Raw genomic sequence first — 57,671 nt, forward strand, 5'->3', positions numbered from 1 at the left:
GACAAGCATCGGTTATGGCGCGAATCTTGCAGGTATCGCCCCCTTGTTGTCGATGCTAAATAGCTGCTCTCCAGGAATCTCAGTAGTGAACATCGACAACGGCTTCGGAGCTGGTTACTATGCAGGGCTCATTAACAAAAATATGTCGAAACGAGCGTGAGATCCTACAATGCGCATTTTATATTTAGACTGCTTCTCCGGAATCAGCGGCGATATGACCCTTGGTGCTTTAGTAGATGCGGGAGCAGATCGAGCTTACATTGAAGAAGAGCTTACCAAAATCAAGCTAGAGCCGTACATGTTGGAATGGAAGCGCGTTGTTAAGCGTGGTATTTCCGCCTTAAAGCTAGATGTCATTCTAGACCCACAGCATCCGCCGAAACATCATCGTCATTACTCAGAAATCGTACAAGTCATTCAACAGGCAGGATTCAATGAGCGTGTAACAGCTCTCAGCTTAGCTATCTTTGAAAAAATCGGTATTGCTGAAGCTAAAATCCATGGTATCCCCGTTGAAAAAGTGCACTTCCACGAAGTCGGAGCCATAGATTCCATTGTAGATATCGTAGGTGTGGCTTTAGCCATTGACTCCCTACAAGTCGAGCGCATCTTTGCCTCTCCAGTACCGCTAGGTTCAGGAACGATACATATCGATCATGGTATATATCCCGTACCCGCTCCAGCAACACTGGAAATGATGCGAGGGTTACCTATTGCTTCAACCAACTATAGCCTAGAGATGACTACCCCAACTGGTGCCGGTATTATTTCCGGAATCGTGGACGAGTTCTCTAAAAGCTTTCCGCCTATGATCGTTGATACCATCGGTTACGGTGCAGGCACAAGAGATTTACCGAATCAACCTAATGTGCTTCGTGTCGTAGTCGGTAAAGTTGATCCTTATATTGGAAAATGGCAAGTAAGCCACGAGCACCTTGCACATGAGCATGGTCATGGACATACCCATGATGATCATCATCACCACCAACATGAACATTCACATACACACCCACACCATACATGAGCCTCTAAGGCGACTATTTGTAAAATCAAAAACGCCTCTTCCTTCAAATCAGGAGGAGACGTTTTTTTGTTTTTGCTGTATAAACTGCATCCTAACTTCCTCGTATACCTGCTTCAAAGGTACTTGATGCTCCTTAGCGATTTGTTCGCATTCTTTGAACTCTGGTGCATATTGTACCAATTTCCCCTGATGATAACCGACTTTTACCGTTAAAATTCCCCATCGTGTTAGCACTTGCTCGAATTCTCTAGCCAATCTATGACAGGAAGCGTGCATATACCGGATGCCAAGTGTCGTTGTCTCGCTAAAAATAACTTCCTCTACAAGAGAAAGCCGTTCATTTTCAACCAGCACATTCAGCATTATCCCTGGTCTGCCTCTCTTCATAATTATCGGAACTACAAATACATCATTCGCACCTACTTCAAAAAGCTTATCCATTATATAAGAAACCCACTCCGGATTCATATCATCCAGATTTGCCTGAATTAACAACATACTATCGTCAACATGCTCATCCCTATGATTAAAACTCACGTTCCTCACCTCTTACAGGCATCATAGCAAAAATCGGATAACAACGAAAGATGCAGGGATAAACATTCATAGAAGAGTACATCCTAAGAACTAACATTTCAGGAAGGATGATAGAGATGAAAAGCAGACCGTATTGGTCGCGGGTTCTTGTTCTTAGCCTCCTCCTATCAGCAACCGAATCCGTGACTCTTTCAGGCAGTGCTGAATCCCATGCCGCTGCATCTGACCAATTCTTTACCGCAGCTCCATCTAAGGTTAACCCGAGCTTGAACGCTGAGCGGAAAGAGCTTTTTGAAAAAACAAGCATCTTGTCAGGCATTCCATGGGCATACCTTGCCGCAGTTGATCAGTACGAAAGAACGATGAATTTCGCTAAAAAAAGACCCGTGCATCAAGGGATTACCAGCATTTACTTCCCTGAATCAGATTGGGTGGGCTTATTGAATCCAGACCAGCAAGATACGAATCCTAGAAGCATCTCCTTCTTTCATGGTTACGGTCGAGATGGTTCAGGTGACGGCATCGCAGATCGAAACAACGATTTAGACGTACTGGCGGCTATGGCCACACTAATGAGTAATAATGGAAACCAAGAAGAAAATATACAAATCAACTTATGGAATTATTATCAAAACTCGCGCAGTGTTGAACGTATCAAACAATTCGCTACAATCTATGCCACACTAGGTACCCTTGATGTTGGTGAGCATGCTTTTCCACTGCCGGTGAACGCAGACTACTCCTATCGCAGCACATGGGGAGACAGTCGCGGATGGGGTGGGCATCGTTCTCATGAAGGAACAGATTTATTCGCGGGTTATGGTGTTCCTGTACGAAGCACTTGCTATGGCATTGTGGAAATTAAAGGCTGGAATCCCTACGGAGGCTGGCGGATTGGTATTCGAGATGTGAACAATATTTATCACTACTACGCCCATCTCTCTGGTTTTCAAAAAGGAATCAAAGAAAACGATATTGTAAAACCTGGACAAACCATCGGCTGGGTAGGTAGTTCTGGTTATGGTAAGCCGGGAACATCAGGTAAATTTCCACCTCATCTTCATTTTGGACTTTATCGTGATAATGGGCTAACCGAATGGAGCTTCGATCCTTACCCCTCCCTTCGCAAATGGGAACGTGAAGATCGGATGAAAAAGAAAAAATAAAACCGCTCCATTATTGGGGCGGCTCTTTTTGTATCTTGCTTTCTTGCGTTGTAACTCCCTCTACCTTTGGTGTTGTTGTTCCGGTATTCGGAATACTAGGCAACGATAAACTCGGTGGACCCGCATCCTTATTACTACCCACAGGATTTCCCTTATTATCATAATAATAGGTAGGGACATCCCCAACCACGAGAGAATATGAAATAGGAATTTCAGTTTCCACAATTTCAGTATCGGAATCAAAGGGTATAATCACAGATACTTCAGCAATAATGCGAACATACACTTCAAACATAACCATATTAATTCCCGCATTTTGAGAACGTGTATTCAGATCAACCTTAACATTACCAACTGGCAGCAGCCGAATCGGAATATCAGGGCCAAATGAGGAGAGAATCGCACTATTCATCGCTTGCCCAACCGGAATATGCTCTGAAATACTTTGTAAATCTTTTAGTTCACCTTGCACAGTTTTAATCGTATCCGCAGTTATACGCATATGCTCATTATAATTAAGCATGAATCCTGTTATTTTACCGTTTTTATCCATCTTCCAATCAATTAATTGCTCCGCACTCGTACTTCCAGCCACATGATCCGCAATAGCACTATTAATCGCCTGTGTTGCTATCTGCTTTATGCGTACTTTTGCCAAATTCATCAGTGGAGGTCTAAGATTACGTTCTACGAAAATAAAAAACTGCACGCCAAATAAGACAAAGATGAGAAGACCGATCAACAGCACCTTTTTGCGGTTTGTTTTCCCTGTAGGTCTGCTTCTCCAGCGTCGCCTTAGCAGCATCCCATTCCCTCCCCTAGCCACTCAAATCAATTAGTACTACCTTATGCGGACATGGAGTGAAAAAGAAGACACGTTCCCAACAGCAAGTCCCCTCAACGGTCATACGTTCATCTCCTTTGTTAATCTAACTCAACTCCCTCCCGATTCCACTTATATCCCAACCCATGCGCATCCATATCATTATCGTGTCTTGGGTCTAGCCTACTTACGACTGCTCAGTTATCCCCATCATTAGTATTCGCTCACATCTGCGACCCATCATCTCAGTTTCTTTCCACATACGTCTCATTAATTCCCTATCTTCTCACGCCTAGGCCCCATCAGCTTAACATCTTCCCACGGGTGTCTCATCCATCTCGTATCTATTCACACCGCGACCCATCATCATTGCTACTTCCCACATCCGTCTCATCCATTTCGTATCTACTCACACTGCGGCCCATCCTCTTAGCATCTTTCCACGTCCATCTCATCCACTACCTATCTACTCACACTGCGACTCATCATCATTGCTACTTCCCACGTCCGTCTCATCCACTTCGTATCTACTCACACTGCGACCCATCATCATGTTTACTCCCACGTCCGTCTCTTCAATTCCTTATCTACTAACGTCTGCACCTCAGCGATTTGATCTCACTAACTTACCCACCACATCCTTCAGCTGACAGAACTTGTCCTGTCCAAGTCCTTTCCGTCCTGGTTTGTCTCAAAACATGTATCTCAACTCATTAGTATCTTCTCTCCCATGCCACCTCACTTTGCATCCAATCCAACTTTTCACCACCTCTATGGACACTATCCCCATCACTCAGAAATTAGAAAACAATCCGAGTTCCAATCAAATATTTTCCATCTTCCCTTGAAATAAGACCATATGTTTGGTATATTATTAATAGGAACACACATTCCCATTTCAACACAAACGGAGAGATGCATATGAATTTTGCAAGTATGTCACTTAATCAATTTCAAAATCATTTTTCCAACGATAATGCTTGCATCCAGTATATTTTTCATACTAAGTGGCCTAAAGGTTTTAGCTGTCCGCGTTGTAATCACTACCATGCTTATGTGACAACTACCCGTCGTCTTCCACTTTACGAATGCAGTCAATGTCGCCATCAAACGTCTTTAATATCCGGGACAATTATGGAGGGAAGCCGAACTGATCTAAGTAAATGGATGCTCGCTCTTTTTCTTTTCTCCCGTTCAAATAAAGGTACGACCGCAATCGAACTTTCTAAATTTATTAAGGTTACTTATAAAACTGCCTGGCTAATCTTATATAAAATCCGTTCTATGATTCATAATACCGATAATGAAACTCCGCTTTCGGGCTCAGTTTGTATTCATTCAGCTATCTATGGACGACCTTATAATCCTTCTGTTCACAAACACAAGCAAGAGCACCTTCTTCTCATAGGCTCATCAGTTAATGAATGGAATGAATCTACCTACCTCAAAATAAAGCACGTTCTTCTTACGAATCCAAAAGAAAGACATATTCCTCGTTTTGAAACAAAAGCCTTCCAACAACAGCACATAGAATCCGATACACACAATATTGAGATTGTTACAGGTTTTTATACCCCCACACGACTTCGCCCTTTACTCGTATTCGCTAAACAGGCTAGTAAATGGATAAATAACACCTTCCATGGCCTCGGCCCCAAACATTTACAAAAGTACTTAGACGAATTTAGTTATCGACTAAATCTTTCTTCAAAAAACATACCTATTTTTGCCCATTTAATTCAACTCTGCTTCACCCATTAGCTACAATAAGACTAACAGTAGTATGCTATTTGGCTATTCAATTTCTTGTAATTATAGAAATAAATAAAATTTAGTTTCCTCCGACAAGCAGCTTGATCTTGCGTACATACATACATACATACATACATACATACATACATACATGCAATCATTTAATCATTCAATCATTCAATCATTCGATCAATCATTCATATCTGCGCTCATTCTGAGTTAAAGGGATAGTGAACATAGTAGGACTGGAAGAGAAAGACCACCTTTGTTGAAAGGTGGTAGAGTGTTGAATTCATGGGTTGGGGTTGGGGTTGGGGTTGGGGTTGGTTCCGGAGTTCCGGGGTTCTGGGTTCTCGGTTCTGGGATCTCGTTTTGGGTTCTTGGGTCGCGGCCCCCGATTCTCGGATCTTGGGTTCGCGTTCTTTGTGCTTCGCGCTTGTTTTTCGCTCTTGGCTATTGGTTCTTTGTTCTTTGTTCTTTGTTCTTTGTTCTTAGCTCTTGGCTCTCGGCTGGCTCTTGTTCTTAGCTCTTGGTGCTATATCTTGATACGTCTTGGTTCGTTTTATGGTCGGTGTCCTATAGATAATCTTTTTAATACCGATCCATGATTAGTTGTGTTTTCAGTGAATCTTGTGCGAGGAACCAGCCTTTACTTTGCAGATAGGTAATTAATTCATCGTGTTTAGTGGATGCTGTCGATTCACTATTTGTTTTAAATGAAGCTTCAACAATGTATTCAGTGTCCGTACCAGCTGCATTAACAATTGGCCACACTTCGATATAAAGCTGTTGGCCGCTCCACGTTCCGACTGAACGTTTGGCTAGAACCGGGCCGTAGACACGGGAAGAAGAAAGCTTGCTAGTCCCCCATCCACTGTATAGCCAATTATTAAACTTATCAGGAGCATTATTAATCAGAAGACTGCGGGAATCGGTTTGGTTTGGGAGGTCCATACCGCTATAGCCTGATTTAGTACCTGTCTTTGGACGTGTAATACTAAGTGTTTTCTTCTGATATCCCCACTCGACTTGCGCCTCATAGCCGATATCGCTTGAATCAAAGCCCTGTTGGTTTGCAAGTGTTAAGGCACCATTAATATCGTTGCCAATAATTGCATAGCGCTTTTTGTAGGTAAGCTCGAAATCGATCTCTCCCTCTGTCTTACGAATCCGCGGACTCCACCCATTGTTATAAATGTCCTTGGCGTTCGTATCCAGGAATTGGACGTTCATCTTGGTCACGCTATCAGGCATGCCAAATGCAGTCTTTACGCTGCTTGTAAGTTTAAAGTCTGATCCAAGAACTGCAATTGGATCAAGGAGAAGCTTCACTTCATAATTCGGTACCATGTTGCTCGCAGCTGCGGCAGGCTTAGGTGCTCCGCCTAGACCAGCAAGTAAACTTGTTCCTACTACGACCATTAGGACGGCCATTAGAGCATTTTTCTTTAACATCCATTCATCTCCTCTACCCATATGGAAGGTTCACCCTCTTAGACTGACATTAAAGGAAGAATGTCATTGGATGATTATCTACACTTGTATTTATTGTAAATCTAGTAAAATGTGTAAAAAAGCTGAACCCCTTAACATTTAGGAGTTCAGCTGTGTTTCATTTTATGATTTCTCTGAGTTCATCCCAAGATTCAATCCTAGGCAGGTTCAAGTGCTGATTATACGATCTATCTTTCACATATAAGTTCAATGGGAGGTGAGACAAGGTTTCCAGAACGGCCGGTTTATCGTCAAAATAATAATCCAAGTTCAGTTTTTCAATAATATGTACTTTCTCGGAATCACTCATCCCACAATAAAAATGTCCTTCAACCACCGGGAAACCATTGGCTATTAACCAGTTTTTCGTTCGGTCTGTATGTTCTTTAGCCCTTGCCGTGATATAGTACACCTCATGACCTTGATGCACTAGTTCCTGCAAGATGTCTACGGCGTGAGGAAAAGAAGGACACTGAGAATAATATATGTCGTCGCGGAGACTAGACCATAGTTTGCCTCCTTCTTCTTTCGTCAAACCGAAGGCACTGTGGATTTCCATCGTCGTTAAGGCGTGGAACGCATCCAAGCCAATATTTTGATTTAGCTTATGGTTATAAATATGAAAGGCATGTTCTCTTAAATTAATAAGTGTATCATCAATATCAAAGCCGAGTTTCAAGGTTAACTCCTCATTTCACGGATATACTAGACTGCCGGAGCAATTTCCTTTATTATTTTCTCCTTATTCCTTCAATATAAGTCCGAAAAGACTTGCAAAAACAGAGGCTTGTCCCCTCGAAATGATGCAGCCGCGCAAATCCTCTATACTCACACCTAAACTTGTAAATTCACAGCTGCTGATATCAATACCCGCAAGCTTCACACCCGTGAATTGTGCCCGGTCCAGCTGACAGTTATCGAAATACACTTTTTGCAGCGTAGATTCGTAGAAATCCGCATTTAAAAGCGAACATTCCTGAAAAACAATCTGCTTGAAATTAGCCATTCGAAAGGTCGCATAGTCGGCCAAGCATGTATGAAATATAACGTTTCGGACGGTTGCTTCTGTCAGGTCAATACCAATGATTTTGCAATTTCTAAATTCAGTCCGATGGATCGTAGCTTCACCAAAATCAACGTTGGATAGATCGCATTTCTCGAAAATAACATCTGTCAGCTCTATGTTTTTCATCGATATCCGAGTAAAAGTGACATTACGAAATATCACTTTATCAAACGCGACTTTATATCCGGACTGATTGTCAATGATACAATCACTTATAATACCCGTATGAAAGCTATCTTCCGGCTGTATTTCCTCGTTCGGCAGTGTTATGGCTGGTATTTCTTTGGGGATTTTCGGTGTTTCAATTTTGGTAATGCTCATCAGGTACTCCTTTGTAATCAAGTGATAGGGCAAAAAAATAAGCCTTACGGCTTTATGAACATTTACTCTTTGGTATTTAAGTCTCCCTTTATACTACCATCTCTTCTTCCCACCAGACAAATCTTGATCGCTTAACCCATTCAATTTCTCATACGATTCTTTCCACATCATATAAATGGATTGAATCTGGATAAATTCCTGGTCTGCCGGTCCTGCCCCTTGCATGAACATGGCCTCTAACATTTGTTTATAAAAAGTCATTCGCTTATAAATAATTTGTTTCTCCAAGTCTATAATTTCATCCAAGGTATGATAATCCATAAATGACTTTATATCGTCTGGGAGCTCATCATCCAGTTCTTCTCTAGGTGAAGGAGTAGGTCTAGGTGTAGACATGCTCGTTCTATTACTTAAATCAACTGTCGTCCTCAGCTCCGATAATAGGATATTCTCTTTCGCGCACATGACATGAAAATATTTATTTTTGAGCAGCTCATTAATTACAAGCTGACACATATCTTTATTCCGTATTAACATACCATCAAAGGGATGAAGTGTCCAAACATGATCTTTCTCATATATATTGAAAGTGAACCATTCGTTGGCATACAAAATTCTGGTATTAATTGTAGACTCGTCAACAATCTCAAATGTAAAATCCAGCAACGTACAGCCCCCTCCCCAGCATCACAAATCTATTCTTATATTCTACCAAATCATAACAAAAAAAAGAAACCTTTTCAGGTTTCATAGATGACTATTTTTCAAGAAATTTAGACACATATTCTGCTTTTTCAGCGCTTGCTACGACAATGAGCACAATGATTATTCCAGAAAGTATAATCCCGCTTATTATCATCCTTTGCACCTTCTTTGACAGATTTGTTCATCTTATTCAAAGATATGATGCACGGTCTCTTTTATTCGCCCAAATTCATAATAACGTATTTCTCAATATGACTGGCCAGAATGCCATAAATAGGCTTTTGGTTGTCCACATGCCCACCCAAAATTGATTTCACTGCTAAATAAGGGAAATTAATACCTGATAGACAAGTCACATGCAACCCGCCAGACATTCTCGGATTAATCTCAAGTAATTTAGGCACTCCCTGATTGTACTTCACTTGAATGTTGTAGTTAAACGGGATCTTGTAGGTGGCAGCAACCTGATGTGCAATTTCAATTAGCTCAGGCACTTCCTCAAGCAGCCTTAGCCTTCCATCCGCTTTGCGACGCGGTACAGCGGTAAGTAATTCCCCAGAAGCCGATGCTAAGCAATCGATACTGTACTCAAAGCCGTTTAATAGTTCCATCACCATCAAGTCCTCGAAACGATCTACGGATGATAAGGTCTTGTATACCTGTTCCGTAGAGAGATATGGAGTAACTGTACCGAACAGGTCACTTAATGTATCCCGCCCATTGCTGATGATTCTGAAGCCCATACCACCTTCAGCATTCGTTGGCTTCATACAAACCTGATGACCTGCACTAACGAGCGCCTCGTAGGCTGTCATAAATTCATCTGCTGTATTGACCACATGATAATCAGGGATTGAAATAATGTTCCTTTCCCTAATGGATTCATAAAACTTTTGCTTCTCCAGCAAGTTCTCTAATAGCTCAAGGTCACGACAAACCGTTACTTTCGTTCCTACTTTTTCGAACAAATCAATATGCTTCGCAATTGCATACATATGCAATCTGGGAATGAATACATCAATGCCGTGCTTTTTGCAAAAATCTAGGGCAAACTCCACATAATCATCATCACCTAAAACAGGCTCGGTATCCGCGAAATCAGCCGCCTGTAGAGCCATGTGAGTACGGTCCGGATGTGTAGCGTACATTTTGAATTGGACGCCATCCTCATTATTGCGAATGCTATTCATATAATGAAAGGCTACTGAAAACCAACGGTTAAACCATACTTTTTTCATGAGGACTCCTTAATGACAAATAGATTCGTTTGTTCTATGTTTACGGATTCAACATACTTAAGTATTTCGTCCGTAGCGAAAATCCCGGATTCCTCGGTAAATAAATAATTCCCTGTCGATTGAAGCTGCTCTTGTCGAAATAATTCTCCGTGCCTAGGAGCGATAGAGAAATCAGAGAAATCAATCAAGATCCGATCCAAAAGGGAATCACCAGATGCCACAACTTGGCTCTCCCCTGTTAATTGCTTGAGATGCTGAACGGCGTCTCTTTTATTAACGGCTTGGGGAACGACATAGACCTTTCTTCCTTGAATGGAAGTGCTCCAACCCATAAGCTGAAGTTCTGCACTCATCTGGGTAATTTCTTCCAGCGGCAGCTTTGCCCGGTCAATGATATGGGAAAAAAATAGCTCGTCGCAATAGCTGGAACTGATGACCCATTCCGAACTAAGGACACGATCTAGCAGTATCCTGACATCCTGCACATGGTCACTTGATTCACTAACGCGAGCAACTACAGAGGCTTGCCATTCCAGGTCGGGATGTCCATCTATCAGAATATTCCCGCCGTTGCTCGTAACGGCATAGGTGGGCTTTAACATTTGACTAATTAAATGTATACGATTGTACTGCTGCATGGTTCGTGTCGTAACAGGGATGAAAATGAGCTCCGTCATCAACTTTTGAAGCAGCTGGTAGGAACTTGTGGACATATACGATCTCACTTTACCGTCAATGAGCTCTGCTGTAATAATGCGATCGCCTAATTCTTCGGCACGCTCTAAAGGCTGTGAATAGATTAACGTTTGATCTAAATCGCTTGCAAATATCATTCGGCATCTCCTTTTACGGATTTAATAATACCACAACAGGAATAAGTGAGACCTGGGTACACTTCTATTGGTACTTCCCTAGCTTCAGCTAAAAGGAGAATATGGCGTATATTCGGGTTATCTAAACGGTCTACTAATATCCGCCATGGCACTCTACGGAGCAGCACACGGGTCGTTTCTCCAACACCGGGCTTGATCAAGTTGATATCCGCAATCTGATATTCGTTCTGAATCGCCTGAATATCTCGCAAACCCTTCCATGAAATTGTCGGAGGATGCTGGGGTAATTCACGAGCACTATGCTCTGCTTCTTTCACGACCTCTCCAAAAAAGGGTACAATCTCCGCAATAAAATGATTGGAGAGATCTTGGTCCAACCACTCTTTATAATATTTGGAACCATGAAAGTCATATGGCCCAATGAGATCCTCGCGCAGCACCGTTCGACTCATTAAACCGGATACCACCGCATTCAAGCATGCACTCGGAATCAAGAAGTCTTCCCTCGTTCCAAACATATCCGTGCAATGGCCAGGATCAGCAAGTACAGCAAGATCATCGTCCAGCTTGATCCCGTAATCTCGTTCCAGCTTGCTGCAAGCCTCTATAAGCACTTTACGGATTGCTCCCTTGCCGGTCCACCCGTCGACGAATTGAAGCTTCGTGTCTGGATGCTTTTGCAGGATATAAAACAGAGCGTTCTCGTCAATCCCTTTACCTCGAATAATCGAGATGCTGTAATGAGGCAAGTCCAACTGATGCACCTCTTGCAGGTAACGTCTTATTAAAATACCGACCGGTGTGCCCGCTCTCGCAAGAGAGACCAGCACCGTATTCGGTCCTTTCTTATTTCGAATAAGCTCTGCCGTAGTACCGACGGCTAATGCTACCTTCTTGGCTGACATCTGCAGCGTCTCTCGGTACAATTTTAAATAATCGGACGTTGGTAGATGCTCCTGCGGTAGCATTTCTGAATAATGAGTACCCGATTGAATGGCTAGCTCTCTCGCATCCATCGACTTTTCCAGCTTAACCTCGCTCAAATCCTTAAGAAGGAATGTCACATCAGAAGCTGGATAGCTTCCCAAGTGCCTAGGCTCCTCTATTGGTCTAGCTCGCCAATCTTCCATACTGCATTCTCCTTCCATTCAACCGTTTGAGGAGAGAAAAATACAATATGAATCCTTTTCAGCCCTCTCGTTTGAAGAATTTGGAGCAATGGATGCATTGAAGCTGGATCAGCTTCTCGTTCCATGAATACATAGAGATCGTCATACATGCCTACCGGAACGTTGTATAGGAAATGAGTAACTTCGGGATCCTCTGGAGATGAGTACGGATAGCCTACCTTGACTGCATAATCCTCTGTATCAATGGTATGAATTGGACTCCTCGTCGTCGATTGGTAAGACACACCCTCTCCCATTTCTGCGGCAATTCGCATGGGGATATACATAAACTCACCTGTGCCTACGCACAACGTCTTCTTACCTATGCGAGTAAGTTTCAACTTCTTGGCGGCTTGAGATATCGAATGACTGGATAGTTCGCTTTCCTCCGGAGTAAGACCAAATCTTCCGCTCTGCTGTAAATATGGATGTTGGCTCACGTAAGGAGCATGAGCGAATAGATGATCTATATACGTGAAGTGAATGGGTCCCATTTGATTTGGAATAGGAAGGACAGGAACTTGAGGAGTTAAACTTTCTGATGAACCCGTTACTTTTACCTCACCTTTGACTAAGGAAAGCACGTGGATGGAGATTCCTAGCTCGAGCTCTAGCTTCAGAAACTGCTGCTGATCCTCTGGGGTTCTCCAATCAAGCAGAGCAAGGATATAATAGGTTTTCTTCGGAAATTTCCCCTGCATATCTCGAATAATGTTCAAAGATGTCTTACCTGTCGTAATTTCATCATCTACAAGGACAACAATCTCAGGATGCGTAAGCATCTTAGGATCCTTCGCATAACAATAATGAGCTACAGCGTGGGAATGCTCCTCACTGAAATTAATGATGGATGCCGAACCTTCGATCACTTCACGCGTGGTATGAATATAGCTGCAACCCTGACCAAAGGTTTCATACACGGCATGTCCGATGGCTGTAGCCGTTTCAGCAAACCCTATAAAAGCAACAGATTGCGGTAAACTTAATCGATAGGACATAATTTCTTTATAGGCCGCCTCAGCCTGAGAAGGATCTATAATGCCTTGAATGGCTTGAGGGATTAATTGCTGCGGCATAGAACCTTTTAAGGCTTGTTGTAAAAGTAGTGCTAATGAAGCCCCGCTTAATAAGGAGGAATATGGGTTCACAGGGATATGTTTACCCAGCACTTTGCTAACAAACAGAAACGATCGTTTCTTATTGATTCTTGCCGCCATGGCGAACAGAGAGTCGAGAGGAATCTCAAAAGGATTAGAGGTCAATGTCACTTGAAGCTCTAAATCACCTGCGATCTTATACGTATGCTCGATTATGCTTGAGCAATAATCCGTCATATTGTTGTTCTTCATGCAGCACCCCATAAATTTGTGATCGTAAAAGAATACGTCTGGCCCAGCTTAAATGAGGTTTGATTTCATTCATTTTATTGGCATATGCGCTCTTAATAACGCCATGATCCCCATTATTGTTCGTAATAATGCTTGTAGCATCCATATACTCTTCATGGGTCACCGCGTATAGCGATTGAACGGGTTTAATATGAGTAGGATGAATAATCGTCTTGCCAATCATGCCGTTCTCTTTATCCATAATCACTTCGCGAACTAAACCCTTTTGAGGAAAATATTCCCATACAGGTCCAGAAATAACGTAAGAGGCATCAACACGTCCAAAAATATTAATAATGTCAGCTACACAGTCTCTAATCGGCGTTATGTCATAAATGGTCATGTCTGGGCTGCGTCTCAAACCAAATAAGCTGGAGAAATCCGTGGCGCCAATTCTTACATTGAGGACTAAATTCTTATATTGCTCTAGGATCTCCTTTATCGTTTGAAGCGTATGAGTACGGCTTTCCTTATAAATCACAGGTCCGGACTCTAGAATTGGCAGACCATATAGCATGGGTGCGGAAGGCGGTCTCTCATCATTATAATTTTCTAGTATTTGAAAATAAGCCTCACCATTGTCTGCGGTAAATTTCGGGAATACAAATCCCGTTAAAAGGGCTACATTTTCTTCTAATCTTTCGATCAAATAATTTAACTGATTCACACTTCTTACTCGTACGAATAAAAGCGGAAGATTATCCGTATGAAGAATTCCGACTTCAATGAAGGTGGCTAGTTTATTCATTTGATTCACCAAGGATTCTTCCGCGGCATGAACCTCATTTTCACCAACGGCATCTTCCAAATCAAGAATTACTGAAACTAGACCTTCAATTTTACCAAAAGCGATATCTTCTGCGAACGTGGTACGTGTAGCCGGCATATAAAGAGCAGCACCAATGGAATAAGCAAGGATTTCTTTGCGCGAATGATTATGGAAGGAAGTCGGAGGTAAATAAAATAGAGCTTTCTCTTCATCCGCTGTTAAATAATTAAAATATCTCATTCCCGATTCCTCCCTCTTTCGTTTAAGAAACAATCCCCCCGTAAAGGAGGGATTGTCAATGTATAAGTCGGTATTATTAGTTAGCTGATTCCTGCTTGTCCTTTTTGCGAAGCAAGCTAAGAACTATCGTGCCTCCAAATATGACAATAAGGGTTGAGAAGAAAAGAACATGTGAAATATGGACACCGAATGCGCCTGCAATCATCTTAAGACCAATGATGATAATAAGGATGAAGGCTGCTTTCTCCAACTCTGGAATCTTGTCAATGAGCTTTAAGAAGACTTGCGCCACGCCTCTCATCATAAGTACACCTATGATGCCTCCAAGGAACAATACCCAAACCTTGTCACTTACGCCAAAGGCAGCAAGTACGCTATCGACACTAAAAGCAATATCCATGACTTCTACAGCAAGAACAGTTCGCCAGAAGGAAAGTCCTTTATTCTTAACCTCCCCTTCCTCTTCCTTCTTCTTGAAGAAAAGATTACTGATGGCAATCCAAAGGAGATAGGCACCGCCGAGCACTTTAATCCAAGTAATTTGAACAAGGAACGTACCTACTCCAATAGCTATGAACCTGAAGATGTAGGCACCTAGGAGTCCGTAGAATAAAGCTTTTTTCTGCTGCTCCTTCGGTAAATGCTTTACCATTACTGCCAGTACCAATGCGTTATCAGCGGATAAAAGCCCCTCTAAGATAACTAGTGTCCCGATAATTCCCCAGCTAACCGGATCTGAAAGTGTTGTTGAAAGCACTTCCCAATTGAAAAAGTTAAGGAAGTTGTTGATAAAACTTTGAAAAAAATCTGACATGCCTTGACCCTCCTGTATTTTTCGCTAATTATTTACTTATTTCCTGCAACCCATCTCATTCCCCATCCAAAGGCTTCATCTAGCGCCTTATGACCGGAGAAATATTGAACAAGCCTTTCAATGCTAAATGTTTCATTATTTTGGTTACGAATTAATGCAATGGCACACATGCCGTGACGATTATCATGTTCGTTCAATTTCACTTCGATGTCAGGTCCGCCATCTTGTTTGATGGACACTACGCCATCTGCTTCAGACCAAGTGGTTGCACCTTCGTAAATGAAAGTGAAAATTAGAATGCGGTCAAATTCAGAGAGCTTATTCCCATTAATTCGAATGTTCTCTCCTGTTGTTACCGAGCCCGTACGATCATCACCGTCTAGGGCAATATACGGCTCTCTATGAAGTGAACCAAATCGGTTGCCAAGCGCTTGAATAACGCCCTTCTCACCGTTCTTTAATTCATATAAACAAGCCAGATCCAGATCGATACCTTTGCTTTTCCCAAAAAATCCACCAGGTTTCTTCTTCTGATTCCAGTTTAAATTAATAACAATTTCCCCTAGATTGCCTGTTGTCTTCTTCTCAAGACTAATGCGATCGCCCTTCTTCTTCAATTCAATCTTATTCAGATTAATTGGAGCCGGAGGGATAAGAGGAGGTTTACTCGCTTGCGCCGGAGTTGAAACTGGGGGAGGTGTCGGTGTCGGATTAGGTACAGGGTTAGGTGTAGGTTCATCCTTAACCTCGATTCCGAAATTACCACACAGCGCTTTCAGCCCACCGGAAAAGCCAGATCCAATCGCACTGAATTTCCATTCTGTGCCGTATCTATATAGTTCCCCTACAACAATAGCTGTCTCAACGGAGAATTGATTTCCTAATTCATATCGCAACATATCTTGCCCTGTGCTAGGATGAAAAATCCGTAAATAAGCTTGTGTCACTTGGCTGAATTGCTGCTTTAACTTCTCACCCTCATGAATGGTTAGTGTGATAGCAACTTTCTCAACATTGGCTGGAACGCCCAGAAATTGAATAGAAAATTGCTTCTTATCGGTTCCTTGAGAGGGTTGATCGATGAAATTCACACCGCTTTTGGTAGGGTTGTTGTAGAATACCAACTGTTCGTCATTATCTACCTTCCCATTAGCGCCTAGCAAGAATGCTGAAGTATCCAGATCTATGTTCGCAGGAGAGTTCCATCCGAGTCCAATACCAATCTGTGAGAGTCCCGGATTTGTTTTTGTAACATCCGTCTTTTGGCCTTTTACAAGAGATATATGCATAAGGGCTGTCCCTTCCGTACTCAATAATTGAAGGGTGATGCCTTACTTGCACCACCCCACCTGTTCTGAATTTACTGGGCATCAAGTCCGTAGTTTTTACAAAGGGCTTGAAGACCACCTTGAAAACCACTTCCAACAGCTTGGAACTTCCATTCTTGGCCTTGGCTGTCTCGGTACAATTCACAAATGACTACAGCCGTTTCTACAGAAAAATCCTCACCCAAGTCATAACGTAAAATCTCCCGATTCGTTACCTCATCAACAAGCCGAACGAACGCATTCGATACTTGTCCGAAATTTTGGTTGCGGTTCGCTCCATCATGAATCGTGACAGCTATTCCTACTCGGTGAATATGTGCAGGGATTTTGGAGAAATCAACTTTGATTTGCTCGTCATCCCCATCGCCATCACCTGTACGATTATCGCCGGTATGCTGGACACAACCATTAACACCAACCAAGTTGTTGTAAAAAATGAAGTCCTCTAGCCCTTTGGCTTTACCTTCAGCATGAAGCAAAAAGGCTGATGCATCCAAATCGAATGAATGCCCACCACTATATTTGTTCGTATCCCAACCTAATCCGATGATAGCCTTGCTGAGGCCAGGGTTCGTCTTGGTTAAGTCAATTCTTTGACCTTTTGACAAGCTGATTGTCATTGCTGCATCTCCTCAGAGTTTTCGCAAGAAAACTGGCATCGTAAGCATAACCTTAGAGTTTTCGCAAGAAAACTAGCATCGTAAGCATGATAATAAAAATCTTAGGAAGTTTGTAAACCGTAATCGCGAGCTAATCCTGCAAGACCGTCTTTGTAGCCGCTACCGATTGCGCTGAATTTCCACTCGCCGTTGTTACGGTACAATTCACCGATGACTACGCCTGTTTCAATGGAGAAGTCTTCTCCAAGATCAAAACGGATCAATTCTGCGCCTGAACCTTCGTTAAGAATACGAACGTAAGCATTGGAAACTTGTCCAAAGTTTTGCGCTCTTGCTTCAGCATCATGAATTGTGATGCAGAAAGCAATTTTCTCAGTTTCAGCTGGAACTGCACTTAGATCAACACTTACTTGCTCATCATCGCCATCGCCAGCACCTGTACGGTTGTCGCCGTTATGTACGATTGAACCATTCGCATTCTTCGGGTTGTTGTAGAAGATGAAATCCGATTCAGATCCTACTTTACCAGAAGCATTAACAGCGAAAATGGAAGCGTCTAGATCGAAGTCTTTACCGCCATCATATTTGTTCGTGTCCCAACCTAGACCAACAACAACTTTAGTTAGACCTGGGTTTGATTTTGTTAAATCGACTTTTTGACCTTTGGATAGTGAAATTGCCATTGAATATAACCTCGCTTTATAAGGGGATTTGGTGTTGCTATTATTGATAGCGTTTAACTAATTGTCCAACCGTTGTATCCGTGCTGCCTTCACCAATGGCGTTGAATTTCCATTCGCCGCTATGACGGTAAAGTTCACCAACAATAAGAGATGTTTTACCTGAATAATCTTCGGTCAGATTAAATTTAATCAATTCTTGGTTATTCGAATCATTCACTAACCGGATATAGGCGGATTGAACGAGACCGAAATCTTGTTTTCTATTGACGCAGTCGTAGATATTAACAACGAAAACGATTTTACTCACATCCGCAGGAACTTGTCCTAAATTAACAGATACTTGCTCATCATCGCCATCGCCTTCCCCCGTGCGGTTATCACCGGAGTGAACCACTGAACCGTCAGGGCTTTGCAAGTTTGCGAAGAAAACAACATTTTTCTCTTTCGTCAATTTCCCATTCTCATCTAGTAAGATGACGGAAGCGTCGCAATCAATTTCAACTGCTGTTTTTTTGGATCCGAAGAAACCTTTCTTCTCCACAACTGCAGGATCCCAACCTAGTCCAACTACAACTTTGGAAAGACCCGCATTACCTTTTGTTAAATCAATCTTTTGACCTTTGACCAAACTAATTGTCAACGAGGTCACCTCCCTTCATATCCTGTATTCGTACACTCTTTCATTTGATACGGATGAAGTTCGAACACGTTTCATTTTTCCGATTAAATGTTTTGTAAACCGACGATCACAGACTAAATTCGCTAGGATTGAGGTTCAGCGCTGTACAAATATCTTTGACAACCTTCTTCTCTTGATCATCAAAATCTCCGTCTGCAGCACCAATTGCGCAGCATACCGCAATGATAATTCGTCCAACTTCCGGCTTATTGTTAAACTTGGAAATAACTTTAAGCGCCTCTTGCTTGCCTACAATGTTTGAGAACTCAAAGTTGCCAGCAAAGTGATTGAAGCGAGCGATGACATTACTGACATCAAATACTTTAAGCTCTTCGCTACGGCTGATGTAACCAATCATCTTTTCCTTTTCTGAATTACCAATACTGCCGTCAGCTGCCGCTACAATCGCACAACCCGCTACAACGGCATCCAGAAAATCTTTGTTTTGAAATTTTTTGACTTGATCGGATAAGCCTGTTTTTGCATTTGAAAACCATGATTTAAATGTACTCATTTCAGCACCACCTATAAGATTTAGTAACACATTTTGACTATAGGCTACATTTTTCTCCACAATAGTCTATGTTCACAGTTTATACGATTACACATTTGTTTTCAAATTTTGGAATTTCGGAGCTGCTTTGGAAAATAATTCAACCTAAACGCCATAAAACCGCCCAAAACGGGCGGTTAAAGACTAAGTAAATAAAATGGAAATGAGTACAACTAACTGATTTCTAGATAGTAGCCTCTACCTTCGTGTAACGATTTGCAGGAATCGGTACGCCTAGGTTTCCCCGCAGTGTGTCAGATTCATACTCTTTCCGGTAAATACCGCGCTCTTGCAGGATTGGCACAACGAGATCGACGAAATCGTCCAATCCTTTGGGAAGAGCTGCAGCAATAATAAAGCCGTCTGCCGCTTCTTCTTTGAACCAGAGTTCGACACGATCCGCTACTTGTTCAGCTGTTCCTGTGAACTCATTGCGCGGAGTAGCAACGCTAAGCGCCACTTGTCTCAAAGTGAGGTTTTTCTCTTTCGCTATTTGCTTGATTTTATCAGTTCCGCTGCGGAAACTGTTGCTGCCGAAATCACCGAGATCAGGAAACGGTTCATCAAGTGGATATTGAGAGAAATCGTGGTGCTCAAAGAAGCGCCCCAGAAAATCCAATGCTTTATCAATCGTAACTAAATTAGCAATTTCTTGATACTTGCTTTCCGCTTCTTCTTCTGTGCGTCCGATAATCGGGCTAATCCCAGGAAGAATAACGAGATCTTCGGCTGAACGGCCATAAGCTACTGCTCTGCTTTTTATATCCTGATAATAAGCCTTAGCTTCCTCAATCGTTTCGTGTCCGGCAAATATGGCATCAGCGACTTTAGCCGCGAAAGCCCGACCATCCTCAGAAGCCCCTGCCTGGAAGATAACTGGCTGACCTTGCTTCGAACGCGCAATATTGAGTGGACCCTGTACAGAGAAAAACTCCCCTTTGTGGTTCAACGTATGCAGTTTGCTCGGATCAAAGAATACGCCGCTTTCTTTATCCCGGACAAAGGCATCGTCTTCCCAGGAATCCCAAAGTCCACGCGCTACTTCCAAGAATTCATTCGCGATTCGATATCGTTCAGGATGTGTGGGGTGTTGGTCTTTGCTATAATTTCTAGCCGATCCCTCTAGAGGTGAAGTCACGATGTTCCAGCCTGCACGCCCATCACTAATCAGATCAATCGATCCGAATTGTCTGGACACTGTAAATGGCTCGCTGTAGGAAGTTGAAAGTGTACCAACGAGTCCGATGTTGGACGTGACAGCAGCCAGCGCCGAAAGAATCGTAATCGGTTCAAACCGATTCAAAAAGTGAGGGATGGATTTCTCGGTAATATACAGACCGTCCGCAATGAAAACCAGATCAAATTTACCGGTCTCAGCTTTCTGGGCTTGCTGTTTATAAAAGCCAAAATTGACGCTGGCATCTGTAATCGCCTCAGGATGGCGCCATCCTGATATGTTTCCACCGACACCATGAATGATAGCTCCAAGCTTCAATTGCTTTTGTTTTGACATCGTCATCACGTCCTTATGATAATTATTGAAGAATCGCTGTTTCTTTGAGCTGCAGACGGTAGCTTTTTACTACGTTTTCGCCTTTTAGAATATCCTTATCAAATGCCCGTTCGAAGCCTAAACGCTCATAAAGCTTCACGGCAGATTCCATCATATCGGAAGTGTGCAGATGCAGCGTAGATGCCCCCAATTCCAGCGCTCGTCTGGCGCTTTCTTTAATGAGCTCCGTTGCGATTCCCTTGCCTCTAGCTTGCGGTGAAACAGCCAATAAGCGAATAATCGGCGTATGGATATCCAATTCAGGAAGCCCATAGGCAACCTGAGAAGATAGGAACAAGAGGGAGCTGCCCACGATTTCCCCATTGATTTCCGCAATTAGTCGTGCAGAAGGAGCGTCGCCATCTACGGAGGCAAGAATGTTGTCTTTGTACTGCTGCCATCCTTCGGGTGGAAGAACTGCTTCGTATTGACTGTAGGCATCAATAAGAAGCTGCCTAATCACCTCACGGTCTTCCGTACGAGCTTCACGAATCCGAATCCTATTTGTACTCATATCCCCCACACCTCTTTCTATCACATATAGGTTTAGTCGGCTTTATATCATGAAAGATCCGTTGCTTGATTAGCTTGTTTAATCCGCTCTATTTGGGCTAGATGCACCTGCACATGTGCGGTAAAAGATTGAACGACATCCGTCAATGCTAACGTCTGTCCTTTGAAGTTAACTCCCGTTTTCTCCCAGTCTTGTGGGGATAATCTTCGCAATAATAGACTGTTATAGGTCAACAACGCTTGGAAAGCGTCCAAAATATCTATAGCTGCGCCTTCATTCGCCTTGGCACTACTTACCCAAGCATCTTGCCCAAAGGCAGGCAGTGGGACCGTGGATCCAGAAATGATCTCGCGGATACGAAAGGAAACAACGATGTTGTGATCGGTCAAATGAGATAGAACTTCCGTCACACTCCATTTATCCGCGTTCTCCTTCCATTTCAACTGCTCTTCCGTAAGACCTTCAATCGCTGTTCTCAACTGTTTATTCGTATCTAAATAAGGCCCAATATCGATTACAAGTTGGCTCATCCTGAAACCTCCACTTCGAATTTGGAGCATATTTGCTTAAGAGCTTGCTCCGCTAATATGGCAAAGTAGTTGGCACTGATTGGCAGCGCGCGCTCATCGAGATCAAAAGCGGGATGATGCCACTCCTGCGTACCCGATGTGCCCATGAATAAGAAGATACCTGGCACCTTCTTCTGATAGAAAGCAAAGTCTTCCCCTGCTAGAGATGGTGTAGGCACGATGACTTTCAAGCCTGCAAAATCCGCAGCTCGTGTTGCTAATTCCGCTAAACCCGCATCGTTCTGCACGGCTGGTGGACCCTTGATCCATCGTACTGATGCCTTCGTCCCAAAAGCAGCCGCTACACCATGAACCACCTGATCGAACCTGCTCAAAACCGTGGCTCGAACCTTCTCATCAAATGTCCTCACCGTTCCATCTAAGACAGCTTTATCTGGAATGACATTCCAAGCGGTTCCACTGTGTATCTTGGTGACGCTTATCACAGCGCTTTGCAGCGCACTCACATTACGGCTTACAATCGTTTGGAGTGCTGTGACGATATGTGCGCCGGTTACAATGGGATCTACCCCCGCTTCAGGCACCGCAGCATGTGTACCCTTTCCCTCGATTTCAACAACGAACCCATCAGCAGATGCCATAAGGGGTCCCGGTTTAATGCCGATTGTGCCCACTGGAAGATCAGGTTTATTGTGCATCCCAAATACCGCACGAACCCCCTCTAATGCTCCGCTCCTGATGACCTGCTCCGCTCCTTGCGCTTTCTCCTCTGCCGGTTGGAAAATGAAGCGAACCGTGCCCTGCAGCTCTTTCTCTTGCTGCTTTAATAAGAAAGCGGCGCCCAGAATGGCTGCGGTATGAAAATCATGTCCGCAAGCATGCATGGTGCCCGGAACCAATGAGGCATAAGCCAGTCCAGTAGCTTCCTGGACAGGCAAAGCATCAATATCGGCTCGCAGCGCAATAATGGGGCCTTCGTGCAGACCACCAACCTCCGCGACAAGACCTGTTTTCAGCGGAAAGTTAGCCACTCGGATCCCCGCTTCCTGCAGCCAGCCTCGGATCGATGCAGTGGTTCGAACTTCTTCGTTCGATAATTCCGGATTTTGATGCAGATGGCGCCGAATCGCGATCAGCTTCTGCTCAAATGCCAACGGTAATTGTTCCGACAGCACTTCGCTCATGCTTATTCCCCCTCAAAAAAACGTATGGCTTTTTAGCTACACAAGCAGCTCCGAGAACGCCTCACTAAGCAATTCAAATGACCGCAAACGCTTGGCGAAATCTTTCACCGACGTGGTAACAATAAACTCATTTACCCCATACGTTTGCTGGATGTCCAGCAGCTTTTGGCGGACGGATTCTTTGGTCCCTTTCGTTATCTCCGCTTCCTTCTCTTCTACGGTGAATTTAGCTTGTGTTTGCCGTCCATACTCCTCGGCCTGTTCAAGCGTTCCAACCGTCAGTGTTTTACCGTTTTCCAAATGAATTTTGACATTCTTATACTCGCCAGCCAGCACTTTGGCCTCTTCTTCTGTGTCAGCTACAATTAAGGACAGTGCCAGGATCGCCTTCGGCTGTCCGCCATGTTCTCGATTAAATCCATTGTGATACGCTTCAAAAGCAGCAGCTGCCACAGCATGATCACCATTAATGAATTGGGCAAATACATAGGGAAGCCCTAATTCAGCAGCTAATTCTGCACTGGCCGCAGTGGCGCCAAGCAGATAGATATCCGCTGGTTGTGTCGGAATCGGAGATACCCGAAGTCCTGTAAGCGGATGATCAGCATCCAATCGATTATGAACAAATTGTTTGAGTTCCTTCAGCTTCTCCGATAAAGCAGCTGGCTCTGTGATGCCCTGCTGCAGAGCTTTCGTAGAACGAGGAAGCCCGCCTGGCGCCCTTCCGATACCGAGATCTACTCTTCCAGGTGCTAATGTTGCAAGGACATTAAAGTTTTCGGCTACTTTGTACGGGCTGTAGTGCTGCAGCATGATGCCGCCAGAGCCAATGCGAATGCGCTCTGTTTTCGCTAATAAATGAGAGATTAGCACCTCGGGTGAAGAACCGGCCAATTGATCGGAATCGTGATGCTCCGATACCCAAAAGCGATGATAATCCAGCTTTTCCGCTAATTGCACAAGCTCTATTGTATGCTGCAAAGCGGCTTCCGCATTCTCCCCCGGGAAAATAACGCTTTGATCCAAAATACTAAGTTTGATCCCCATGTCATCCACTCCGTATTCGCTATAAATTTAAATGTTAAACGTATACTCCGGCGTAATTCGTTTCAGAAATTGTCTCGTACGTTCTTCCTTCGCATCGCTAAAAATATCCTGAGGCCTTCCTTCTTCCACAATCACACCTTGATCCATAAAAACAACATGATTCGAAACTTCACGAGCAAAGCCCATTTCGTGCGTAACGACGATCATCGTAATGCCTTCTTTGGCGATTTTCTGAATTACCTCGAGCACCTCACCGACTAACTCAGGATCAAGAGCAGAGGTTGGTTCATCGAACAAAATTACTTCTGGATTAAGAGCCAGCGCACGAGCAATACCTACTCTCTGCTGCTGTCCGCCTGACAATTGGCTTGGATAAGCGTCCAGCTTACTGCCCAGCCCCACTTTTTCCAGCATTTGAATACTCGTTTGCCGTGCAGTATCCTTGGATTGCTTCTGTACAATGACAAGGCCTTCCATCACATTTTCCAGCACCGTTTTATGTTTAAATAAATTGTAATGTTGAAATACCATCGCCGTTTTCTTGCGCAGTGTGTGAATATCCTGTTTACTCGGGCGCTTGCAATTGATGGTGAAATCCCCAATTGTTACCTCACCTTGGTTCGGCTTCTCCAAGTAATTGATGCAGCGAAGCAGCGTCGTTTTGCCTGAACCGCTTGGACCAAGGATGCAGACGACTTCTCCTTTTTTCACCGTCAAATTGATACCTTTCAGCACCTCATGCTTGCCGAATGCTTTGGTGATATTTGCCATTTTGATCATCGTACACCACCTCGGTTATAAATATTTATCCGTTTCTCAAGCAGCTCCGTTATCTTCTCAATCAGAATCGTTACTCCCCAGAACAAGAATGCCGCGGCAATATAAGATTCAAAAAATTTCCAATTTGTCGTAGCAACGATTTGCGCTTTGGCGTTAATTTCAACAACGGATACCGTGAAAGCCAGTGTAGAACCGTGAAGCATTCCAATGAACGAATTGGATAAGTTAGGCAAGCTAACAGCTAATGCCTGAGGAAGCACGATGCGCCTTAACGCTTGCGGTGTTGTCATGCCGATGGAATAGGCAGCTTCGATTTGCCCCTTATTCACGGCTAGAATGCCTGATCTTACTACTTCAGCCAAATAGGCTCCTGCTGTAATCGAGAAGGAAAGAAAGGCGAAACCGATCATTGGAATAGAAGTCGACCGGAAGCTCCAACCGATGGCTGTTGCCAAAAAATCAATAATCACTGGTAATCCGAAATAAATGAGCAGCAAGTGCATCAGCATCGGTGTTCCTCGGATGAACGTCACATAGCCGCTTGCGATGTAATGGATAACAGGTACGCGGTATATTCGGATGATCGCCACGGCCGATCCAATCAGAAATCCGAAAAAAACCGATACAAACGTAATTAGCAGCGTAATGGGCAAAGCAGAGAGCAGCTGAATAAAGGCGGAACCGATAAAACCTAGATCGAGCTTCATGGTTGATACCCTCCTTTATCCGTTTGAGCGGATGCAGCCCAAGGTGTCTTAAATAACCGCTTAAATGTAGACTTTGATTCACGTTGAACAATGGCTTGTTCATGCCGCAGCAGTCTTTTTTCGATATCCAAGAACAACTTCTCCAGCCCGTAACAAATGACAAAGTAGATGAGCGATAAACAAATGTAAGTTTCAATAAAATGCTGTGTTGCCGCTCCAAGTGTCTGGGCTTTCCCCATCAATTCCATCGCGCCTAACGAAAACGCTAGCGAAGTATCCTTCAAATTGGCGATAAGCAGATTCGCAAAGTTCGGTATCGATATAGCAAGCGCTTGTGGCATGATGATACGTGTAAAAGCTTGGTAACCTGTCATACCAATCGCATAGGCAGCCTCCATTTGCCCTCGATCCACGGCTTTCACGGCTGCCCGAATGACTTCAGAGATATAAGCACCGCCATGCAGGCCAAAAGTCAGAATGACGAAAGTCAGGACGGGGGCTTTAGAGACGTCGACGTTAATGAGCTTCAATATCTCGGGAAGACCATAATAGATGAGGAACAACTGTATGAGGATCGGTGTCCCCCGGAAAAATGACACATAGATTTGGGATATCCTTCTTAACACGGGAACCTCATACAGCCTTGGCAGCGCTATGAGGAATCCGATTAGCACACCCAGCAGCATAGAACTAGCTACAATAAACAATGTGATATGCAGATAAGAGACTAATTTGGGTAAAAAATCGAAGACATAGGTGATTTCAAATTGTTGTTCCATTCGGACGATCTCACCTTTCTGTACCGTTCTTACTCAAAGCTTTATTAATCTTTCTTCGTATAGTCTCCGCCTAGCCATTGAATGCTAAGTTTGGAAAGCGTTCCATCTGCCTTCACAGCCTTTAACGCCACGTCGATTTTATCCGCAAGATCTTGCCCGTCTTTATCATTTTTACGGAAGAGGAAGCGAACCTCAGCTTCTTCAATAATCGGTCCCACTGCTTTTAATTTACTTTGCGGGTCGACGAGCGGAAGCAAGAAATCCGCTCCTAATGATCCGTCCGCACGTCCTGTTGTAAGCTGACTAACCAAATCGTTGGCAGCACCGCTTTGATAAACAATTTTGATCGCGTTATCGTTTGTTTTATTATAATTTTCTAATAGCGTTGCTTCGGCACTAGTCGCTGTCGTTAACGCTTTTTTACCTTTCAAGTCATCAATCGATTTAATGTTGGTATTGTCTTTAGCCACGATAACTTTTGTTTTCCAGTAGGCATAGGGCTCGTTGTTGAAAAGGTATTTTTGCTCTCTTTCTTTGTTTTTCTCGATTTCATGGGCAACAAAGTCAACTTTGTTCGTTTCCAAGCTAAGAAGCAGGTTAGCGAAGTCCATCGTTTTGAATTCAAATTCGTAATCAGGAAGCCGATTATCCAGTTCTTTGACAAGCTCAATATCATAACCGGTAAGCTTACCGTCTTTATCTAGGAAAGCTACGTTCGGAAATTTGGTGCCTGTTCCAACAATGATCTTCTTCACTTTGACAGGCTCCGCTGCAGAAGCTGTAGCTGCAGCAGCCTTCGTACCTTCAGCGGCTGCCTTTGGTGATGCGATTGTTTCTGTATTTTTCGCCCCGCAGCCTGCTGCTACCAAAGCCAAAGTTAGTGTTGTTCCAAGGATTGTTAATTTTCTCATCTGTGTATACCCTCCATTTTTCGGTTACAAAATATTAAGCTCATAATTCCTATTTGTTTTGTATGAATTAACATAGCATTAATTTATCATCAAGTTTCACAACTGGATAATAGAGTTTTTCTATAAGCATATATAAGAATCTGATATTACCCTTTCGCTCGGCCCCAAAACCCTTTGCAAATATCCAAAATACTGTTGAAGAATAACGTATTCTCCCCATTTAACGTAATCAAGTTCGTCTGTAAAGCAATGCCTGCTGTCTCTGGAAAGTCGATTGGAAATAGCTTGTTGTCCTTAACTTCCTGACTGACGCTAAGCCCAGGCAAGAAAGCGATACCTGCACGCTGTAGAACCAGCTTCTTGGCTGTTTCGGAGTTATCCGTCTGAATCTGGATGTTGGGCGACTCCTTCAAACTATCAAATACACGGTGAATTCGCATCCAATCTAGCGAGCCGCACTCAAAGAAAATAAGAGCCTGACATCCGATATCTTGGATCGTTAAGTTTTCTTTTCCAATAAAGGGATGCCCTTCATAAACATAGAGTCGAATAGGATCTTCATAAAATTTCGCTGACAAAATACTTGGATGGGTGATTCCCCGCACAAAGCTGATATCCACATCTCGGTTCAGAACCTTGTTGACGAGATCATCCGTTATTCCGGTCGTTAGTTTAAAATTGATTTCCGGGTATTTATGCTTCAGCTTGGGGATGATTGCTGGCATCATGTAATTAGATACAGATACCGTACAGCCGATTCGCAGCTCATTAGGCAGCGCCTTTTTCTGCTTAAGATGGGTTTTACTCTTCTGGAAGGTTTGCAGTAATTGTTGCGCGTAAGGGAGAAACTTCCTGCCATCATCCGTTAAATGAACTTGCTTGCCAATTCGATCGAAGAGTTGACAATCCAGTTCCCGTTCTAACGATTGAATTCTAGCTGTTACTGAAGGCTGGGAAAGGAATAATACTTCCGATGCCTTGTTAAAGCTGCCATAGTGGATGACATACACGAACGCTTCTATATTCTCAATATTCATCGTAGTGCCCCTCCAGATGAGAAAAAATAGTCATGTACATTATTCCAATCAATTAACTCGGAATTAAATATTTTCATAACTATAAGCTATCTTCCAATCACTGTCAATACAAGAAATGCTGTTTCATTAGAAAAAGACCTTAGCTCGTTCCGCAAATTCTTGCGGGTGAACTAAGGTCCCTGACTATGTATACTTAGGATCGTAAACAACGGTACAATTCCGCCCTTTTCCTTTGGCAAAATAGAGCGCTTGATCCGCATGTTCTAGCACTTCATGTGCCGTCACTCCGTCTGTTGGGAAAGAGGACACTCCCAGAGACACCGTGATGGGTTGACCTACTGGGCTTATCGTCATTTCCAACTTATTACGGATTTTCTCTGCATATAGATACGCATCCTCTTTCGTCATATGGGTCATTAGAACAATGAATTCCTCTCCGCCAAACCGGAAGTAGTACTCGTTCTCACTTGCCATTGCAAGCAAAAGCTTTCCTAAATATTTCAGAACTTTATCTCCTGCAAGATGCCCGTGTGTATCATTAATCACTTTGAAATGATCAATATCCAGTACAATGAGAGAAAAATCCGTGCCTTCTTCCAGCCAATCGAGCATTTGTGTTTCCATGCTCCTTCTGTTGGCAAGACCCGTTAAATTATCCGTTTGAGCTTCCAGTTCATATTGATTCGCTTTCTTCTGCAAAGCATCGATCGTGATTAACATGGTTTTGTACAAATGATAAGCTTCATACGTATTCGTTCTTACCTTTGGCAGATCTGCGACTTGCTTGCCATTCAAGATTTTATAGGCGGTCGCAGCCAATCGAGCAAAGGGAAGAGTCAGCTTCTTAGCCAACCATGCTGTTAGTATAAGTATTAGCAGGAGAAAGGGTAATGAATACAGAATGGCATTTTGAATCAAACGCATCGATTTTTCATTTATCTCTTCCAGCGGCGATTGCACAACGATTCCCCACCCGTTAGCAGAGACATAAGAATATCCAGCAAGCATCGGCACTCCCAAGGTATTCACGACTTTCTCCTTACCGCTATGTCCATTAATGAGCTTGGCTACCACTGGATTGGCACTTACATTCTCACCTAACCGATTGTGATCTGGATGATAAATAAGATTTCCAGCCCCATCAACAACATAGATATATGAACCTGATGGAGAGTAGCTGTTGGAACCGAATATATCATTTAACACATTGTTTTCTCGTAAATAAATAGCGCCTCCTAATGAACCCAAATACTGACCTGAGGAATTAAATATGGGATTTGTCATTAATACAATAAGCCTATTCGTTACAGATTCAAAAGGTGCTGAGATCGCAGCCTTTCGCTGCTCAATCGCATCTAATATGGCTTTCGATGTCAGCTTCTTGCTAGTGAGCCCTACCGAAACAGGGGAAATGGCTAAGACATTCCCATTGGCGTCACTGACCATTTGTGAATTAAAGTAATTGCTGCTCCCCGTTACCAAATCCAATTGGGCTTGAATAGAATCTGGTGTTTGCATACTCTTCTCCAGGTGTTCAGAGGTCACTTTCAAACTTCTCTCCATCGCTTTGAAAAGGGAGTTCATAGTCACGCTCATTTTTTTGGCGCTTTCATAATTAAGCTCTAGTGCCGTTTCATACAAGGAATCTCGTTCCGCCTTAAACGAAGCAGCTATTTGAATGATAGAAATGATCGAAATAGATACAAGCATCAATAGAATTATAAAATGAACAAGTCGTATCCGCGGAGCAGCATCGGTTGTTCTCATACTCCTCATCTCCTAAAAAAGATAGATACGAGTCGTTTCGACAACTTTCGACAGATCTCCTTCATTTTTAATGCCATGCATGCAATTAAAATCAAAACAATGTAAAAAGCCGAAATTCGCGATTGAATTTCGTGCTGCCTATTTTAAAATGGATCCTATAAGCGAAATCTAACGGTTTCGTGGTAACTAAACCTTCCAGTTCAAAACAGTTTCCAGCATCGACTTCAGAAGCTTCACCCGGTGCAGCTCTGGTTTTGCTTTCACTATTTTTAAATCATTCCTAATATGCTGGATAAAATCCATCCGTAAACGTTCTAGCTGCTCTTCCGTTAAAACGTACAAATAATCTAGGACTGATTCGTACATATGATACCATTCGGCGTTTTCCAAAAACGTATAAGATGAACGTTGGTACCACTCTTTTACATGACTCTTCAATGCAGCTGTTATAGTATCATCGTGCCCCGACATTGCATAAAGTCGATCAGAGGACAGTAGGTTTCTGTACTTGATCATACTATCATCAGGGAACGAATTGGGAAGTGCATAAAACTGGATTACATGATCCAAAATTTCAATATAAGCATGAGGTCCAGCTAGTTTTGGACTAAATTGACACTTAACCGCGGCATGGGCGATGCTCTTAAGCAAATGCAGTGCTTCTGCGGCTTCCTTTTTATCAGGCGAACCTTCAAAAAATAACCCTTGCTTTCCCGCACGAATTTCAGCCCGGTCAATCGCATCATGGAGCGCATCTTCAAACTGATCTTTGCTGTACGGTGCCCACTGATCGATATGATCTGTAAGGTCCACGCTCATGCCAAACTCTCTACGGATAATGCTTAGCAGGTTAATCCCGCCGCTGCCGTTAACTACAGCCAATATATCGTGTAAGAACCTTTCCAAGTTTTTTGCCTTCTTCGTGGCCCCCATAATTTCACTGGGAATCGTATAACGGGTCTCAGCCTTTTTTTGCTCCAGATTGGTAATAAGCTCCTTCAACTCTGAGAGTAATGAATGCTCCATTCTTATAACCTCCGCTTTATTCTTTTTTATTGAATAGTTCCCCCTACTGACTATTTTTATCAAACATTACAGAAGCATTCCCTTCGTCATCAGCGAGGAATATGAGAACACATCGTCGAGAACGTAAGTTTTACAAATACAGGGGTCACAATTGACGAACGGAAACCGATAGTAAAAGATTAACCGCCTTAGCGGTTTTTTGGGGTCAAAAAAGTTCTAATGCTACTTTAAACATATCCGCAATCAAATTGTCACTACTGTTCGGTTATGAAAAAAATACAAACTTAGTATATATAAGACATCATTATGACTTTATAATATTTAAATAATACATACTATTTAAATATAGTGTATACTATTTATGAGATCATAAAGCAGACTATGAGTACAAGAAAGGATTGAGAAGTGTGATAAACAACATCCATTCAATGGCTGAGGAAATTATTATTTCCGCCCAACCCGATCGAACGATCGATAAGGAAGCTAATAAGAACGGACATCTGCTATGTCCAAGGTGCAACAGCAAAACCGGGGAGTTCCTAATTCTAGGTGAAGTCTGCACTCTTTGCTTGGACGAATTGGAGTTTGGCTATCCTTCCTTTCCTTCTTATCCATTAAGTGAATACAATAAAGGCGGCTAATATGAGCCGCCTCTTTTTAATATTCTTATAGCAATAAAGTTTATTCCGCATTGTGTTTAGGGGTTGTATCTTATTCGCTTACTTGACTTGCTCCTCCCCGTCTTGGATCGGCAGCACCAACTATTTGTCCTGTGTCATGCCATCTCATTAATCCGTGAATCCCCCCGTAAAACATAGGATCCTCATTGTTCACTACCTCATATCCGAGCTTGGCTAAATCATCTGCCACAGCAGCCGGAAGCGGGCTCTCAACAGATATCATTCTTTCATCTATAAAAAACCGCGAGGCAGCTACTGCTTCTTCGAGGCCGATCCTTTTTTTAATAACGTTTTCCAAAATGACAGATAGTATCATAGGGATACGCTTGCCTCCTGCCGAGCCAATCACAATGGTTCTTTCACGGTTTCGTACGATCGTCGGACACACGTAACTTTGAGGCCTTTTTCCCGGCTGCACCTGATTAGGGGAGATTGCATCATTCGTAAAATTACGCATTTGATTATTGAGAAAAAATCCGCCTGTTTCAATGCCCGGACCAAAAAAACCGCCTATTGTATTTGTCGCAGACACACACATTCCATCTTTATCCACAATGGAAAAATGAGTTGTATTAGCAACATCGTCCAGAGTAGCCGGTATCTCTGATATGATGTCCGGTCTGATGTTATCAGCCAAAAAGCCGATCAGCTCACGGCTAATCAGCCTATCTACCGGCGGAGAACAAAAGTCCGGGTCGCCCATTGTGCTTTTTCTCAGCTCATAGCATTTCCTTATGACCTCGCCCCATTGATGTATATAAGGGATAGATTGCTTCTGCTGCTCGTGCAGCTCCAGCAGCTCACTGATTTTTAACGCTTGGATCAACGTTACACCTCCGAAAGGCGGAGGTGTTGTGATCACATCGTAATTGTCGTATTCACTGTAGATCGGCTTTTTCATGGACACGCGATAGTCCCGAAAGTCGTCTTGTGTCATTCCGTCTACCATAGCCGAAATTTGTTGCCCCAGCTCGCCCTGATATAACCAATCGGAGCCGTTATCACGAATTGCTCTCATCGTCTTTGCAAGTACTGGCTGCTTCAGCCATTCTCCTTGACGAATAGCTTCCCCCTTAGGAAAAAAGCTTGGATGCTGTTCTGCAATCAATTGTGGAGAATTCACCAATTGCCGATGTAAGGCTCCACCGGAGGCAAAACCCGCTTCAGCAGCGCTTATAGCAGGATCCATTAAGGTTACCATATCCAAAGTACCGAATAATTCATTCACCTTCTCCATGCCTTTTACAAAGCCCGGGACCCCAATCTCTGTTGGCGAGATAATTCCCGACAAAGGTGCAACTTCCCGGTAATCACACACTACCGATTCTTCAATCTTTGCAGGCAATATTAGCATGACACCGCCTCCCCCGATCCCGGAAGCATAAGGTTCGACCACGCTCAACATATACGAAACCGCGATAGCGGCATCTGCCGCATTGCCTCCGGCCTTTAATACGGACATCCCCGCTTCCGTCGCCAGAGGATGTGCTGAACTGATACCATACTGATGCTGATTACCCATAAAGTGACGCCTCTATTTCCCCAAGCGGATAATGGCATGAAACGGATCGATCCAAACCTATCTGACGTAACTGCGGTTCCTCTACGCGGCACCGATCCTGTACGTAGGGACAGCGGGTATGAAATCTGCAGCCTGAAGGTGGATTTAACGGATTTGGAGTTTCCCCCTCCAATGCTTTCTTCTCTTTTCCGCGAAGTTCCGGATCCGAAACGGGTATGGAGGCAAGAAGCCCTTCGGTATAAGGATGTAAAGGACGGTTAAGCAAATCTTCCTTTTTGCTAATTTCCATAATTTTTCCAAGATACATAACTGCAATGCGATCGCTAATATAGGCAACTGCCGGAAGGCCGTGAGCGATGAAAATGTATGTCAGCTTATAACGCTTCTGTAAAACGGAAAGAAGATTAAGTATTTGTGATTGTATGGACACATCCAGAGCGGACACCGGTTCGTCGCAAACGATCAATTTAGGTTTCAAGGATAATGCTCGTCCTATTCCTATTCTTTGACGCTGCCCGCCGCTAAATTGATGAGGGAACCTCTTTGCAAAATCCGCAGATAAGCCCACCGCTTCCAGAAGCTTATGTACTTCTTCTTCCAATTTATCCCCACTAGCAATCCCGTGAGTACGGAGCGGTTCAGCTATGATATCAAATATTTTCAAACGAGGATTTAATGATGAAAACGGATCTTGAAAAATCATTTGAATATCCTTTCGTTTTTTGCGAAGCGTTTCGCGTGACATTTCGCTAAGATCAGTATCCTCAAACAATATTTTCCCGGAGGAAGGCTCTATTAAGTGCATAATCATATTCCCCAACGTCGATTTTCCGCATCCCGATTCACCCACAATACCAAGTGTTTCACCCTCATAAACAGTGAGGCTCACTTGATCTACCGCTTTTAATATTTGCGTTTTTCTTTTTATGAAGCCCTTGGTAATTTCGAAATGCTTGCTCAACTCGTGGACTTTCAGGAGCACTTTGCGTTGTTCTTTCGTATCCACTATCATCACCTCTTCTCCGTCCATTCTTTTTCGAATTCTTCCTGATACATTAAGCATCTAACCTGATGATCCAACGCTAATTCTGTTAAACGCGGCTCATTACGGCTGCATGCCCCGGTTGCTAAGGAACAACGCGGATGAAAGCGGCAACCTTCCGGCATGTTCAACGGGTTAGGGACCGAGCCTTCTATAGAATCCAAGGTTTCCAGGATATTGTGCAACTTTGGTATGCTTTTTAACAACCCCCGCGTATAAGGGTGCTTTGGATGCTTGAATAATGTATATACGCTGCATTGTTCGACAACTTGGCCTGCGTACATAACGACAACTCTGTCTGCCATTTCAGCAATTACACCCAAATCATGAGTAATCAAGACTATGGAATTACCTTCATTCTGAATAATTTCTTTCATTATTTTCAAAATTTGCGCTTGTATAGAAACGTCCAAGGCGGTTGTCGGTTCGTCAGCGATCAACACTTTAGGATTGCAGGAAATCGCCATCGCAATCATCGCTCTTTGACGCATACCACCGCTTAGTTCGTGGGGATACGATTCATACACACTTTCAGGCCGGGGTATTTTAACTTTGTTCAACAGCTCCAAAGCGTGTTGCTTTGCCTCTGTCTTGTTCATGTTATTGTGGTTCATAAGTGATTCCTGAATTTGATGGCCGATACGGAAAACCGGATTTAATGCGGTCAGAGGCTCTTGAAAGATCATACCGATTTCCTTGCCTCTAATCTTCCGCATCTCATGATGACTTAATTTCAATAAATCCCGGTCCCGAAAACGAATTTCTCCCTCAACAATTTTTCCCGGACTTTCAATCAACCCCATAATAGAAAGGGAGGTTACGCTTTTGCCTGATCCAGATTCCCCCACAATACCAAGTGTTTCCCCCTCTTGTAATGTGAAAGTAACGTCGTCAACAGACGGCACTGCGCCGTTATCCGTGAAGAAGTAAGTTTTTAATCCATTAACTTGTAAAATAGGTTCTTTCATTGTATTTCTCCTCCCTCCATGAATGATGCCTACTTTTATATGTCTTGAGAACGAGGGTCGAAAATATCACGCAACCAGTCGCCCAAAAATATGATACCTAGCGTCGTGATAGTTATGGCTATTCCGGGAAAAGTTGCGAGCCCCCAATTAGTAGCCAAGTATTCACGTCCGGTGCTCAGCATTCCGCCCCAAGAAATGGTGGGAGGCTGAATGCCTAAACCCAAGAAACTCAGTGAAGCTTCTGAAATAATGGTAGTCGCCATGCTTAATGTCCCAAGCACACAAAAGGATGAAAACACATTTGGTAATAAATGTCGGATCATAATCATCCCGTCACGTACTCCAATCGATTTAGCGGCTCTGACAAATTCTCTTTCTTTTAGACTTAATACCTCGCTTCGGATAACCCTTGCATAAACTACCCAATTCGTGACACCCAACACAACAATAAGAGTAAACATACCGGGTCCGGTTACTTTCAATATAACTAGAGTGAACAGAATATTAGGAATAGCCAAAAAAGAATCAACTAATCTCATAAAAACATTATCCAGCCATCCGCCGTAATAACCTGAAATCAAACCAATAGATAAACCAATAGCACCCGCCACAATAATCGCGAATAATCCTACAACCAAAGAAACCTGGGAGCCGTATATGATTCTGCTTAACAAATCTCTGCCCAAGTTATCGGTACCAAGAACATACTGCATGCTTCCGCCATCCAACCAAAAAGGAGGGGCAAGCATATCGGTTATATGTTGTTCTGAAGGATCATAAGGAGCCAACCACGGTGCAAATAACGCCGTAATGATAACGATTGACATAATTACAAAACCGATCGTACCTGTTTTACTTTTGAGCAATAATCTAAACCAAAAGAAGATACGGTGATTTTCTTTTTTGCTTTTCTTTATGAGTCGACTCGCCGGAACTGCTTGCTCACTACTTATCATCCGTCTTCTCCCCTTATCTGTACTTGATACGCGGATCGAGCCATCCGACAAGAATATCCGTTACTATGTTAATCAATATGACGGACACAGCAACAACAAATATAGCTGCTTGTACAACTGCCATGTCTTTTGAATTAACAGATTGTACAATTAATTGGCCTAATCCTGGCCATGCAAAGATGGCTTCCGTAACTAGAGCACCGCCGATCATACCGCCAATCTGCATCATAATGATCGTAACGACCGGAATCAAAGCATTTCTGAATGCATGTTTGTAGATGACAACAGAATTCTTTAATCCCTTACTCTTTGCCGTTCTAACGTAATCCTGATGTAAGGAGTCAAGTAGACTCGAACGGGTTAACCGGGCAATATAAGCGGCATTACCGAATCCAAGCGTAATCGCCGGCAGAATGAGATGTAAGAATGTGCCGCTTCCCGAAACCGGTAACCACTGAAGGTTGACGCCGAACACGAGAACAAGCATAATCCCAAACCAAAAATGGGGCATCGCCTTTCCGAGAACGGTCCCTGTCGTTACAAAAAGTTCGAGAATAGAGTTTTTGTGTGTTGCGGACAAGATTCCAAGCGGTACTGCCAAACAAATTGCGATTATTTTGGCGGCTACAGCCAACTCTAATGTAACAGGCAGCCTTTCCAGCACTAACTCCAGCGCATCCTGATTAAACCGGAATGATTTACCGAAATCACCATGCAGCACATTCCATAAGTAGGTCGCATATTGAACATAGAATGGTTTATCTAAATTTAAAGCTTTCCGGAGTGCATCCATATCTTCTTGGGTAGCGTCCTCCGGAAGCATTAATGCAACAGGATCCCCGGATAAGTGCATCAAGACAAATACGATAGAAACGATGATCAACAACACGGGAGCCATCTGTGCCAATCGTCTTAGGGCATAACTTCTCATGGAATTCACTTCCTTATGTTATTATGCGAACAAGCTGTTAAGTAATATTGAAAAGATAGGGGCATAAATATTGCCCCTATTGAAGCTTTTAAATAAGCAAATATCAGCGTTTTGAAATTTCGTATACTTTATACATTTCATCTAAACGAGGGGTGAAGTTCACAGATTTACTTACTCCGTAGCTGTTATGCTCCAGATACAGGTACAATCTCAAAAATTGATTCGCTTCCACTTGTTGTGCCATTTGATACTGAGAGTCCCTTTCATCTTGATTCATGTTCTTTTCAGCTTTTTTCAATATCTCTTCCAACTCCGGACTGCTAAGACCCAAATTAGTTAAGCTTCTAACCGAAGTGAGATGCTCGCTGACCATAGTGAAAGCATCGAAGTTAGAGTTAGCCAACCAAACCATATGTAAATCACTGACTTTGTTTACTTTTCTTATTTCTTCATAAACACTAAATTCAAGTAATTCCAATTTCACCTTAATACCTACTTTAGCCAGCATACCGACTATCATCTCAGTAACTTCCTTATCTTTTGCATAACGTCCTGTGGTCGATTGCATCGTCAGTTCCAAGCCATTCTCGTATCCTGCTTCTTTCAATAATTCCTTAGCACGCTTTTCATCATATACAGCAACATTGAACAATTTTGGATTTGCCCCGAAATTACCTGGCGTAATGCGTGTTCGCGTCGTAGTACCCAAACCGCCTAATAATTTATCAATGATCAGCTTTTTATCTATTGCCAACTCAACGGCTTCCCTGACTCTCTGATCTGCCATTGGAGATTTTGGACTAGTAACTTTTGGAACAAGAAATGCTACACGGTTCGAAGCACCGCTTATGATCCCGGTTTTATCATTTCCTTTCACACGTGGCCAATCATTGCTGCCGACTGAGGGAATAATATCCACTCCACCCGTTAAAAGCTCTCCAACTCTTGTCGAGCCTTCAGGAAGAATACGGAACACTACCTGGCTCCAATCTTTTGCGGCACCTTCGAAGTATTGCTCATAAGGCTCCAACTTAAGGTAGCTGCCTTTTTTCCACTCAACAAACTTAAACGGTCCTGTTCCAACAGGCTGCTGGTTGAAGGAATCCATTCCTTTTTCTTCTATGTATTTTTTCGGTAAAATTGCAGCACTTGTGCGGGCAATGACACTCAAGAAAAGTGGGTTTGGTCCGTCCGTAATAAATTGTACCTTGTACGGATCAATAATCTTCACTTCTTTAATTGATTTGTAATACACACTTTCGCCCAGCGTTTTCTCAGCAACTGCTCTTTCGAAGGAAAACTTGACATCCTCTGCAGTCATTTCTGTGCCGTTATGAAACTTAATGCCCTTTTTAAGATCAAATTCCCATGTCGTATCGTTTACTTTTTTATAACTTTCTGCCAAATCAGTGCTGATGTTTCCTTTAGCGTCGCGTTTTAATAATGTATTGTACATGTTATTGACTGCCATCCATGTTACAAAATCATTATGGGCGTAAAGATCCATGGATTTGACCTCTGTAGGCAGCGCGATTGTCAGTGGACGCTTTTCATCCTTCTTGTCGGGTTGAGCCGTATTATTCTTACTAGTGGTACAACCCGCCAGCAAAACTGCAAATGCAATAAAACATAAAAGAGCGGCTTTAATAGAATGCTTCATATATATATATCCCCCTATTATTTTTTTCACAACATAACAACAGCCACAATAAAGAAAAGCCGGATAACTAAAGTTGACAAGCCTGGACGAAAGCATTAAACAGTTTCAGAGAGTAAATATCGTTCTTGCCGGTCAAATTTTCCGGATGCCATTGCACGCCCAAAACAAAACGGTGCGTCTTGCACTCAAATGCCTCAATGATACCATCACTGGCTCTTGCGCATACTTCAAAACCTTCAGCAACTTTTCTTACCGCTTGATGGTGGTAGCTGTTCACCTTAAAACGGGTGGATTGAACAGCTTGATGGAGCAGCGAGTTTTCTGCAACATCTACAAAATGCGTTACGTGGCTCCGGGGCGCATTTTGTCTATGCTGCAAAAGCTGATGATCATGTTGGGCATAAATGTCTTGAAAGAGATCCCCGCCAGCAGAAACGTTAATCATTTGACTGCCCCTGCAGATGCCCAGGATTGGTTTGTCTAATTTCAAAAATTTGCTTATCGTCATAATTTCGAAATGATCCCTTTCAGGGCATACTTCACCTAATTCCGGATGAGGTTCTTCTCCGAAAATATTGGGGTCAACATCTCCTCCTCCAGTAACCAATAAGCCGTCAATTGATTCTACCAGTCGGTCTACTTCTGAATCCTCCGACAAATTAGGCAGTACGATCGGCACTCCGCCCGCTTTTACAATTGCACGAATATTACTCAACCCGGTGGTCAGCAGTTTCTCATCTCTGATATTCGATGTAATTCCAATAATAGGTTTCAATTCATACACTCCTTCTGCAAAATACCACGAGTTTATATATCTTTGTTAGCGGAAATCCTTCGGCACTTTTTTGGCTACACCCGTTCGAATAGCCGCTTCAATTACCCGGTTCCGAACTGCGCTAACTACTTTATGATTAAATACGCTTGGTATAATATGACTCTTACTTCTGTCCTCGTCAGTAATGATCGAGGCGATAGCTTCGGCTGCTGCAAACTTCATTTCTTCATTAATTGTGACTGCTCTGCAATCCAAGGCCGCACGAAATATTCCTGGAAAACAAAGCACGTTGTTGATTTGATTCGGATAATCCGATCGACCTGTTGCAATTACCGCAGCTATATCTTCGATATCCTCTGGGACAATCTCCGGATCGGGATTGGCCATGGCGAACACGATTGGATTTGCCGCCATCGTCATGACATCCTCTCTCGTTAACAAACCTCCAGAGGAAAGGCCAATAAATACATCTGCTCCTCTTAACGCATCGCGTAAGGTACCCGAAAGCCGCTTTGGATTCGTTTCCATTGCGAACCATTCCTTCATCGGATTATCATACTTTTGGTCAGCGGTCAGTATCCCCCGCCGGTCAACGCCCACGATCTCCTTTACACCTGCCGCAAGCAGCATACGGGTACAAGCCACCCCGGCAGCGCCAACTCCGCATACAACAACCTTGATCTCCTCCATAGATCTGTTCACGAGTTTCAAAGCATTGAGCAACCCTGCATACATGACAACCGCTGTCCCATGCTGGTCATCATGAAAAACCGGAATATCCAATTCTTCACGCAGCCGTTGTTCAATCTCAAAACACCGTGGCGCTGAAATGTCCTCAAGGTTAATCCCGCCGAATACGGTGGCTATATGCTTTACAGTTTGGATAATTTCTTCCGAATCCTGCGTGCTGATACAGATCGGAAATGCGTCTACTCCCGCAAATTGTTTAAACAAGACCGCCTTTCCTTCCATGACCGGCATAGCTGCACTGGGCCCAATGTTTCCAAGCCCGAGAACAGCACTTCCGTCAGAGACCACAGCTACTGTATTTTTCTTGATGCTGAGGGTAAATGCTTTGGCAGGATCTTCTTTGATCGCCATACATACTCTGGCTACATCCGGTGTATACACCCGGGACAAATCGTCGCGGTTTTGAACCGGGCTTTTGGGCACTGTCGAAATTTTCCCACCAAGATGCAGCAGAAAGGTACGGTCGGATACATGAATCAGCTTTATCCCTGGGATTCTAGAAACCGCTTTCTCAATTTCACCGATTTGCCCCGCTTCGGCGACGTTTATCGTGAGGTCTCTTACTGAAATATTCTTTCCCGCGTCCACCAGATCAATGGCTATGATGTCCCCCCCTGCCCTTGTAATGCCTGTCGCAACCTCACCGAATTTGATATGAGAGTCCATTTCAATACGCAGTATAATATTTTCTCCTTTATTAAAGGCTATTTTCCCCATACTCTTTCCCCTCTCACAGCGCTTATGAAAACGCTTTAATATGTTTATAGTTTAATACGACATGAGAGAAATTGGAAATACTGCTTCCTTATAAATATATAAGTAGAAATTATTAATTATCGTTATCCTGATAGCGTTTCGAACAATTCCGGTTACAAAAGCAGATTGAAATGCTATAATAAATTGTCGAATCATATTGTCATATATTAGGAGATATCTCATATGCAAGTAAGTTATTTGTCATTACGTTATTTTATGGAAGTCGCTTTTTGTCTTAACTTCAGCCATGCAGCCCAGAAATTGCATATTTCCCAGCCCGGATTGAGCCAGCAAATCACAGCGCTCGAAAAAGAACTCGGCATTAAACTGTTAAACCGTTCGACCCGAAACGTTACATTGACCGCAGAAGGCGATTATCTTCATAAAAATCTTTTACCCTCATTCGATAACATTGAAAAAACCATCTCTCAGCTTGTGGAATCCGGAACTGTCCCGCAAACGACTATTCGAATCGCAACCGTTCCATCCGCTGCAAGCAATATGGTCCCTTACCTTATTAAAAAATTAAAAGAAGAGCATCCATTAATCGAATTTTATATCAAGGAAACAACCTCCGTTCACGCAGCCGAGCTTGTACAGAAAAGCGAATATGATCTCGCCTTTATCCGAACTCCGATAGACCTCAAACAGACGATACAGCCGCCGCTTAAGTGGATAGAGTTTTCCAAGCATCCTATGAAGGTGGCTTTATCCTGCCAGCATCCGGCAGCCGTACAAGATGAGATCGATCTTTACGAGCTTAAAAACGAAACTTTTTTACATTATGACCCTAAGCATTCGCCGTCTCTTTATTATTTGCTGGAGCATGCCTGCCTTACCGCTGGATTCATTCCAAAAACCATCGGGGCCGGGCCGGAAATTTTGACCATTGCCAATCTGATCTCCAATGGAATCGGGATTACCTTAATGCCGCAGGATATGCTGGAACTTTTAAATTCTTACAAGATCAAAGCTATTGCATTGAAAAACCTGTCTCTTTTCAGTTCGATTTCTGTCATTTGGAACGACGTAAGCGTACCTTTAATTACGAAGGACGCATTGTCTATATTGGAGCATTTACCACATTACACTACAAAAGAGTCTATGAAATCCAAGACATTATCATCTCAAACCGTAGGACAGCATCTATCATGAATCGGGATGCTGTTTTTTTAATGGCGAATACCGACTCTCAACCTTGAGGACCTGGCATAATTCTACTTATAACCCCTGATTATAAATTTATAATATATTCATATTTTCGCTTTATTTCTGATGATGTTACATTGTTCATGAAAACCAATTAAGAGAGGGGTAAGGTTCATGAATACTGTAAAAATGAATGTCATTTCCTATGGCTTAGGTCCAATAGGCATCAAAATTATGCAAAGCTGTTTGCAATCCGATCATATTCGGTTAATTGGTGCGGTTGATATTGATCCTCAAAAAATCGGAAGGGATGTCGGAGAACTAGCAGAGAGCACTGCTGTGGGGATTAATGTTGTTCAGAATTTAGATGAAATCGATACGGCACGGCTGGAGGGGCGCAAACTTGCACTCCATGCAACAGGATCTAACCTGCCACAGGTTTGGCCGCAAATCAAGCAGTTACTTGATCAAGGATATTCCGTCATTTCTACCTGTGAACAATTAGCTTATCCATGGCACCGCTATTCGGATTTGTCCAAAGAAATTGATCTTTATGCTCGCGATAAAAGACAGTTTGTCATTGGTACCGGAGTTAATCCGGGATATATCATGGATTCTATGACTTTATTTTCCACTTCTGTGACGCAATCGTTGTCCAAAATTAAAGTTTACCGTAAGGTAGATGTCTCCAAACGCCGTATTCCCCTGCAGAAAAAAGTGGGTATTGGTATGTCACCGGAAGAATTTCACCAGCTTGCACAAAACGACCGCATAGGTCATGTCGGACTTGAGGAATCATTGCGTCTTGTTGCTTATGGTTTGAATCTGACCTTAACCGAAGTTATTAATAAAATTGAACCAACCATTTCCCAAGAAAACACTGTCTTAGCAATAGGACCCTTAAGTAAAAATGAAGTAAACGGCTTGCATCAAAATTCAACGGGTTCTACGAAGGAAGGAATACCCATTGAATTGGACCTGATCATGTCTGTAGACGTTGTTACGGAGGACAGGATCATTCTGGAAACGAATGATATGGGTACTGTAGAGTTTGTAGTCCCACAAGGTATTTTTGGCGACACCGCTACCATCAATGTTGTAGTTAACACTGCAAAAACGATGCATTCGTCTAATCAGGTTGGTTTGTTAACCATGGCAGATATTCGACTTACTAGAAATTTAATGTAAGGTACACTTTCTACTTTTAAAAATATCATTTCAAACATATCAACTAATCCCATGCCTTTCATAAAGGCATGGGGTTATTTTTTTGAAAATGATTAGGCGAATATATAACCCCTAATTATAGAAATATAAGTATTTCGTATTTCATATAAGAAATTTTCAATGTTACAATTCAAAAAAAAAGAAAGCGTTTACAAGATTCTCCTGTTCAATTCTTGCTTATTAGAAAGGAGGTGAGGCCATGAGCTCTACATTAGTTTTCCAGTTTTACTAACGTCTATTCTATGGATTTGTAAGTTAGGTCGTTTTACAGGATCTATAGTTCGATACGATTAGGAGGAGATTTTATGTCTACGTTACAGAAGCAGAAGCGCTTATTAAAGAAAAGCATTTTTTGGAGTTTATTGATGAGCGTACTTTTCCTTGTATTATTTAATACGAATGTCCTTGCTGCACTTCCCGCACCCACCGGACTTAAGGCTAATTCCGGGAATGGCGAAGTGACTCTGTATTGGAATGCCGTATCCGGCGCTGTTAAACATAAGATTTCACGGGCTACCTCCAGCGATGGCAAATACAAGCACATTGCCAACAATATTACATCGACGTCTTTTACCAATACCGGGGTAGACAACGAGACTACATACTGGTATAAGGTGGCGGCTATCGATTCCGAGGGTAACACAAGTGAGTATTCCAGCGCTGTTTCAGCCAAACCAAGTGCGGTTCCAGCTGCACCGACCGCATTGATAGCAGTAGCGGGTGATGGACAAGCTGTTCTCGCTTGGGAAGCATCGGGCAGTAATACGAGCTATACGGTTAAGATGAAAACATCCTCGACCGGGTCTTATTCGACTGTGGCAAGCGGAGTAAACAATACGACATTTACCAAATCAGGCTTGACAAACGGCTCTATATATTACTTTGCCATCAACGCTACCAACTCCGCCGGCACAAGTGCCGATTCGAATGTTGCTAGAGTTACTCCTGTGGCCCCGCCTACAGGCAGCGTCTATTGGCCTCTAAGCTTTTCAACTGCTGTCAATGGGGACGAAATCCGCTATCCATACGGTCCCCGCAGGCCCGGGGATTATGATTACCATGCCGGGATCGACATAAATGCTCCGGAAGGCACCCCTGTCTATGCCATGATGGATGGAACCGTAACTAATATTACTCCGGATAACGGCAGCTCAGGTCCTGGCAACAAAGTCCTTGTCAATCACGGAAATAAACATTGGACCGGTTATTTACATCTTAGTGCATTCGCTTCGGGATTGACGGTGGGTCAAACGGTTCAAGCCGGCGATCTGATTGGATATGTGGGGCACACCGGCGCGAATTCCGACCATTTACACATTACTTACATGGTAGGACTAACCTCCGAAACCAATAACGAATCCAGAAGCAAGAACCCGATGGAAATACTGCCTCATAGCCAACCGACGGTCACCGCAGCGTTCCGCACCGATACAAGCAATACAGTTGACATCAACATCCCGGTCCAGCAGAACACTATTCGCTGGATCATTCTGAAGGGCCAAGGACAAACAAAAATCGCAGATTACTATGATATCGTTGGCCAAGGTTCAACGAACCGCAACAATCAGAGCCAGTATGGCATGTATATTGACGTTGACACTCCTGTCGATCCATACCCGGCAGGCGGAGGAAATCTGCATCTCTTTGTCCGGCCTGATCCTGTTTCCTCCTTCATCGCTGACAGAATTATCATTAAAGACTTTAACGGTAACACACTGATTGACAAGGCAAAATAAAAAAGTCTGCATCAAAAAGGAGCTGTCCTAGTCATGTTTGACTTTTGGGACAGCTCCTTGCAGCTAATGGGCTTGAAACTGTTGGTTAGCGTGGAAGCTCCATACGCTCGGTCACTAAATGGTACTTTGGATGCTCCCCATCAATGATTCGAAATCGCAGCTGGTAAGGTTCTTGGATTGTAAGCTACATAACCGTGAGCGATTTTGTCGTAACTCATTTTTGTACGTTTTCAGTGCCTAAACTTCATTCTCAAAAATTTCAGCGCATAGCTGGATCATCTGACAAAAGGAACGGTTGTGGCCTATGTAAAAGGATGAAAGATCGTATCGGTTCCTTGCGGGTTCAAAGGAAATCAATAAGCGATGTCTCATGCGCTTCATGGTCAATTGGACAAATTGCTCGGCTCGCTCAGAGGCTATGATCGTGAGATAAGCATACAGGGAATGGTCTTCCGGTTCGTCAAGCGGGCTTACACCTGCACAAGAGAATTCAGTTGCTATTTGCTTCTGCTGAAGCAGTATCAAGGCAGGGAACAATTCGGTATCCACGTTGATATGTCCGAGAAGTTTGGTCTTCTTAGCGTGCTTGCGCTGTTTCTCACGTGCTGCCCATTGCAATAATTCCTGCTCGCGGCGGTGCCAATGAGCATCCGTGTGATGACTTAGAATGACATCTCTTGCCTCATTGGTATTCAAACTCATCAAACCCATCAACCTCCTTTGGGATATTATAATCCCTTTCGTAAAGCAGAAAACCCGGACAAGTAAGCCCGGACTTTCTTGGTTTATTAACGTGTTTCACGATGAAGCGTGTGACGCTTCAGACGCGGACAATACTTTTTCAGCTCCAAACGAGAGGTTTGGGTTCTTTTATTCTTCGTCGTTGTATAGTTTCTGTCACCAGTTTCGGTACACGCCAATGTAATAATGACTCTCATACTGTTCACCTCCTATCATACATCATTACTGAATTTATTGTGGCAAAGGGCAGGCTTCCTCCAACTCCATTATGGCATTCGGCAGCTCATCCTCGAAACGATTCCAATCTCCTTGCATTTCATCATCCGTTAACAAGCAGGCATCCAAAGATGCCACTATACTAACCCGGTCCATCTCAATGCCTATAAATACAACCTTGTTAATGCGATCTCCATAGGTATCATCCCAATGCTTGATTTGTTCCGCGTCTTCTTCGAGATCGGCTCCTCTTTCACCATCTGGCAGCGCCGCCACCCAATACCCTGCTGGACCGAAGCGAATAGAAGGACCTGCTTGGCTTAAGTTCTGAGCGTGATCATTGCGAGTTGCAAGCCACATGATCCCTTTAGCTCGGATGATCTCCGCCGGCCAATCTTCCATCCAACTCATCAGCCGCGAAGGCTCGAACGGGCGAATTCTTTCGTAGACAAAAGAGGAAATGCCATATTCTTCGGTTTCTGGTGTATGGGTTTCCTTCTCCATTTCCCGCATCCAGCCTGCGGACGTACTTGCTTCATCGAAATTAAATAAATGAGTATTCAAAATATCTGTTGGAGCTACCTTCCCGTGAACCGAACGAATGAATTTGGCTCTAGGTTGTAAGGAGCGCAGCACGCCCTCTAGCTCAATCAGCTCATCTTCTTCCAGCATGTCACATTTATTCAAAATCAGGACATCACAAAACTCAATTTGGTCAATCAGAAGATCAACAACTTCGCGAGTATCATCTTCGCCCACAGCTTGACTGCGTTCAAGGAGCGTTTCTCCAGAGGAGTAGTCCGTCCAGAAACGATAGGCGTCTACGACAGTTACCATCGTGTCGAGACGGCAAACTTGCGTAAGATCAATCCCTTGCTCTTCATCTATATAGGTGAACGTTTGCGCAACTGGTAAAGGTTCACCTACACCTGTTGATTCAATAAGAATATAGTCAAATTTATTCTCTTTAGCAAGCCGCTCTACTTCCTTCAACAGGTCTTCACGTAATGTACAGCAGATACAGCCATTGGACATTTCAACCAAGCTCTCATTCGTTCGGGAAAGCCCGCTTCCTTCTCTAATCAGCTCAGCGTCGATGTTGACCTCACTTAAATCGTTGACAATGACTGCAATTTTTAAGCCATCACGATTATGTAGGACGTGGTTTAATAATGTTGTTTTGCCTGCTCCCAAATAACCGCTTAAGACGGTTACAGGTATTTTATGATCTACCAAAGTCACAACCTCTTTCTATTCGTAAATTTTACGTATTTGAACGATTAAAAAAAGCACTACATGTTTCTATTTATTCATTTAACGCTTTTTTCAATGCTTCCAGGTTATTCGTCATAACACCGATGTAATCAAGGTTTTTCTTTTTGTCATCGTCCGTTAATCCCTCAATTGGGTTCAGCACAGCCGTTTTCGCTCCGACTTCTTTGGCAATTGTACTCGCAACCTTTGGATCTACTAAAGTTTCAAAGAAAATCGTTTGTACCTTATTATCCTTCGCAAATTTAATAATATCGGCCATTTTATCAGGAGCTGGCTCTTCTTCAGGGGAAAGTCCAGCAATAGGGACCTGTGTTAGCCCGTATTCTTTGGCCAAATAACCAAAAGCAGCATGCTGCGTGACGAATGCTTTACGCTTAACATTTTTAAGACCTGTTTTAAATGACTCGTCCAAGGCTTTGAGCTTTCCGATATAAGCATCCGCATTTTTCCGATAATCCTCTTTGTTAGCAGGGTCAGCTTGCGTTAATCCAACTACAATGGCCTCAACCTCTTGAACAGCAAGAACTGGATTTAACCAAACATGCGGATCTTGGATTTTGTCACCATGCGCTTCGTTCTTGTGATCCTCTTGATGCTCTTCTTCCGGTAAGCCTTCCATGAATTCAATTCCTTTACTTGCTTCAACAACAACACGATTCTTATTGTCAGCGCTCTTAAGTGATTGCTCCGCCCATCCTTCAACGATACCGTTGTAAACGAACACATTGGCGTTCTTCAATTGTTGCATATCTTTCGCACTAGGCTCCCAATCATGGGGTTCAGCCCCCGGCGGGATTAAAGCAATCACATTGGCATGATCACCTGCAACCTGCTTAGTGAATTCATACATGGGATAGAAGCTTGTAATGACGTTTAATTTGCCATCGCTTGAAGCGGTGTTAGATGCACAGCCCGATAAGAGAGCAGCTGATAGTACGGTAAAAGCAAGTGATTTCGTTACCCAGATTTTTTTCATTACCTTGTTCCTCCTACTATTTGTTGAATGATGAAATTGTCGTTTCTTTGGAAAAACGAGGGATGATGTCACCTGCATTTTTTGCTTTGCTTTTGCTAAATGTCAGAACGACCTTTTTCAATCCCAAGCCAGTAATAAGAATAAATAAGAGAAGCAGCGCTATTGTTCCTCCCGGGGGTGTACTAAGCTGATAGGAAGCGGTAAGTCCGGAAATGACACCAAGTAACCCAATACTCATAGCTATAAAAAGTGCGGATGTAAAACTAGGAGCAATTCGAATGGCAAGTGCCGCGGGCAGCACGATTAATGCCGAAACGAGAAGTACTCCAACAATTGGCATAGCCGCAGATACAATCATACCTGTTATGACGCTAAAGCCAAGTGAGATCCATTTCACCGGGAGGCCATTAGTCTTAGCCGTATCTTCATCGAATGTAATCTGATAAAGCGGACGACGGAATAGATAGAAAAAGATGCCCCCGAATATCGCTACCACAAACATAAGGAGAAGCTCGGTTTCATTTACAGCAACAACAGATCCGAATAAATAAGCTGAGAAGCCTTTATTAATGCTTTGCTTGAGACTCATGATGATCACTGCGCTAGATAATCCACCCACCATGATGATGGCAACCGAAATTTCACTATAGGTTTTATATGACCTCCTTACATATTCAACAGCTATAGCTCCCAGCGTAGCTACGACGAATCCAGTCAAAGTTGGATTTATGTTTAGATACGCACCTCCTGCAACCCCTGCTAAAGAAACATGGGAGAGCATGTCAGCCATCAATGCTTGCCTCCGTAGCATCAGATATACCCCCAGAATCGAGGCTAGGACGGCAATTAACCCACCGGCACAAAATGCCCGCTGCATGAAGTCGTAGTGCAGCATTTCCATCCGCCATCCTCCTTCCTCTCCAACTCAATAATACGATCCAGATAGGGTGCGACCTCGGATAAGCCATGGGTCACTATAATAACGGTTCGCCCGAGAGCTTTCACTTGATGGTGCATCATCTCATAGAAGCCAAGGCGGCTATCCTGATCCATTCCTGTCGTCGGTTCATCGAGAACAAGCATATCGGGCTCCTGTGCAAGCGCTCTGGCGATGCAAATACGCTGCTTTTGGCCGCCCGAGAGCTCACCGATCTTGCGCTTGCGCAAATCCCACATCCCAACCTGACGGAGTGCTTTCTCCGTCTCCACTGCATCTTCTTTGTCGAGTTTACGGAACCAAGAGCGGCTTGCATACCTGCCTGATTGGACAAACTCCAATATCGTGCTAGGGAATCCACTGTTGAAAGCGGAGATTTGCTGAGATACGTAACCCACTCTCAGCTTCCTCCCCTCTTTATTGGTTGAAGACAAGAAAATACTCCCTTTCCAAGGATCAAGCAGGCCTAGAAGTAATTTCAGCAAGGTCGACTTGGCTGCACCATTGGGGCCTGTAATAGCTACGAATTCACCAGACTGAATCTCTACACTCGCGTCTTGAATACAAGGGACGTCATTGTAACCGAATTCCACCTCATCCATGGAAGCAACTAGCATAAGAACAAATCCTTTCCGGCTTTATATGTAATAATTACGATTTTAAATTGTGACAATCCTCGATTCATCTGTCGAAGCCCAAACTATAAGTAAGTTATTAGACATTACGTTCGATTAATCGTAATAATTACTTATTACACTGAAGAATATATCTTTTTCCAGCGGTTGTGTCAAGAGCAAATAAGCGCGGAAAACGCGCTTAATCTAGATTGCTCGAACCAATAAGCTCGGAAAACGCGCTTTCCGCGAGAGCTCAGCGAGCAGAGGCTCTTCGACAGAGACTGAGAAGTCGAAAATCGACTTCTCAGCAGACCATCCTGCGTGTCCGCGCTGATTAAGCGCGGAAAACGCACTTAATCTAGAGCTCCCGAACCATTAAGCTCGGAAAACGCGCTTAATCTGGATTGACTCGAACCATTAAGCGCGAAAAACGCGCTTTCCGCGAGAGCTTAGCGAGCCGAGGCTCTCCGACAGAGTCTGAGAAGTCGAAAATCGACTTCTCAGTAGACCATCCTGCGCGTCCGCGCTGATTAAGCGCGGAAAACGCGCTTAATCTAGAGCTCCCGAACCAATAAGCGCGAAAAACGCGCTTTCCGCGAGAGCTCAGCGAGCCGAGCCTCTCCGACAGAGTCTGAGAAGCCGAAAGTCGACTTCTCAGCAAACCATCCAGCGCATCCGCGCTGATTAAGCGCGGAAAACGCGCTTAATCTAGAGCTCCCGAACCATTAAGCGCGAAAAACGCGCTTTCCGCGAGAGCTCAGCGAGCCGAGGCTCTCCGACAGAGTCTGAGAAGCCGAAAGTCGACTTCTCAGCAAACCATCCAGCGCGTCCGCGCTGAATAGCTCGGAAAATGCGCTTAATTTAGTGTCCCCGTGCAATTAAGCACGAAAAACCGCGCTTAATCTAGATGCCCGAACCAATTAAGCGCGAAAACCGCGCTCAATCTGAAACTCACGAATAAGAAAGAGACTGTCCAAAGTCTATTTGGAAAGTTCAGCCCCGACCTCATGCATTTCGCAGTCTGCCTGCAATTTCCATTGGAGTTAATCCAACGGAAATGGTGATTTAGGACCCTAAAAGTCAATTGGAGTTATTCCAATAGAATTACGAAAATCGAAGCTTGAGAGTCGATTCCATTGGAAAACATCCAATGGAAATATGATTTTCGTGCTGAAAACGGTTACGAATGTCCAATTAGGTCAAAAGACAATAAGGGCTGTCCACAAGTAGATTTATCTACTTATGGGACAACCCCAAACCCAGAACATATAAATGCCTATATGTATAAGAAAAAACATTCACCCCAAGGAGTGAACGCCATATGATGTGCCACCGTCTTTACTAAAAAGCGAATACGGTTTTATTTTTTCATCAATCCAAACGAGGTATTTAGAATGGTTTCGATTTGCTCCACCGGCACCCCTGTTTTCTCTAGGATACGGGTACCACGCAAGGCATTTGCCAAGAAGGCTCCTAATTCTTTGCTTGTGAAGCGTGTCGTAATCTCTCCAATTGCTTGCCCTTTACTAATCACTTCCTCGAGCAAAAGCTGGACGTCACTGAACATTCTTTCAACTTCATTAGTTACTTCCTCATCGCTCATTCCAAATTCCAACGCTGTGTTGACCATTAGACATCCGTTGCGGCTATCTTCGTTTTTCGAACAAAGTGAAGCGGACTTAACGGCGTTTAGAATTTCCGTTGGCGACCCGCCTTGATCGACCATTTCTCGAAGTGACTCGAGATTTTGCGCTCGATACAGGGCAAGTGCTTTTAGAAAAAGTGAGCGTTTATCTTCAAAGACGCCATACAGACTTTGTTTTTTGACATGAGTCTTATTGGTGAGATCTTCGAATGAGGTTGCTTTGTAACCTTTTGCCCAAAAAACTTCCATCGACTGATACAATACTTTATCAACATCAAATTCTCTTGGTCTGCTCATATGGAAATCATACTCTTAGTTGACTACGCAGTAAAGAACTTAGCCGCAGCTTCTGGCTCATATCGCGTATATGCAATAAGTAGATGATTTCCTGTTGCGAAAATAATTTATGTAAGATGAATAAAAAACCATTTAATCCACAAAATACTTCTACACCACAAAAAAGGAGTGAATCAAATGGCTAGAAGAAACAGCAATACATTAGTCGTGCAACAAGCAAGAGCAGCTCTTGACCAAATGAAATACGAAGTCGCTCAGGAATTAGGTATTCAGATTCCTCAAGACGGTTATTACGGCTACATGGCTACTCGTGATACTGGCGCAATCGGCGGTAACATTACGAGAAGATTAGTTCAATTGGCCGAACAACAACTAACCGGCGGAATGAGACGCTAATTCCTCTTGTGATGTGCAAGCAAACAAAAAGACTGTAACCACCACTTCCTCCTTTGGTGATTCAGTCTTTTTTATTTAGATAACGAATTCGATGAATACTGGCGACCTCAGTTTTCCGCTTTTGGTCCAATTTCTTGTCTTAATCTTTGCCATGATTCGTGGTTCCATATAAGCAAAACTCTGATCTTCCTTGAATACTAATCGATTCTTCACACTATCTAGGGTTTTCTGGTGAATTGGTGTTACACCTGACTCTATAACCCCGACTGGGAACTTGGAGCCATCAGCTGCATCAATAGAGGCCAATAAGGCAAAATTATTTTTTCTGTAACCGGATATGTACACATCCGCATAAGTCCAATTGATTACCTTTTGCCACTGTTTGGACCGTTTTTCTATTTCATATTTGGAATTTTCTTTTTTAGATTTAATGATGATGCCCTCAAGTCCCCGTCCACGAACCTGCTCAAAATATTCTACTGCGTTCCCTTCAAATACGTTAACCTTTTTATAGTTCTCATTTTCAATGAAAGCATTGTCCAACAATTCCTTACGCCCCATTAAGGTTAGACCCGTGACATCGATTCCCTTATATCTTAAGATGTCGAATGCGCAGAATATCACAGGTGTTTTGTTTTTCCTAGATAAAAACCTGGCCGACATGGCTTCAAAGTCTGGTTTCCCTTGCTCATCAATAATCATTAATGCACCATCAAGTATGGTTCCTTCAGGCAGGGGGCATTTATACAACTCCGGGAATTTATTTGTGATCAAGTTATTATGTCTGGTATAAACATAGAGTTTATCCATATTGGAAATAATACACCTAAGACCCTCTAATTTTAATTCCGCTATATGATTTTTACTGTAAAATGGTTTATTATCTTTTGCATTGTATGCAAGCATAGGAGAAATGAACATTTTTAATCACCCTAAGCTAAATGATACTTCACTGTTATCCATCTGCCTAATGGAACTTGGAGGAAAACTCATTTAAGGTAAGGATGCAAAAGGTTTTCCAGTTGCGGTTTTAGTGCTTCACTCATTCTCTTATAGCCTAAATCGGACGGATGTATGCCATCTACTGTGCATTCCCCGTATGCTATTCCAAGCATCTCTTCTCCATTAAAAAAATGGATGTGATGATCTCCGCTTTGCCGCAATCGTTCTACCGTTTTCTGCTGGAATTGCTTTCGCTCCTCCCGTTGTCGAAACATAGGGACGTCGAACGCCTCCTTCGCAAGCCGGATTTGTGAAACGACCAGTATGGTCGCTTCGGAGTATCTGGATCGAAAAATTCGCATAAACTCAGGGAGTGTCTCTCTGAGACGTGGATTTGAACAACCGCCGTAAAATTCGCGAGTCGGTCCATTTCCGATCGAATTGGATAAGACGGCTTTAATGGCAACCTGTGGTAGACAGCATCTTGCTTCAGCCAAGGCAGTCCCATAACCCGAAAAGGTTCTTTCAGAGGTGAGTACCAACTCCAAGCTTTATCCTGATTGTCATCGACCCTCAAAGCTGAGTCTAATTTGCTAACGTCCTTGCTCATCCCTTCACACTCCCCATCACAATTCCTTTGGTGAAATAACGCTATAAGAATGGATACAACAGCAGAATCGGCAATGCGCCGAGAAAAATTTGCGCCGCTCTCGCCGTTCGATCCGAAACCAGATTAATCAGCTCCAGATCCGTCACGAAAATCGCCATTTCGGACAAATTCAGGATTGGGGTAGCAGCAGTCGAAGACGTCACATACGTGCTCAAGAAGCAAAATAGGAAATCAACATCTTGGCTTTTCAAATATGACGATGCGGCAAAAGACTTATCTACACCATCGACAAAGCCTGCCGAGACCACCTCGACGTCATGTTTCCGAAGCATTTCCTCAAATTCACGGCCGTAGCCCTCTAACTCCTCTTTTAATCCCGGAAATTGTGCCCAATAAGGCTCGTGACCAACCGTCATAACGCCGACTCGCGCTTTAGCTTTTTTGAATAAAGTACTCATTTCACTCATCATCCTCCTCGGTAAGTTTACCCTTTAAGCTTAGTGAAATCGGTCTATTGAAACAATGAACAATCCAATAATTATTTCAATTATTCTACGATTTCAGTTACAATAAGAAGATGATCATCAACCTCAACAAAGACAAGAGAATTTGTCATAAGGAGCCTTCTATGATCGAACCGGTTGGTATCTATTTCGAGCATTGTGAGCCAAACAACTGGCATGTACCAAAAAGTAAGACAAACAACCATATTTTAATCCTCATTACAAATGGAACCATTCTCTACACGGTTGAAGACCATACCTTTACTATGCAAAAAGGCGATCTTCTCTTTGTTCCCCAAGGCGTTTGGCGCAGTGCGTTGAATGCGAGCAAAGAAGCTCATGACATGTATGTCGCTCACTTTCATTATGAAGGTGACGGGGATGGACTTCCTATGCTTATCGCGCCTGATCGTTGTTTAACCAGACCTTTTAACTTTGACTATATGAAGCAGAGATTTTCACTGCTGACCCAGCATTGGCTGCGCAAATCTGCCTACTCGGACACCATTTGCCACAGCATCCTGCTTGAAATGCTTGCTATCATCAACGAAGAAATCGATTCTCAATCGATACAGGGCAAATCCTATAGTATCGTTATGCTGCTTCAAGCCTATATTCTTAATCATTATCACCGCACCATCTCCGTGACCGAATTAGCTAAACACGTGGAGCGAACCCCTAACTATGTCAGCACCATTTTCAAACAGGTTACCGGACAATCCGTCACTGACTACATGCAGCAAATCCGCATTGCCGCCGCCTGCGACCTGTTGACCAACTCACAGATGAACGTAGGAGAAATCTCCGATTTTCTCGGATTTTGCGAGCAGTCATATTTTAACAAAGTGTTTAAAAAATGCACCGGCACCCTGCCATCGACCTACGTGAAGGAAAAGGTGAAGATATGGAAATCTTAAGCTGTTACAGAAAAAGGAGGTTGTCATGCCATGTACTACGCTCTGTCTCGATTATCCAAGCTTGATGTCAAATGGGCGGATCTTTTCGACGCGAATAACAGCACCTTTTTCGGTCGGCATCATAACCCCTATTACGAGCTGATCGTCATTGCCGATGGTACGGTTCATTTGCAAACTAACGAAGTCCGCACAACTCTACAAGTCGGTGAATCGCTGCTTATGATGCCTTGGGAGTCACATTCCGGTTGGAATTCGCATGAACGACAGGGCCAATTTTTTTGGGTGCAATTTTCTTGTGAACCCTACCTCAATGAATTCGTGCTGGATCGGGCGTCCGAGCTTAATATTGTCCATGCCGAACGTACGGAACTAAGAACCACTGAAATCCTTCACGAGGATTTGCTTGTAGTGCCTCGTCAGTTTCGTTCCTTACAGCGTTATAAACTGCTCGGTTTGTTTGAAGAACTAGTGGAGACTATGAAACGACCGAACGGTTACTTTCGTTTTCATGCTACCCTTTTGCTTGGCGAAATACTTCGGCTCATGGCAAGTAGTTTCTTGGAGCAAAGCCATTTGGACACGTCTTTCCCCACTTCATACCTGACATTCCGCAAGCTGGTCAACCATTTGAACAATTTTTACGAGTCCGATATTTCCAAAGAAACGTTGGAGCGGGTGCTGGAGCGAAAATATGAATACCTTTGTCAGGTGTTTAAAAAATATGCTGGAACGAACATCCATCACTACATCCATGAGCTTAAAACCCAACATGCCAAACACCTGCTGCGCAATACAGCTAAAAGCGTTAAGGAAATTGCTGAGGAAGTCGGATATCCAGATCCTTTCTACTTCAGCCGGATGTTTAAAAAGATCGCAGGAGTCGCTCCTCAGCATTATCGGAACAATGGACCAGTGGGGTAGTATGGCGCATGAACGCGGCAAAACGACAGGGAAAGATAATCTCCTGCCGTTTCTTCTACGTGGTTCATTGCTTCAATCATCATCTAGAAGATCACGAGATCCGTGATGACATTCTTGCAGGAATATTAGCTTCAAATAATGCATTTATTTCTGAAATTCGGGGGGACAATAAAAAAAGACACATTCCTGTGCCTTTTTAACCTATCTGTTATTGTCTGATAACTAAAATATCACGAGGAGGTCTACCCGTACTTTGGATCTGTTGAATTTGGGAATTTGTAAGGTTGCGTCCTACTAAAATTAAGGAAGAAGTTAGATTATTGAAACTACCTAAATTCGCCACGCTTTGGCGTCCACGAAATACGCGAATGGACCCCTGGAAGTTAATTCGTGAAAACAAAACTAGTGTCACAGAATCTGTAGTTGAAACATTTCTTAGACGGAAACTGGAAAGTACGTTATCAAAACGTAATGCACCCAGATCTCTAACTGCTACACCTCCACGTCTAAGAACAATCCGCCGATTTGTAAAATTATTACCAGAGAAAAGTTGGAGCCTTACATCTGTGTTTGCCAATTCTATCATCCTCTCTTTTGGAATGATATATTCTATGATTGATTCATAGGAAAGGTTTGGACAAACATGCGTGGCAAAACAACCATTTTCCTGTATAAAACTGGATGGAACAAAATGAATACAGAGGAACATGGGAGAGCGACTGAAAGAGGAAAAAGCCCCTGATAGGGGCAAATTTAATGTACCTGATCTTCATTATCCTAATTGATTCAATTCAGCTTTGTTGAAAGATGTAAGGTCCGCTACTTGGTCCTTTTAGTTCTAATCGCGACTTTTGTGGTAAACCCGCCCGCCAAACTGCCAATTCTAGCGATACCGTAGTGCGTAACGGGTTTCATTAAAGTATGAAGGATAGATAAAAAAAAGTATTTGCCCCCGAAGAGATCAAATACTTTGGCCCTTTCCATATTTTTCTCCATATTTCCATTCGCCAATATAATCTTCGAGACCCAAAACCTAACATGAAAGTCTTAATACCATTTCAAGGCGACAGGCAGGCATTGGATAAACAAAACAATGCTCTCAAAGCGCTTCATCATCGTATTCACCCTTTCAAAAAGACAGAAAACGCCTATCCGTGTAGGATAGGCGCCATTGCCTTAAGTATTAGTTGCACATTGTTGTGCGGTTAATTGAATTATACTTCCAGTCGGATTTAATGTCAACTATATTGACATTAAATAATGTTATTCTTGTATTTTTTTAATATAAAGACATGAATGGTATATAACATGACATACAATCATGAAGGGAAACCAAAAGCGGCTGTAACTGGCACGTTTTCAACCTCCGCCTAAAAACCTATTTGAATTATTACGAATAACTTTAGCTTCTTTTATTAATTATATTGAAGGGTACACCCAATTAAAGGAGGCGAACAAATTGTATAACCAAAATAATAATCAAGACAAAA

The 57,671-nt window shown here is 43.1% G+C and carries 59 protein-coding genes (2 of these 59 running past the window's edge); 12 read left to right on the forward strand and 47 right to left on the reverse strand.

Features of this window, described 5'->3' with window-relative positions; all coding sequences use genetic code 11:
• A protein-coding gene (gene larB, locus ASG85_RS20025; protein WP_057307614.1) for a nickel pincer cofactor biosynthesis protein LarB crosses the window boundary here: on the forward strand, window positions 1–160 show its final stretch. Its footprint begins 617 nt before the window's first position; the window shows 160 of its 777 coding nt (coding positions 618–777); its start codon lies beyond the left edge, outside the window; the stop codon is at window positions 158–160.
• Between the two features lie 9 nt (window positions 161–169).
• Window positions 170–1,024: a nickel pincer cofactor biosynthesis protein LarC gene (gene larC / locus ASG85_RS20030; protein ID WP_057307615.1), complete on the forward strand. Its 855-nt coding sequence runs from the start codon at window positions 170–172 to the stop codon at window positions 1,022–1,024.
• A 48-nt stretch (window positions 1,025–1,072) separates the two neighbouring features.
• On the opposite strand, the gene larC (ASG85_RS20035) is transcribed toward larC (ASG85_RS20030), so the two are convergent.
• Window positions 1,073–1,561, reverse strand: a complete 489-nt coding sequence (gene larC, locus ASG85_RS20035) for a nickel insertion protein (protein ID WP_057307616.1) — start codon at window positions 1,559–1,561, stop codon at window positions 1,073–1,075.
• Between the two features lie 116 nt (window positions 1,562–1,677).
• On the opposite strand from larC (ASG85_RS20035), the gene ASG85_RS20040 reads away from it, so the two are divergent.
• Window positions 1,678–2,727, forward strand: a complete 1,050-nt coding sequence (locus tag ASG85_RS20040) for a M23 family metallopeptidase (RefSeq protein ID WP_414858765.1) — start codon at window positions 1,678–1,680, stop codon at window positions 2,725–2,727.
• A 10-nt stretch (window positions 2,728–2,737) separates the two neighbouring features.
• Here ASG85_RS20040 and yunB read toward each other — a convergent pair whose 3' ends face one another.
• Window positions 2,738–3,529: a sporulation protein YunB gene (yunB, locus tag ASG85_RS20045; RefSeq protein ID WP_082562654.1), complete on the reverse strand. Its 792-nt coding sequence runs from the start codon at window positions 3,527–3,529 to the stop codon at window positions 2,738–2,740.
• A gap of 942 nt (window positions 3,530–4,471) precedes the next feature.
• On the opposite strand from yunB, the gene ASG85_RS20050 reads away from it, so the two are divergent.
• A complete protein-coding gene (locus ASG85_RS20050) occupies window positions 4,472–5,311 on the forward strand; it encodes a transposase (protein WP_162251362.1) in 840 nt (279 codons plus the stop codon).
• Window positions 5,312–5,893: 582 nt separating this feature from the next.
• Here ASG85_RS20050 and ASG85_RS20055 read toward each other — a convergent pair.
• The 27 genes from ASG85_RS20055 to ASG85_RS20185 form a co-directional block, all read right to left on the reverse strand.
• Complete coding sequence (locus ASG85_RS20055; RefSeq protein ID WP_060647573.1) at window positions 5,894–6,757, reverse strand: hypothetical protein; 864 nt, start codon at window positions 6,755–6,757, stop codon at window positions 5,894–5,896.
• A 157-nt stretch (window positions 6,758–6,914) separates the two neighbouring features.
• Window positions 6,915–7,475: a 5' nucleotidase, NT5C type gene (locus tag ASG85_RS20060; RefSeq protein WP_060647574.1), complete on the reverse strand. Its 561-nt coding sequence runs from the start codon at window positions 7,473–7,475 to the stop codon at window positions 6,915–6,917.
• A 63-nt stretch (window positions 7,476–7,538) separates the two neighbouring features.
• Window positions 7,539–8,183 (reverse strand): pentapeptide repeat-containing protein, encoded by a 645-nt coding sequence (locus ASG85_RS20065; protein WP_060647575.1) that lies wholly within the window; start codon window positions 8,181–8,183, stop codon window positions 7,539–7,541.
• A gap of 93 nt (window positions 8,184–8,276) precedes the next feature.
• Window positions 8,277–8,849, reverse strand: a complete 573-nt coding sequence (locus ASG85_RS20070) for a hypothetical protein (RefSeq protein WP_060647576.1) — start codon at window positions 8,847–8,849, stop codon at window positions 8,277–8,279.
• Between the two features lie 254 nt (window positions 8,850–9,103).
• Entirely contained in the window at window positions 9,104–10,126 is a 1,023-nt protein-coding gene (locus ASG85_RS20075; protein WP_060647577.1) for an ATP-grasp domain-containing protein, read from the reverse strand.
• On the reverse strand, window positions 10,123–10,959 hold the full coding sequence (locus tag ASG85_RS20080; protein WP_060647578.1) for an HAD family hydrolase: 837 nt from the start codon (window positions 10,957–10,959) through the stop codon (window positions 10,123–10,125). The genes ASG85_RS20075 and ASG85_RS20080 overlap by 4 nt, the downstream gene beginning before the upstream one ends.
• Window positions 10,956–12,089 carry a cysteine protease StiP family protein gene (locus ASG85_RS20085; RefSeq protein ID WP_235550183.1) on the reverse strand — a complete coding sequence of 378 codons (1,134 nt, stop codon included), beginning with the start codon at window positions 12,087–12,089 and terminating at the stop codon, window positions 10,956–10,958. Before ASG85_RS20085 ends, ASG85_RS20080 begins: the two co-directional genes overlap by 4 nt.
• On the reverse strand, window positions 12,062–13,477 hold the full coding sequence (locus tag ASG85_RS20090; RefSeq protein ID WP_235550184.1) for a phosphoribosyltransferase family protein: 1,416 nt from the start codon (window positions 13,475–13,477) through the stop codon (window positions 12,062–12,064). Before ASG85_RS20090 ends, ASG85_RS20085 begins: the two co-directional genes overlap by 28 nt.
• Window positions 13,422–14,525, reverse strand: a complete 1,104-nt coding sequence (locus ASG85_RS20095) for an HpcH/HpaI aldolase/citrate lyase family protein (RefSeq protein ID WP_082588161.1) — start codon at window positions 14,523–14,525, stop codon at window positions 13,422–13,424. Before ASG85_RS20095 ends, ASG85_RS20090 begins: the two co-directional genes overlap by 56 nt.
• Before the next feature lie 76 nt (window positions 14,526–14,601).
• A complete protein-coding gene (locus tag ASG85_RS20100; protein ID WP_057307626.1) occupies window positions 14,602–15,339 on the reverse strand; it encodes a TerC family protein in 738 nt (245 codons plus the stop codon).
• 32 nt (window positions 15,340–15,371) lie between these two features.
• The gene (locus tag ASG85_RS20105; RefSeq protein WP_060647580.1) at window positions 15,372–16,628 is read right to left on the reverse strand and encodes a TerD family protein; all 1,257 of its coding nucleotides are present in this window, start codon (window positions 16,626–16,628) and stop codon (window positions 15,372–15,374) included.
• Window positions 16,629–16,699: 71 nt separating this feature from the next.
• Window positions 16,700–17,287: a TerD family protein gene (locus ASG85_RS20110; RefSeq protein ID WP_057307628.1), complete on the reverse strand. Its 588-nt coding sequence runs from the start codon at window positions 17,285–17,287 to the stop codon at window positions 16,700–16,702.
• Between the two features lie 101 nt (window positions 17,288–17,388).
• Complete coding sequence (locus tag ASG85_RS20115) at window positions 17,389–17,970, reverse strand: TerD family protein (protein ID WP_057307629.1); 582 nt, start codon at window positions 17,968–17,970, stop codon at window positions 17,389–17,391.
• A gap of 40 nt (window positions 17,971–18,010) precedes the next feature.
• Window positions 18,011–18,610, reverse strand: coding sequence for a TerD family protein (locus tag ASG85_RS20120; RefSeq protein ID WP_057307630.1), 600 nt, complete (start codon window positions 18,608–18,610; stop codon window positions 18,011–18,013).
• Between the two features lie 106 nt (window positions 18,611–18,716).
• Window positions 18,717–19,163 carry a tellurite resistance TerB family protein gene (locus ASG85_RS20125; RefSeq protein WP_057307631.1) on the reverse strand — a complete coding sequence of 149 codons (447 nt, stop codon included), beginning with the start codon at window positions 19,161–19,163 and terminating at the stop codon, window positions 18,717–18,719.
• A 223-nt stretch (window positions 19,164–19,386) separates the two neighbouring features.
• Complete coding sequence (locus tag ASG85_RS20130) at window positions 19,387–20,715, reverse strand: LLM class flavin-dependent oxidoreductase (protein WP_060647581.1); 1,329 nt, start codon at window positions 20,713–20,715, stop codon at window positions 19,387–19,389.
• Between the two features lie 22 nt (window positions 20,716–20,737).
• Window positions 20,738–21,268 carry a GNAT family N-acetyltransferase gene (locus ASG85_RS20135; protein ID WP_060647582.1) on the reverse strand — a complete coding sequence of 177 codons (531 nt, stop codon included), beginning with the start codon at window positions 21,266–21,268 and terminating at the stop codon, window positions 20,738–20,740.
• A 47-nt stretch (window positions 21,269–21,315) separates the two neighbouring features.
• Window positions 21,316–21,798: a DinB family protein gene (locus ASG85_RS20140; protein WP_060647583.1), complete on the reverse strand. Its 483-nt coding sequence runs from the start codon at window positions 21,796–21,798 to the stop codon at window positions 21,316–21,318.
• A complete protein-coding gene (locus ASG85_RS20145; RefSeq protein ID WP_060647584.1) occupies window positions 21,795–22,982 on the reverse strand; it encodes a M20 peptidase aminoacylase family protein in 1,188 nt (395 codons plus the stop codon). The genes ASG85_RS20140 and ASG85_RS20145 overlap by 4 nt, the downstream gene beginning before the upstream one ends.
• A 36-nt stretch (window positions 22,983–23,018) precedes the next feature.
• Window positions 23,019–24,029: an LLM class flavin-dependent oxidoreductase gene (locus ASG85_RS20150; protein WP_060647585.1), complete on the reverse strand. Its 1,011-nt coding sequence runs from the start codon at window positions 24,027–24,029 to the stop codon at window positions 23,019–23,021.
• 27 nt (window positions 24,030–24,056) lie between these two features.
• Window positions 24,057–24,809 carry an amino acid ABC transporter ATP-binding protein gene (locus tag ASG85_RS20155; RefSeq protein ID WP_047679607.1) on the reverse strand — a complete coding sequence of 251 codons (753 nt, stop codon included), beginning with the start codon at window positions 24,807–24,809 and terminating at the stop codon, window positions 24,057–24,059.
• Window positions 24,806–25,516: an amino acid ABC transporter permease gene (locus tag ASG85_RS20160; RefSeq protein WP_060647586.1), complete on the reverse strand. Its 711-nt coding sequence runs from the start codon at window positions 25,514–25,516 to the stop codon at window positions 24,806–24,808. Before ASG85_RS20160 ends, ASG85_RS20155 begins: the two co-directional genes overlap by 4 nt.
• The gene (locus ASG85_RS20165; protein WP_060647587.1) at window positions 25,513–26,295 is read right to left on the reverse strand and encodes an amino acid ABC transporter permease; all 783 of its coding nucleotides are present in this window, start codon (window positions 26,293–26,295) and stop codon (window positions 25,513–25,515) included. The genes ASG85_RS20160 and ASG85_RS20165 overlap by 4 nt, the downstream gene beginning before the upstream one ends.
• 44 nt (window positions 26,296–26,339) lie before the next feature.
• Entirely contained in the window at window positions 26,340–27,206 is an 867-nt protein-coding gene (locus tag ASG85_RS20170; protein WP_060647588.1) for a transporter substrate-binding domain-containing protein, read from the reverse strand.
• 146 nt (window positions 27,207–27,352) lie between these two features.
• Window positions 27,353–28,243, reverse strand: coding sequence for a LysR family transcriptional regulator (locus tag ASG85_RS20175; RefSeq protein WP_060647589.1), 891 nt, complete (start codon window positions 28,241–28,243; stop codon window positions 27,353–27,355).
• A 183-nt stretch (window positions 28,244–28,426) separates the two neighbouring features.
• Window positions 28,427–30,010 carry a sensor domain-containing diguanylate cyclase gene (locus tag ASG85_RS20180; RefSeq protein ID WP_060647590.1) on the reverse strand — a complete coding sequence of 528 codons (1,584 nt, stop codon included), beginning with the start codon at window positions 30,008–30,010 and terminating at the stop codon, window positions 28,427–28,429.
• 186 nt (window positions 30,011–30,196) lie between these two features.
• The gene (locus ASG85_RS20185; protein WP_060647591.1) at window positions 30,197–31,036 is read right to left on the reverse strand and encodes a hypothetical protein; all 840 of its coding nucleotides are present in this window, start codon (window positions 31,034–31,036) and stop codon (window positions 30,197–30,199) included.
• Window positions 31,037–31,443: 407 nt separating this feature from the next.
• On the opposite strand from ASG85_RS20185, the gene ASG85_RS38020 reads away from it, so the two are divergent.
• On the forward strand, window positions 31,444–31,677 hold the full coding sequence (locus ASG85_RS38020; protein WP_162257279.1) for a hypothetical protein: 234 nt from the start codon (window positions 31,444–31,446) through the stop codon (window positions 31,675–31,677).
• Between the two features lie 70 nt (window positions 31,678–31,747).
• Here ASG85_RS38020 and ASG85_RS20190 read toward each other — a convergent pair whose 3' ends face one another.
• The 8 genes from ASG85_RS20190 to ASG85_RS20225 all read right to left on the reverse strand — a co-directional run bounded on the left by ASG85_RS20190 (window position 31,748) and on the right by ASG85_RS20225 (window position 41,037).
• Entirely contained in the window at window positions 31,748–33,238 is a 1,491-nt protein-coding gene (locus ASG85_RS20190) for a gamma-glutamyltransferase family protein (protein WP_060647592.1), read from the reverse strand.
• Entirely contained in the window at window positions 33,231–34,250 is a 1,020-nt protein-coding gene (locus tag ASG85_RS20195) for an ABC transporter ATP-binding protein (protein ID WP_060647649.1), read from the reverse strand. The genes ASG85_RS20190 and ASG85_RS20195 overlap by 8 nt, the downstream gene beginning before the upstream one ends.
• The gene (locus ASG85_RS20200) at window positions 34,250–35,248 is read right to left on the reverse strand and encodes an ABC transporter ATP-binding protein (protein WP_060647593.1); all 999 of its coding nucleotides are present in this window, start codon (window positions 35,246–35,248) and stop codon (window positions 34,250–34,252) included. Before ASG85_RS20200 ends, ASG85_RS20195 begins: the two co-directional genes overlap by 1 nt.
• Window positions 35,249–35,283: 35 nt before the next feature.
• Window positions 35,284–36,204 carry an ABC transporter permease gene (locus tag ASG85_RS20205; RefSeq protein WP_060647594.1) on the reverse strand — a complete coding sequence of 307 codons (921 nt, stop codon included), beginning with the start codon at window positions 36,202–36,204 and terminating at the stop codon, window positions 35,284–35,286.
• A gap of 13 nt (window positions 36,205–36,217) precedes the next feature.
• Window positions 36,218–37,135 carry an ABC transporter permease gene (locus ASG85_RS20210; RefSeq protein WP_060647595.1) on the reverse strand — a complete coding sequence of 306 codons (918 nt, stop codon included), beginning with the start codon at window positions 37,133–37,135 and terminating at the stop codon, window positions 36,218–36,220.
• Window positions 37,136–37,238: 103 nt separating this feature from the next.
• Entirely contained in the window at window positions 37,239–38,795 is a 1,557-nt protein-coding gene (locus tag ASG85_RS20215; RefSeq protein WP_063860336.1) for an ABC transporter substrate-binding protein, read from the reverse strand.
• A gap of 67 nt (window positions 38,796–38,862) precedes the next feature.
• Window positions 38,863–39,570 carry a gamma-glutamyl-gamma-aminobutyrate hydrolase family protein gene (locus ASG85_RS20220; protein ID WP_060647596.1) on the reverse strand — a complete coding sequence of 236 codons (708 nt, stop codon included), beginning with the start codon at window positions 39,568–39,570 and terminating at the stop codon, window positions 38,863–38,865.
• A gap of 45 nt (window positions 39,571–39,615) precedes the next feature.
• The gene (locus ASG85_RS20225) at window positions 39,616–41,037 is read right to left on the reverse strand and encodes an NAD-dependent malic enzyme (RefSeq protein ID WP_057307648.1); all 1,422 of its coding nucleotides are present in this window, start codon (window positions 41,035–41,037) and stop codon (window positions 39,616–39,618) included.
• A gap of 222 nt (window positions 41,038–41,259) precedes the next feature.
• Between ASG85_RS20225 and ASG85_RS20230 the strand changes: the two genes are divergently transcribed.
• From ASG85_RS20230 to ASG85_RS20240, 3 genes are all read left to right on the forward strand, one after another.
• Window positions 41,260–42,231, forward strand: coding sequence for a LysR family transcriptional regulator (locus ASG85_RS20230; protein ID WP_082562644.1), 972 nt, complete (start codon window positions 41,260–41,262; stop codon window positions 42,229–42,231).
• A gap of 168 nt (window positions 42,232–42,399) precedes the next feature.
• Complete coding sequence (locus tag ASG85_RS20235; RefSeq protein WP_060647597.1) at window positions 42,400–43,413, forward strand: hypothetical protein; 1,014 nt, start codon at window positions 42,400–42,402, stop codon at window positions 43,411–43,413.
• Window positions 43,414–43,757: 344 nt separating this feature from the next.
• Window positions 43,758–45,188 (forward strand): M23 family metallopeptidase, encoded by a 1,431-nt coding sequence (locus tag ASG85_RS20240; protein ID WP_060647598.1) that lies wholly within the window; start codon window positions 43,758–43,760, stop codon window positions 45,186–45,188.
• A gap of 237 nt (window positions 45,189–45,425) precedes the next feature.
• On the opposite strand, the gene ASG85_RS20245 is transcribed toward ASG85_RS20240, so the two are convergent.
• From ASG85_RS20245 to ASG85_RS20275, 7 genes are all read right to left on the reverse strand, one after another.
• Window positions 45,426–45,890 (reverse strand): hypothetical protein, encoded by a 465-nt coding sequence (locus tag ASG85_RS20245; protein ID WP_057307651.1) that lies wholly within the window; start codon window positions 45,888–45,890, stop codon window positions 45,426–45,428.
• 86 nt (window positions 45,891–45,976) lie between these two features.
• Window positions 45,977–46,126: a 50S ribosomal protein L33 gene (gene rpmG / locus ASG85_RS20250; RefSeq protein WP_029195131.1), complete on the reverse strand. Its 150-nt coding sequence runs from the start codon at window positions 46,124–46,126 to the stop codon at window positions 45,977–45,979.
• A gap of 34 nt (window positions 46,127–46,160) precedes the next feature.
• A complete protein-coding gene (locus ASG85_RS20255) occupies window positions 46,161–47,381 on the reverse strand; it encodes a GTP-binding protein (RefSeq protein ID WP_057307652.1) in 1,221 nt (406 codons plus the stop codon).
• Window positions 47,382–47,451: 70 nt separating this feature from the next.
• A complete protein-coding gene (locus ASG85_RS20260) occupies window positions 47,452–48,396 on the reverse strand; it encodes a metal ABC transporter substrate-binding protein (RefSeq protein WP_060647599.1) in 945 nt (314 codons plus the stop codon).
• A 16-nt stretch (window positions 48,397–48,412) separates the two neighbouring features.
• Window positions 48,413–49,297 (reverse strand): metal ABC transporter permease, encoded by an 885-nt coding sequence (locus ASG85_RS20265; RefSeq protein ID WP_060647600.1) that lies wholly within the window; start codon window positions 49,295–49,297, stop codon window positions 48,413–48,415.
• The gene (locus tag ASG85_RS20270; protein WP_060647601.1) at window positions 49,243–49,950 is read right to left on the reverse strand and encodes a metal ABC transporter ATP-binding protein; all 708 of its coding nucleotides are present in this window, start codon (window positions 49,948–49,950) and stop codon (window positions 49,243–49,245) included. Before ASG85_RS20270 ends, ASG85_RS20265 begins: the two co-directional genes overlap by 55 nt.
• A gap of 1,360 nt (window positions 49,951–51,310) precedes the next feature.
• Window positions 51,311–51,892 carry a TetR/AcrR family transcriptional regulator gene (locus ASG85_RS20275; protein ID WP_060647602.1) on the reverse strand — a complete coding sequence of 194 codons (582 nt, stop codon included), beginning with the start codon at window positions 51,890–51,892 and terminating at the stop codon, window positions 51,311–51,313.
• 177 nt (window positions 51,893–52,069) lie between these two features.
• Between ASG85_RS20275 and ASG85_RS20280 the strand changes: the two genes are divergently transcribed.
• The gene (locus tag ASG85_RS20280) at window positions 52,070–52,288 is read left to right on the forward strand and encodes an alpha/beta-type small acid-soluble spore protein (protein ID WP_060647603.1); all 219 of its coding nucleotides are present in this window, start codon (window positions 52,070–52,072) and stop codon (window positions 52,286–52,288) included.
• 75 nt (window positions 52,289–52,363) lie between these two features.
• Here ASG85_RS20280 and ASG85_RS20285 read toward each other — a convergent pair whose 3' ends face one another.
• The 3 genes from ASG85_RS20285 to ASG85_RS39950 form a co-directional block, all read right to left on the reverse strand.
• Entirely contained in the window at window positions 52,364–53,209 is an 846-nt protein-coding gene (locus tag ASG85_RS20285; RefSeq protein WP_063860337.1) for a DNA ligase, read from the reverse strand.
• 68 nt (window positions 53,210–53,277) lie between these two features.
• Window positions 53,278–53,778, reverse strand: a complete 501-nt coding sequence (locus ASG85_RS37075; protein WP_082588162.1) for an SGNH/GDSL hydrolase family protein — start codon at window positions 53,776–53,778, stop codon at window positions 53,278–53,280.
• 103 nt (window positions 53,779–53,881) lie between these two features.
• The gene (locus tag ASG85_RS39950; RefSeq protein WP_057307658.1) at window positions 53,882–54,298 is read right to left on the reverse strand and encodes a hypothetical protein; all 417 of its coding nucleotides are present in this window, start codon (window positions 54,296–54,298) and stop codon (window positions 53,882–53,884) included.
• Between the two features lie 170 nt (window positions 54,299–54,468).
• Between ASG85_RS39950 and ASG85_RS20300 the strand changes: the two genes are divergently transcribed.
• The 3 genes from ASG85_RS20300 to ASG85_RS20310 form a co-directional block, all read left to right on the forward strand.
• A complete protein-coding gene (locus ASG85_RS20300; protein ID WP_060647605.1) occupies window positions 54,469–55,260 on the forward strand; it encodes an AraC family transcriptional regulator in 792 nt (263 codons plus the stop codon).
• Between the two features lie 30 nt (window positions 55,261–55,290).
• Window positions 55,291–56,181: a helix-turn-helix domain-containing protein gene (locus ASG85_RS20305; RefSeq protein WP_060647606.1), complete on the forward strand. Its 891-nt coding sequence runs from the start codon at window positions 55,291–55,293 to the stop codon at window positions 56,179–56,181.
• A gap of 1,459 nt (window positions 56,182–57,640) precedes the next feature.
• A protein-coding gene (locus tag ASG85_RS20310; RefSeq protein ID WP_235550185.1) for a hypothetical protein crosses the window boundary here: on the forward strand, window positions 57,641–57,671 show its beginning. The gene runs 416 nt beyond the window's last position; the window shows 31 of its 447 coding nt (coding positions 1–31); its start codon is at window positions 57,641–57,643; the stop codon falls past the right edge of the window.

The organism is Paenibacillus sp. Soil724D2 (genome assembly GCF_001427935.1).
GTDB lineage: Bacteria > Bacillota > Bacilli > Paenibacillales > NBRC-103111 > Paenibacillus_E.

What these genes read in the sequence shown, in the direction of transcription:
- ASG85_RS20080 (WP_060647578.1), bottom strand. Translation starts at nt 10,959, where the DNA reads ATGATATTTGCAAGCGATTTAGATCAAACGTTAATCTATTCACAGCCT.
- ASG85_RS20275 (WP_060647602.1), bottom strand. Translation starts at nt 51,892, where the DNA reads ATGAGCAGACCAAGAGAATTTGATGTTGATAAAGTATTGTATCAGTCG.
- ASG85_RS20110 (WP_057307628.1), bottom strand. Translation starts at nt 17,287, where the DNA reads ATGACAATCAGCTTGTCAAAAGGTCAAAGAATTGACTTAACCAAGACG.
- ASG85_RS20140 (WP_060647583.1), bottom strand. Translation starts at nt 21,798, where the DNA reads ATGAGCCAACTTGTAATCGATATTGGGCCTTATTTAGATACGAATAAA.
- ASG85_RS39950 (WP_057307658.1), bottom strand. Translation starts at nt 54,298, where the DNA reads ATGAGTACTTTATTCAAAAAAGCTAAAGCGCGAGTCGGCGTTATGACG.
- ASG85_RS20280 (WP_060647603.1), top strand. Translation starts at nt 52,070, where the DNA reads ATGGCTAGAAGAAACAGCAATACATTAGTCGTGCAACAAGCAAGAGCA.
- ASG85_RS20265 (WP_060647600.1), bottom strand. Translation starts at nt 49,297, where the DNA reads ATGGAAATGCTGCACTACGACTTCATGCAGCGGGCATTTTGTGCCGGT.
- ASG85_RS20235 (WP_060647597.1), top strand. Translation starts at nt 42,400, where the DNA reads ATGAATACTGTAAAAATGAATGTCATTTCCTATGGCTTAGGTCCAATA.
- ASG85_RS20175 (WP_060647589.1), bottom strand. Translation starts at nt 28,243, where the DNA reads ATGAATATTGAGAATATAGAAGCGTTCGTGTATGTCATCCACTATGGC.
- ASG85_RS20055 (WP_060647573.1), bottom strand. Translation starts at nt 6,757, where the DNA reads ATGTTAAAGAAAAATGCTCTAATGGCCGTCCTAATGGTCGTAGTAGGA.
- ASG85_RS20245 (WP_057307651.1), bottom strand. Translation starts at nt 45,890, where the DNA reads ATGAGTTTGAATACCAATGAGGCAAGAGATGTCATTCTAAGTCATCAC.
- ASG85_RS20105 (WP_060647580.1), bottom strand. Translation starts at nt 16,628, where the DNA reads ATGCATATATCTCTTGTAAAAGGCCAAAAGACGGATGTTACAAAAACA.
- ASG85_RS20205 (WP_060647594.1), bottom strand. Translation starts at nt 36,204, where the DNA reads ATGATAAGTAGTGAGCAAGCAGTTCCGGCGAGTCGACTCATAAAGAAA.
- ASG85_RS20270 (WP_060647601.1), bottom strand. Translation starts at nt 49,950, where the DNA reads ATGCTAGTTGCTTCCATGGATGAGGTGGAATTCGGTTACAATGACGTC.
- ASG85_RS20155 (WP_047679607.1), bottom strand. Translation starts at nt 24,809, where the DNA reads ATGATCAAAATGGCAAATATCACCAAAGCATTCGGCAAGCATGAGGTG.
- ASG85_RS20090 (WP_235550184.1), bottom strand. Translation starts at nt 13,477, where the DNA reads ATGAAGAACAACAATATGACGGATTATTGCTCAAGCATAATCGAGCAT.
- ASG85_RS20165 (WP_060647587.1), bottom strand. Translation starts at nt 26,295, where the DNA reads ATGGAACAACAATTTGAAATCACCTATGTCTTCGATTTTTTACCCAAA.
- ASG85_RS20125 (WP_057307631.1), bottom strand. Translation starts at nt 19,163, where the DNA reads ATGAGTACATTTAAATCATGGTTTTCAAATGCAAAAACAGGCTTATCC.
- ASG85_RS20095 (WP_082588161.1), bottom strand. Translation starts at nt 14,525, where the DNA reads ATGAGATATTTTAATTATTTAACAGCGGATGAAGAGAAAGCTCTATTT.
- ASG85_RS20225 (WP_057307648.1), bottom strand. Translation starts at nt 41,037, where the DNA reads ATGGGGAAAATAGCCTTTAATAAAGGAGAAAATATTATACTGCGTATT.
- ASG85_RS20145 (WP_060647584.1), bottom strand. Translation starts at nt 22,982, where the DNA reads ATGAGCGAAGTGCTGTCGGAACAATTACCGTTGGCATTTGAGCAGAAG.
- ASG85_RS20300 (WP_060647605.1), top strand. Translation starts at nt 54,469, where the DNA reads ATGATCGAACCGGTTGGTATCTATTTCGAGCATTGTGAGCCAAACAAC.
- ASG85_RS20065 (WP_060647575.1), bottom strand. Translation starts at nt 8,183, where the DNA reads ATGAGCATTACCAAAATTGAAACACCGAAAATCCCCAAAGAAATACCA.
- ASG85_RS20305 (WP_060647606.1), top strand. Translation starts at nt 55,291, where the DNA reads ATGTACTACGCTCTGTCTCGATTATCCAAGCTTGATGTCAAATGGGCG.
- ASG85_RS20190 (WP_060647592.1), bottom strand. Translation starts at nt 33,238, where the DNA reads ATGGGTAATCAGCATCAGTATGGTATCAGTTCAGCACATCCTCTGGCG.
- larC (WP_057307615.1), top strand. Translation starts at nt 170, where the DNA reads ATGCGCATTTTATATTTAGACTGCTTCTCCGGAATCAGCGGCGATATG.
- ASG85_RS20150 (WP_060647585.1), bottom strand. Translation starts at nt 24,029, where the DNA reads ATGGGGATCAAACTTAGTATTTTGGATCAAAGCGTTATTTTCCCGGGG.
- ASG85_RS20075 (WP_060647577.1), bottom strand. Translation starts at nt 10,126, where the DNA reads ATGAAAAAAGTATGGTTTAACCGTTGGTTTTCAGTAGCCTTTCATTAT.
- ASG85_RS20115 (WP_057307629.1), bottom strand. Translation starts at nt 17,970, where the DNA reads ATGGCAATTTCACTATCCAAAGGTCAAAAAGTCGATTTAACAAAATCA.
- ASG85_RS20195 (WP_060647649.1), bottom strand. Translation starts at nt 34,250, where the DNA reads ATGATAGTGGATACGAAAGAACAACGCAAAGTGCTCCTGAAAGTCCAC.
- ASG85_RS20085 (WP_235550183.1), bottom strand. Translation starts at nt 12,089, where the DNA reads ATGGAAGATTGGCGAGCTAGACCAATAGAGGAGCCTAGGCACTTGGGA.
- ASG85_RS20185 (WP_060647591.1), bottom strand. Translation starts at nt 31,036, where the DNA reads ATGGAGCATTCATTACTCTCAGAGTTGAAGGAGCTTATTACCAATCTG.
- ASG85_RS20215 (WP_063860336.1), bottom strand. Translation starts at nt 38,795, where the DNA reads ATGAAGCATTCTATTAAAGCCGCTCTTTTATGTTTTATTGCATTTGCA.
- ASG85_RS20285 (WP_063860337.1), bottom strand. Translation starts at nt 53,209, where the DNA reads ATGTTCATTTCTCCTATGCTTGCATACAATGCAAAAGATAATAAACCA.
- ASG85_RS20040 (WP_414858765.1), top strand. Translation starts at nt 1,678, where the DNA reads ATGAAAAGCAGACCGTATTGGTCGCGGGTTCTTGTTCTTAGCCTCCTC.
- ASG85_RS20100 (WP_057307626.1), bottom strand. Translation starts at nt 15,339, where the DNA reads ATGTCAGATTTTTTTCAAAGTTTTATCAACAACTTCCTTAACTTTTTC.
- ASG85_RS20260 (WP_060647599.1), bottom strand. Translation starts at nt 48,396, where the DNA reads ATGAAAAAAATCTGGGTAACGAAATCACTTGCTTTTACCGTACTATCA.
- ASG85_RS20160 (WP_060647586.1), bottom strand. Translation starts at nt 25,516, where the DNA reads ATGAAGCTCGATCTAGGTTTTATCGGTTCCGCCTTTATTCAGCTGCTC.
- rpmG (WP_029195131.1), bottom strand. Translation starts at nt 46,126, where the DNA reads ATGAGAGTCATTATTACATTGGCGTGTACCGAAACTGGTGACAGAAAC.
- ASG85_RS20135 (WP_060647582.1), bottom strand. Translation starts at nt 21,268, where the DNA reads ATGAGTACAAATAGGATTCGGATTCGTGAAGCTCGTACGGAAGACCGT.
- ASG85_RS20200 (WP_060647593.1), bottom strand. Translation starts at nt 35,248, where the DNA reads ATGAAAGAACCTATTTTACAAGTTAATGGATTAAAAACTTACTTCTTC.
- ASG85_RS20210 (WP_060647595.1), bottom strand. Translation starts at nt 37,135, where the DNA reads ATGAGAAGTTATGCCCTAAGACGATTGGCACAGATGGCTCCCGTGTTG.
- ASG85_RS20240 (WP_060647598.1), top strand. Translation starts at nt 43,758, where the DNA reads ATGTCTACGTTACAGAAGCAGAAGCGCTTATTAAAGAAAAGCATTTTT.
- ASG85_RS20170 (WP_060647588.1), bottom strand. Translation starts at nt 27,206, where the DNA reads ATGAGAAAATTAACAATCCTTGGAACAACACTAACTTTGGCTTTGGTA.
- ASG85_RS20180 (WP_060647590.1), bottom strand. Translation starts at nt 30,010, where the DNA reads ATGAGAACAACCGATGCTGCTCCGCGGATACGACTTGTTCATTTTATA.
- ASG85_RS20050 (WP_162251362.1), top strand. Translation starts at nt 4,472, where the DNA reads ATGAATTTTGCAAGTATGTCACTTAATCAATTTCAAAATCATTTTTCC.
- ASG85_RS20230 (WP_082562644.1), top strand. Translation starts at nt 41,260, where the DNA reads ATGCAAGTAAGTTATTTGTCATTACGTTATTTTATGGAAGTCGCTTTT.
- ASG85_RS20130 (WP_060647581.1), bottom strand. Translation starts at nt 20,715, where the DNA reads ATGTCAAAACAAAAGCAATTGAAGCTTGGAGCTATCATTCATGGTGTC.